A 57,671-nucleotide genomic window follows, 5' to 3' on the forward strand; every position below is an offset into this window, starting at 1 on the left:
CGGCCACACCGCCGCGCGGTTCATCGCCGATCCGTTCGGGTCGGCATCCAGTGCGGGTGGGGCGAGGCTGTATCGCACCGGGGATCTGGGACGTCCACGGCGCGAACAGTCGACGCCGCCAGCCCCGGCGCCGCGGTTCGGCCGCCAACGCGGCGAAACCGCGCATGCGCACGGTACGGGAAACCTCGGCGGGTGGACTTGTCGTCGACGGGTTGGACGGGCCCAGCGAGAATCGCAGTGCGGCGCTGATCGGGCGCACCGATCGGCGTGGCAGACTGCTGTGGTCGCTGCCCAAGGGACACATCGAAGAGGGGGAGACGCCCGAGCAGACCGCGATCCGCGAGGTCGCCGAGGAGACCGGAATCAACGGAATCGTGGTCGCCGAACTCGGCAGCATCGATTACTGGTTCGTCACCGAGGGTCGCCGGGTACACAAGACCGTGCATCATTATCTGCTGCGCTCCATCGGTGGTGAACTCTCCGACGCCGATGTCGAGGTCACACAGGTCGCATGGGTTCCATTGAGCGAACTGGATTCTCGGCTGGCCTACGCCGATGAGCGGCGCCTCGCCGAAGTGGCGAACCGGATGATCGACCGGATGGAGACCGGCAAGCGATGACCCAGACTTTTCGGCATCGCGCAGCGATTCCGTTGGGGGTGGTGGCCGGGCGACGGGTGGGCCTGTTCCGGATCATCGTGGCGGTCCTGACCATTCTCGGCTCGGCGACGGCGCTACCGGTGCTGATCGCCCAGCACGCCACCGCTCAGCCGACGACGCCGAATAGTTCGTCGTCACCGAAATTCCTGAAGCTGACCCTGGATTCGGTGAATCCGTCCGCGGTGACCACGACCAGCGACCCCACCCTCACGGTCGCGGGCACCGTGACCAATATCGGCGATCGGGTGGTCGAGGACATCAGCGTCCGCATCCAACGCGCCGCCGCGGTCGCGACACCGAGCGCGCTGCGCTCGACACTGCGGCTCGACCAGGTCAACTACGACGTGACCGGCCCGTTCGAGGACATTGCCGAACGTTTGAGTCCCGGGCAGCGCAAACAGTTCACGATCAGCATCGCACTGCGCTCCGCCAGCTCCGCCGCCCTCGACATCACCAAGCCCGGCGTCTATCCGCTGCTGCTGAACGTCAACGGGGAACCGGCGTACGGCACACAGGCCCGCCTCGACGACGCCCGGTTCCTGCTCCCGGTACTCGGCGTCCCGCCAGCGGCCGACGCCTCCGCTGCCACGGCCCAGCCGGCGCCCGATGCGCCGGTCGCGACGACGCTGCTGTGGCCGCTTGCCGATCGTCCGCGACTGGTGGCGGGCGTCCCCGGCTCGGTCAATGGGAAGGCCGAGCTAACCGATGACGAATTGGCCGCATCCCTGGGCAAGGGCGGGCGCCTCGACCAGTTGCTCGGCGCATTGGAATCGGTACTCGGCACCAATCCGGCCACCCGCGATCGGACGCTGACCTCGGCGGTCTGCGTCGCGGTCGATCCCGATCTGCTGATCACCGCACAGGCCATGACCAAGGGCTATCGCGTGCTGGCCAGCCCGTCCGATCCGGACGGCGCGACCAGGGCGGGCTCCGGTGCCGATCAGGCCCAGACCTGGCTGGACCGGCTGCGCGCTGTTGCGGCCTCGGTCTGCACGGTCGCACTGCCGTTCGCGCAGGTCGATGTGACGGCACTGGCCGCGGTCAACGATCCCGACCTGTCCGCCCGCGCGCTGGACGCACCCGCCGATATCGTCGACTCGATCCTGGCCACCAAATCGGTGCGCGGGGTGAGCGTGCCCGATTCCGGCTCGATCGATGGCAGCGCGGGAATGTTGTTGCGCAGCCACGGTTTCGGAACCGCGGTACTGGCCGACACCGCCGCCGTCCCGCTCGGCACGGCCGGTACCACCGCGGCGTCGCAACAGCCGGCGACCACCGGACGTATCAACGGCAATCAGAGCACCGCCAACCAGACCTACACCACAAGTCCGGCGCTGCCGGAGACGAACACGCCCGATGTGGTGCGCCTCGCCGAAATCGCCCCGGTGCCGGTCCCGCCGAACGGTACGGCGGAGGCGCCACCGGAGCCGCAGCCGAGCGCGACGCCCAGCACATCCGCTACCGGCACATCCGCGCCCAGCGCAACCACTTCGAGCACGCCGCCCGCCGGTGCCGCGGCCCTTCCGGCGACCCCGCCCGCCGATCCGGCCTTGCACGCGGCGACCTTCGACATCTGGTCCGCGACCGCCCTCGCCGCGGTCGGCTCCAACCCGCCGACACCGTCGTTCACCCCGTCCCGGGTGCGCTATGACGTCACCAACGACTCTCGGATGGCCCGGCTGCAGGACGCATTGGGCGCCATCACCTGGACCGCGCTGAACCCGGAGCCGAACCGCCCGCGTTCGCTATTGCTGGTGCCACCGCAGCAGTGGGGCGCGAACCGGGAAGAGGCCACTGCCATCCTCAAACAGGTCGAGCTGCTGCTGCGCAACAATCTCGCCACCCCGCGCACGCTCGCCGAGTTGGTCGCCGAGCCGCCCGACGCGCAGCCGCACGAACCCGACTATCTGCCGCAGGCCGCCCACGACGCCGTCCCGGATCGCTTGGTACCCGCGGTCCGCGACCAGGGTCGCCGGATCACCGAACTCATGCGCGCACTCGTCGAGGTGCCCGAGAACGAGCCGACGCCGCGCCAATTCCTGACCCCGCTGCGCGACGACCTACTGCGCGTACTGACGCTCTCGGACCGCCGCACCGGCGATTCGGCGCAGCCGGACACCTATGCCCAGCGCCGCCTCGACCAGACGACGCGCACGATGGACCGGCTCTATGGTTCGGTCACGGTGTTGCCGCCCGGCGGGGTGTACACGCTGGCCTCCGAACAGAGCCCATTGCTATTGGTCGCGCGCAACGAGCTGCCGGTTGCGATTCGGATCAGGTTCCGGATCGAGGCGCCGACGGAGACGAAGATCACCGATCCCGGCGAGGAAACACTGCCGCCCACCGGGAGCCGGTCGTTCCAGATTCCGACCGAGGTCAGCGATAGCCGTAACCTGGTCATTCCGATCTCCCTTACCACGCCCGACGGTGTCGCACTCGGCAATCCCACCTCGGTCTCGGTGCGTTCGAACGCCTACGGTCAGACCTTGGCGATAATTACGGCGTGTGCCGGAATACTGCTGTTCCTGTTGGCCGGGCGCCGGTTGTGGCGCCGGTTCCGCGGACAGCCGGATCCGGCCGACGAAGGATTCGATCCCGGCACCCGGCGCCGGGTGAACAGGTATCGGCGAGCGCGCCAGCGCGTACTACGGCAGCAGGAGCAGCAGGAGGCGAGATGAGGACGACGACACCTCGCTTGTGCTCGGCTGTCGTCGCTGAGTCCGTTCGACCGACCCGCAATCAGTCGGCCGCCCCTGATCGGTACCGACCCCGCACCTGTCATGGCATCGTGGAGGACAATCGCGTAACACCCTGGACGCCATCGGCCAGGTGGTGGGGGGACAGCATGGCGCAGGAGGCACGATGAGCGACGATGATCTATCCGCTCATCGGCAACGACCTGTTGATCGGCCCGACGGACCCCAGGCCCGCCGGGCGCCCGCGGCACCCTGGGAGCGGCGCCTGGCGCAGTCACCGGAAGAACCGGAGGACGCGGATATGACTCCCGATGACCACTACGGCGATGCACCGCGCGTCCCCCAGGTGAGCCGCCCCGGCCAACCGCCGCGTCCGGTGCCACCGGCCCGCCCGGGACCGCGCGTCGTCCAGCCGCCCACCGGACCGATGGCGCCGCCGTCGGGCGCACTGCCCCGCCAACCCGCGCCGCCGCCCACCGGACCGATGGCGCCGCCGTCGGGCGCACTGCCCCGCCAACCGGCGCCGCCGCAGCGGCCGCGGCCCCAGCAGCACCCGGACGCCCAGCAATATCCCGACCCCCGGCCACATCCGGGCCAGCAATCGCATCCGGGCCAGCGCCAATACCCGGCCGGACCACCACCCGGCCCGGCTCGGCCGCGCCCGATGCCGCCCGGCCAGCCGGTCCCCGGACCGCAGGGGCAGCCGCCGCGGGTGCCACCCCAGCGTTTCGCGCCGCCGCCGAACTATCAGGCGCCGCGGCCGAGCTATCAGACACCGCCGCCGCAGCCCGCAGTGACGCGGCAGCCACCGATCGAACGACCGCATGTCGATCGGCAGCCACCGGTGGAACAACAGCGCCCGCCCCGGGAGCCGGGCAGCCGCCCGCGCACCCAGGAATGGCCCGCCGAACCCGCCGCGCAGCAGGTCGCCACCGAAACCAAGCAGAGCGCTAGTTCGCGACTGCTGCGCGACTCCGGTTCGATCGCGATCGCGACCCTGATCAGCCGGGTCACCGGATTCGGCAAACAGCTGCTGCTGCTGACCGCGCTCGGCCCGGCCATCGCCAGTGCCTACACCTCGGCCAACCTGATCCCGAATATGATCACCGAGCTCGTGCTCGGTGCGGTGCTCACCGCGATGGTGGTGCCGACGCTGGTACGCGCCGAACAAGAGGACGACGATGGCGGCGCCGCCTTCGTCCGCAGGCTGGTGACCGCCGCCTTCGCGGTACTCGCCGCCGCCACGCTGTTCGCCGCCGCGGCAACGCCGGTGCTGGCGACCCGGGTATTCGTCTCTTCCGATGGCAAGGTCAATACCGAGCTGACGACGGCGCTGACCTATCTGCTGGTACCCGCCATCCTCTTCTATGGCATGTCGGCGCTGTTCACGGCGATCCTGAATACCCGGCAGAACTTCAAACCGGGCGCCTGGGCACCCGTGCTCAATAACGTCGTCGTGCTGGTCGTACTGGCCCTCTACGCCCTGACACCGGGTGAGATCACCCTGGATCCGGTCCGGATGAGTGATCCGAAACTGCTGGTCCTCGGTGGCGGCATCACCCTCGGCGTCGCCACCCAGGCGCTGAGCCTGCTGCCCGCGATCCGGCGCAACAATATCGATCTGCGCCCGCTGTGGGGCATCGACGCGCGACTCAGGCAGTTCGGCAAGATGGGCTCGGCCATCATCGTGTACGTGGTGATCAGCCAGGTGGGTCTGATCGTCTCGAACCACATCGCCTCGGCGGCCGATGCGGCCGGACCGGCGATCTATACCAACGCCTGGGCGCTGCTCCAATTGCCGTACGGCGTACTCGGTGTCACGCTGCTGACCGCGATCATGCCGCGGCTGAGCCGCAATGCGGCCGCCGACGACACCCCGGCCGTGGTGGACGATCTGTCCGTCGCGACCCGGTTGACGATGATCGCCCTGGTTCCGGTGGTCACCTTCCTGACACTCGCCGGACCACAGGTCGGCGAGGCGCTGTTCGGCTACGCCCGCTTCTCCGGTGACGCCGAACGTCTCGGTGAGGCGGTGAGCTGGTCGGCCTTCGCGCTCATTCCGTACTCGCTGGTGCTGATCCACCTGCGCGTCTTCTACGCCAGGGAGCAGGCCTGGACCCCGACCTGGATCATCCTCGGCATCACCACGATCAAGATCCTGTTCTCGGTGCTGGCACCGTTCCTCGCGAGCAGCAGCGACCAGGTCGTGATCATCCTCGGTGTCGCGACCGGTCTCGGCTTCCTGGCCGGTGCCATCATCGGCGGCTATCTGCTGCACCAGAGTCTCGGCGATCTGCGCATGGTCAATGTCGGACGCACGGTGACCCGCGTCCTGCTCGCCTCGGTCGCGGGCGGCGCGGTCATGCTCATCGTGGACAAGGTGCTCGGGCTGGACCGGCTCTCCGGCGGACCGGGTTCGCTGATCCGGGTGACGATATCGGCGATCGTCATGTTCGCGGTCGCGTTCGGGCTGATGCGACTCGCTGGTATTCCAGAGATCGTCGCGATCACCGTGGCCATCTCGCGGCGCCTCGGGTTCACCCCACCCGCACCGGATCTCGACCTCGAGGGTCCGGTCGAGGACGAATACGCGACGCAGGTGTTCCGGCGGCCTGAGCCGTATGTGACATACCCGGGCTTCGACCCGTACATGGATGCCCAGACCATGGTGCTGCCCGTGATCAGAGCTCACACCGTTGACAGCACCGGTATGGGTGAGTTCCCGTACCCTGTTCGGCAGAGAAGCACAAGTGACGAGTTCGCCGGAACTTCGACATCTCAGGGCGAAGGAGGAACGAGGGTGAGCGACGACGCGGCGCTGGGCGGCGTCCCAGCCGCCGAATCCGCTGCGACCAAGGCAGGCGGGCTCTCCACAGATGTTCCGTCCACCGGGGAGGCCTCCGATCCCGAATACGCGAACCAGGCGGCCGAGGGTCCGCTGGGGCACGATTCGGGGTCCGGATCCGGTGAGCAACCGCGGGAGGCGCCGCAGCGCGATCCGATGTACGACACCGGAATGATCCCGATCCCGCCGCAGCTGCCGCCGATGGGCGGCGATCCGGCCGGTCGACGTACACCGCGCGGCCCCAAGCTGATTCCGGGCGCATCGGTCGCGGGCGGCCGCTACCGGCTGCTGGCCAGTCACGGCGGTTCTCGTGGGCTCAAATTCTGGCAGGCGCTCGATATCAAGCTCGACCGCGAGGTCGCGCTCACCTTCGTCGACGCCGATCAGAAGGCCACCGACAACTCCGGCCACGACGGTCCGCAGGCCATCCTGTCGCGCACGCTGCGCCTGGGCCGGATCAACTCGCCGGGTCTGGCCCGCGTACTGGATGTGGTGCGCGGCAGCTCCGGCGGCATCGTGGTGGCCGAGTGGACGCCGGGCCGGTCACTGCGCGAAATGGCAGAGACGGTGCCGTCGCCGATCGGTGCCGCCAGAGCCATCCGGGCACTGGCCTCGGCCGCCGAGCTGGCGCACCGCGGCGGTGGTTCGCTGTCCATCGACCATCCGGATCGGGTCCGGATCAGCGCGACCGGTGATGCGGTGCTCGCATTCCCCGGCACCCTGTCCGATTCCGACGCGCAGTCCGATGTGCGCGGCCTCGGCGCCATGCTCTACGCGCTGATGACCGCGCGCTGGCCGATCCGCGCTGGCGGTATGACCGGTACCGCCGCGACGGTCGGCGGCTTGCGGCTGGCCGATTTCGGCTCGGACGGAACTCCCGTCGAGCCGCGGCAGATCAGACCCGAGGTGCCGTTCGAGATTTCGGCGGTCGCGGTGCGCTCGCTGGAATCGAATAAGGGTGTGCGCACCGCGGCGACCGTGCAGCACGTGCTCGAACAGGCGTCGGTGGTCGATCAGAAGACCGACTTCATCCCGGTGCTGCGTCTCGGTCAGCGTCCGCAGAGCGGCGTCGAGGAATCGCTCGCCGATCCGGAATTGCTTGCGGCGGAACGGGAACGCTCGCAGCGGATGATGTGGATCATGGTCGGGCTCGGCATCCTGGCCGCGCTGGTCGTCGGCATCATCATCTGGTGGATGGTGAGTGTCTTTGCACCGGGTGCCTCGGACGCGCCGCTGAACGAGCAGCGCAATATCGGTCTCACCACGAACAGCTCACCCGGACCCGCACCGACGACCGGCGGCACCGCGGGTACGCCCACGGGCGGGGTGCCGGTTCCGGTGACCGGTGTGACGGTCTTCTCCCCGGAGGGCACGCCGGACAATGTCGGCGGTACGGGGGCGGTGCTCGATCACGATTCGGGCACCGTCTGGCGCACCGATCAGTACTTCCAGCAGTTCCCGGCGCTCAAGAAGGGCGTCGGGCTGCTGGCCACACTGCCGAGTCCGGCCAAGCTGACCAATGTCTCGATCGATTCGCCGAGTGTGGGCACCTCGGTCGAGATCCGCACCTCGCCGACGGCATCGCCGACCCTGGACCAGACCCAGTTGATCGGCTCGGCACGACTAGAGAACGGCATCACCGAGATCCCGGTCCACGCCGATCAGGCGGCGCGCTACGTGCTCGTGTGGATCACCGGACTTGGCAACTCCGGTGGCCAGTTCCAGACCTCGATCGCCGAAATCCGCTTCGACGCCGCAGCTTGACCGCTCTCCGCATATTCAGACTGGACAGTAAGATCCGCTAGACCCGCGTTCAGGTCCTCCGTCGAGTGCCGTTGTGCTTTGGGCGTACCCGACGAGTTACCTACGTTCTCGCGAAACCAGTTGTCGCGCTCCCGCATTCGCCCGCCGGTGTCGATCCCCCGGGCATATCGCACCGACTCGGCGTGCACCCCCCAACCCGACTGCTCTGGTTGCTGCCATTTCGTTACTGAGGATATGATCATCCCGCGCTCTCAGCAGGGGAGCTTCCCGGGTTCTGGTTGTTCGATCCTGGATGCTGCGAAATCTCGATGATGGTCGATCGCGTCCGTCGTCGCAGCGAGAGCTGTCCAAGGGGTTGGTTTTGCCGTCCGAACTGAACGACGATTCCCACGGGGGGAAGGCGCGGCCTGTGGTGTTTCGTGAACGTTCGTTCGTCCCGGAAGAGCTCACCGACGCCGAACTGCTGCAAGCCCATGTGCGTGGCCAGCGGCATGCCTTCGCCGAACTCCTGCGCCGCCATAACGACCACCTCTGGCAGACCGCGCTGCGCACCTCCTACACACGCGAGGACGCCGCCGATTCGCTGCAGGACGCCCTGCTGTCCGCGCACCGCACCGCCGCCTCCTTTCGCGCCGAGGCCGAGGTGCGCAGTTGGCTGCACGCCATCGTGGTGAACGCCTGCCTGGACCGGATCCGGCGCAATAAGATCCGCCGAGCGGTATCGCTGTCGGCGGAGACCATGCCGGAACCGAAGGACACCAGGGACGATATCGCCGAGCTGGAGATGTCGCTGGTCATCGACCGCGCCCTGTTCACGCTGCCCGAGGATCAGCGAGCCGCGCTCGTCGCGGTCGAACTGGAGGGGCGTAGTGTCGCCGAGACGGCGACGCTGCTGGGGGTCCCCGAGGGCACGATCAAGAGCCGATGCGCGCGCGGTCGGCAGCGGCTGCAAGAACGCTTGGAATTTCTGCGTGATCCGGGGAACCGGAAGTAGCTGAGCTGCGTCATTAATAGTGACGGACAACCAGACGATGTACATGCTGTGCCCGCGCTGTGCGGGCTCCCACAATATCGACTCGAGGACCATGGAGGTGCGATGGCGACGCGATCCGTTCCGCAGCCTCCGTTCTCGCCGGAACTGCTCGCCGACCTACACGCCGACAATGTCGCGCCGGAACTCAGCGAACAGCTCTGGGCCGCGGTCCGCAGCGATCCGGAGGCCTTGCGCTTCCTGAGTTCGCTCGACGACGTCAGCGCCGAATTGCGCACCCTCGGCCGCGATGAGCGCATCGTCCACCCGATGCCCGCCGATATCGCGGCCCGGCTGGAAGAGTTCGTCGACGGCCTCGACCCGGCCGAGGAGCCCACCGAGCGGGTCGCGACCATCCACCAACTGCCCGCGGCCGCCACATGGCCCGAAACGTTAGCCACCGGGTGGCCCGAATCCTCCGACAACGCAACGGTTTCCGAGGCACCCCCGACCTTCGACTCACCCACGGAAACCTCCACCGCACCGATCCCGCTCGCGGACCGTCGCCCGCGCCGACTCCGCTGGCTCGCCGCCGCGGCCGTCATCGCGGCCGCGACCTGCGCCGCCGTGGTGGTGGCGACCATGCGCGGACCCGAGGTCACCCCCACCGCACAGCCGACCACCGGCAATGTCGAACTCGGTGACCAATTCGACGCCACCGTCGCGCTCAGCGCACTCGGCCGCAACGATGTCACCGGCGCGCTCGGCACCCCGGCGGCGCTGAATCGCTGCGTACACGCCAATGGTCTCGACCGCACCGTACTCGGCTCGACCAATACCACCTTCCAGGGCAAGGACGCCGTCCTGATCCTGCTGACCGGCCCACGCCCACACAAGATCACCGCACTGGTCGTCGGAATCGGTTGCGGCACCGATGATCCCCAGCAGTTGGCACGCACCGATATCGGTTAGCGAGTGGGCTTCGCTGCCTCCCCGAACCTTCGGCGGCATGGTGAATGCCACGACAATTGCGTTGTCGACCGGCGGTCGAAGGATGGGTTCAGCGCTGGACGTGCCCCGGGAGTTCCCATGTACATCCAAAACCAGTCGTCACGTGTCATAGCCCACTGTCCGGCCGCCGGAAGCGGGCGCAACCGCGGGAACAACACCGTTTACCCTGTTGTTGACCGACACGTCTAATGCAGTCTCCCTCGGAAGGGTCACATGAGCACCGCAGTTCGCGACTTGATCATTGTCGGCTCCGGACCCGCCGGTTACACGGCCGCCGTCTACGCCGCCCGTGCCGAACTCCAGCCCCTGCTTTTCGAGGGCACCCAGTTCGGCGGCGCGCTGATGACAACCACCGAGGTCGAGAACTTCCCCGGCTTCCGCGAGGGCATCATGGGCCCGGACCTGATGGAGGAGATGCGCGAGCAGGCCAAGCGGTTCGGCGCCGATATCCGCACCGAGGATGTGGACGCCATCGACCTGAGCGGCCCGATCAAGACGGTCACCGTCGGCGATGAGACCTACCAGGCCTACGCCGTGATCCTCGCCATGGGCTCGGCCGCCCGCTACCTGAACGTCCCCGGTGAGCAGAAGCTGCTCGGCCGCGGCGTCAGCGCCTGTGCCACCTGTGACGGCTTCTTCTTCAAGGGCCAGGACATCGTGGTGGTCGGCGGCGGCGACTCCGCGATGGAGGAGGCGACCTTCCTCACCAAGTTCGCCAGCAGTGTGACCATCGTGCACCGCCGGGAGGAATTCCGTGCCTCGCGCATCATGCTGGAGCGCGCCAAGGCCAACGAGAAGATCAAGTTCGTACTCAATGCCGAGGTTGCCGAGGTGAACGGCGATTCCAGCGTGACGAGCCTGACACTGCGCGACACGCGCACCGGCGAAACCTCCGAACTCGCCGCGACCGGCCTGTTCGTGGCCATCGGTCACGACCCACGCAGCGAGCTGGTAGAGGGCCAGGTGGAGCTGGACGACGAGGGCTACGTGCAGGTGGAGCACCCGTCGACGGCCACGAAGGTGCCCGGCGTCTTCGCCGCGGGCGATCTGGTCGACCACACCTACCGCCAGGCCATCACCGCCGCGGGCACCGGCTGCCGCGCCGCGATCGACGCCGAGCGCTGGCTGGCCGAACAGGGTGATATCACCGCGAACACCCTGGATCACGCCGGCAACCCAGTTGCCCTGCCCGCCAACTGATCTCATCACTTCTGCACTACAAGGAGATATCCATGTCCGAGAACACGGTCACCGTGACCGACGCGTCCTTCGCCGATGACGTGCTGCTCAGCGAGAAGCCTGTCCTCGTCGACTTCTGGGCGGACTGGTGCGGTCCGTGCAAGATGGTCGCCCCGGTACTGGAGGAGATCGCGGGCGCGCACGCGGACAAGCTCACCGTGGCCAAGCTGGACGTGGACGCCAATCCGGATACCGCCCGCGATTACAAGATCCTTTCGCTGCCCACTATGATGCTGTTTTCCGGTGGTAAGCCGGTCAAGCAAATCGTCGGAGCAAAGGGCAAAGCCGCCCTTTTGCGTGAACTCGACGGCATTATCTGACGTTTCATAACCCGCGGCATGAGCGACGGGCCCGGAGGCGGTAGCCTGCGTAACCACGAAGGGCCCCCGCGATTGCCGCAGATTGAACACGGACACGTCCAAACAACGCCGTCATTCAACGACGCGCCGTAGGATGCCTGGACGCCGGGAATTGCTGAATTCCGGTCCGGGTCTGAGACAATCGACCGACCTCCGGTCGTGCGAAGGTGTGTAGCCATCGCATGAGTGGGTACCCGGGTTGACGGAAGGAAAGGGCTCTCACGCATGCACCGACTTCGTCACGGCGATACCGGTCCAGCCGTCGCCGAGGTTCGGAGCACCCTGGCAAGTCTCGGGTTCCTGCATACGCACTCCGCCGCAACCGTTCACACTGATGCGCGAGAGTACTGGAAGGACATCGACGCCTCGTTCGATCGCCAGCTCGACTCGGCGGTTCGCGCCTTCCAACAGCACCGCGGACTGTTGGTCGACGGCGTCGTCGGACCGGCCACGTACCGGGCGCTCAAGGAAGCCTCCTACCGACTGGGTGCCCGCACGCTGATCTACCAGCTCTCCGCGCCGCTCTACGGCGACGATGTGGCAACCCTGCAGCGCAGGCTGCAGGACCTCGGCTTCTATGTGCACCGGGTCGACGGCTACTTCGGTCCGCACACCCATGACGCCCTCACCGCATTCCAGCGGGAGATCGGCCTGGCCGCGGACGGTATCTGCGGCCCGGACACGCTACGTTCGCTCGAACTGCTCGGCGCACGCGTCACCGGCGGCAATCCGCACCGGATCGCCGAGGAGGAGGTTGTGCACCGGGCCGGTCCGCAGCTGACCGGTAAGCGGATCGTCATCGATCCCGGTCTGGGCGGCCCGGATAAGGGTTTCGCGGTGCCGACCGAATACGGCGACGTCTACGAGTCGGAGATCCTCTGGGATCTGGCCAGTAGGCTGGAGGGCCGGATGGCCGCCACCGGCATGGAAACCTTCCTGTCGCGGCCGTGGGGCGCCAATCCGACCGACGCCGAGCGCGCCGACACCTCCAATGCCTTCGACGCCGATCTGATGATCTCGCTGCGCTGCGCGACCAATCCGAGCCAGTCCGCCAATGGTGTCGCGAGCTTCCACTTCGGTAACTCGCACGGCTCGGTGTCGATGATCGGCCAGGTGCTCGCCGGATTCATCCAGCGTGAGGTCGTCGCGCGAACCTCATTGCAGGACTGCCGAACTCACTCACGCACCTGGGATCTGCTGCGGCTGACCAAGATGCCGACCGTACAGGTCGATATCGGTTATCTGACAAATGAATACGACGCTTCGGTGCTAACCAATCCCCGAATGCGCGATGTGATCGCCGAAGCCATCCTCATCTCGGTGAAGCGGCTCTATCTGCTCGGGCAGGACGATCAGCCAACGGGCACATACACCTTCGCCGAACTACTGGCCGAGGAGCTCGCCGCGGCCGACCGCATGTAGTGAATTAGATTCTGATCCAATCCATTACGGTCTACTGATCAATAGCTCACATACGAGTGCGCCCCTGCCGACAATCCGTCAGCAGGGGCGCACTGTTGTATCCGGGAAGCCTCAGGTCGCTCCGACGCGGAAAGGAACCGTCAGCGAGGCGGCCGCGAGCAGCTGGTCCAGCGCCCGCTCCACATCTTCCTTCCAGCCGTGATCGGAGTTGAGCTCCAAGCGCAGTCGCGGGAAGCGATGGTGCGGCGCCACCACTTCGAAGCCGACGTCCTCCAGGAAGTCGGCCTCGATCATGCAGGTCTCCGGCGAACATTCGGTCGCCGAACTGGCCGAGGCCGCATCCCGGACCGGGGAACCGATCCGTTCCATCAATCGCATCGACCCGAGCGAACGATCCGACATCGCCGTCGTCGGTGGATCCTTGCGAATCCCGAAGGCCTCCAGCGCACGCACACCACGGCGCACCAGATCGGCCACCACGGCCGTTATGAGCCGATTGGCTATGTCGGCATCCTGGTAGGGGAATTCGGCCCGCAGCGTGGTCAGCAGGACCGCGTCCGGGCTTACCGGGGAGGTGGGGAAGAGGGCGGCGCGCGGTACGGCGCTCGGTGGCGAATACAGCGCACACCCCGCGACATTGCCGTCGATGTTCGCGACCTGACCGCACGAACCCCATTCCAGCATGACGGTGGAGAGCCAGGCCTCCTTCTCGAAGACCGGATCACTGAATTCACGGGACGTCGCCGCGAGGGCTGGATCAATCTCCCAGAACACGCAACGACGCGCATGCGCGGGCAGCTTGTCGAGTCCGCCGAGGGTTAGTGCTGTGACGCTGGTCGACACCGCTCTGCTCAGCCTCCAGCTGTCCGATTCATCCACACTCACGCTGTTTTCACTCGCCAGCAAGAATAAGCGATCAATGCGAACCCGCCTCACTCCACGTCGCTGTGCTATTGGTAAGGAGCCTGTCCGGAGGCTGTTTTCCTGCGCCGTCACAGTGACGTTTCGACGTCGATCTCGTGCCTACCGGAAACATAGGGCTATTTTTGCCACTTCTGTCACGTGCCGAGCTACGGCTGCTGCATCATGCCGACGATGCGCTCGAGGTCTTCGACCGAACCGAATTCGACGACGATCTTGCCCTTCCGCTTGCCGAGGCTCACGGTGACGCGAGTGTCGAACGACTCCGACAACCGCTCGGCCACATCCTGCAGCCCCGGCATATGAATCGGCTTACGCCGGGCCGCCGGGGGAGCGGCCTTATCCGGATCCCGGTTCGCCAGGGTGACGGCTTCCTCGGTGGCCCGGACCGATAATCCCTCGGCGACGATGCGGGCGGCGAGCACCTCTTGGGCGTCGGCGCCTGCCTCGAGGCCGAGCAGTGCGCGGGCGTGTCCGGCGGAGAGAACACCGGCCGCCACCCGGCGCTGCACCGGGATCGGCAGTTTCAACAGACGAATCATATTCGTCACGACCGGTCGAGATCGACCGATTCGCGTGGCCAATTCCTCATGGGTGACATCGAATTCCTCGAGCAGCTGCTGATAGGCGGCCGCCTCTTCGAGTGGATTCAGTTGCACCCGATGGATGTTCTCCAGGAGGGCATCACGCAGCATCGCATCGTCGGCGGTCTCGCGGACAATGGCCGGAATGGCCGCGAGCCCGACCTCCTGGCAGGCGCGCCAACGCCGCTCGCCCATGACGATCTGATACTTGTCCACCCCCGGCTCCAGCCGACGCACCACGATGGGCTGCATCAGACCGAATTCCTTGATGGAGTGCACCAGTTCGGCGAGCGCCTCCTCCTCGAAGTGTTGGCGCGGCTGCTTCGGATTCGGTTCGATCTGCTCCGGTGGAATCTCACGATAGGTCGCGCCGCCATCCGACAGCTGCTCATCGCTGGGGTCGGGAACACGGTGCAGGAATGCCGATGCCGGTTGCGGCCCGATCGGATCCACTCCGATGACGACATTGGCCGCGGCACTGCCGAGCCCGGGTGTGGCACCGAGACCCGGTGTGGCCGCGGGCCCCGTCGGAATCAATGCGGCAAGCCCGCGGCCCAAGCCGCCCTTCTTCGCCTGAGTCATCGGTTACCGACCCTTTCGTTGTTCGCCACCACACTCGACCCGATCAATCATGTGATCCCGCTGGATCACTGCGCCCGCTCTGCCGCACCGGGCCGAACCACCGACCGCGCGGCCATCTCACGACCGGCGTCCAGATAGCTCATCGCGCCCCGGGAGCCTGGATCATAATCGAGCACCGTCATTCCGTAGCCCGGCGCCTCGGATACCTTCACACTGCGCGGGATCACCGACTTCAGCACCACATCACCGAAGTGCCCGCGCACCTCCTCCGCGACCTGATCGGCCAACTTGGTCCGGCCGTCGTACATCGTGAGAATCACTGTGGACACATGGAGTTCGGGATTCAGATGCGCCTGCACCAGACCGATATTGCGGAGCAACTGCCCGACACCCTCCAGCGCGTAGTACTCGCACTGGATCGGGATCAGCACCTCCTTCGCCGCCACCATCGCGTTGACGGTGAGCAGACCCAATGACGGCGGGCAGTCGATCATCACGTAGTCGATGTCGTACCCGGCAATATTGGCCTCCTGAATGGCGGCCTTGAGCCGCCCCTCCCTGGCCACCATGGATACCAATTCGATCTCCGCACCAGCCAAGTCGATGGTGGCCGGAATGCACAGCAGGCGCTCGCTGTGCGGACTCTGCTGGATGGCATCCCGCACCGACACCTCGCCGATGAGGAGTTCATAACTCGACGGAACGCCCGAGTGGTGCTCGATACCGAGCGCGGTGCTGGCATTGCCCTGGGGGTCCAGATCGATCACGAGAACCGTCATCCCGGTATGCGCCAGCGCGGCCGCAAGATTGACCGCTGTCGTCGTCTTACCGACGCCGCCCTTCTGGTTCGCGATGGTGATGATCCGTTGCTCGTGCGGTTTCGGCACTGTCACCTTTCCTGGATGCAGTATTTGGCTGGCACGTTGGGCTTCGGCTGCTATCGGGGTCTCGCTAGGGGAGATGTGCCCGAACGGTGTGCTTCCGAATGCCTCCGCATCGAAGGTGCTGGAGTCCAGCATCCCCGGCACGCGCGACGTAGTTTCCCGTGAAACATTCGCCGGACCGCTCGACATAGACAGCTCCTAACGCGAGAACCTCAGATCACGTGCACCCGACCGAATTTGGCGCCGTGTCATCAATAGCTGTGTCGGATCGAACATGATGCTCAATCGGGACCGCGGCGCCCGATCGACCGAGCGGAGCTCTCGCCGCTGTGACGCCCACATCCCTCCGTGGCACCAACGCTCACGCCCGACGCTCACTAGCTTGCCAGCACTGAGCGCGATTAGAAAGCTGAATCGCGGCATCACGCAAAGGACACGCAAATCTGTGTTGAATCTCGCTGTCGCACACAAGGTTGGCGCGCCCGAATCGTTGTTTCACATGAAACATGAAGTCCCGGATCGACGCCCGGATCCTGTTTCACATGAAACATGGGCATTTCTCCGCGCCGAGCCGGTCCACTCCCAAGCGTCGGAAGCGTCGGCGCGCACGGCGCTCTCACGCCCGATCAGGCTGGCGCAATCCGGGTCATCGATTTCCCCACACAATGGCACCAGGTTCGAAACGTCACGTGAAGCTTGGCGTTTGGCGTCATCTCGATCCGGACCACCCGGCCGCGTTGTTTCACATGAAACACTGCGGCCGACTCGAATCGGATGGCGCTACTTCGACTTCCGCGCCGACTTGCCCGCACGCCGCGAGGGACGCCCGCCCCGGGGCAGCCGCTCGGCGCTGATCACCAGAGTGGGAGTGGAGACGAGTCCGACTCCGCATTCGAGAACCTTCGCATTCCCCGCGCCCGCCTTCGCCAAGGCCTCCCCATCACGCTCGAGTTCCTCGGCCGCGCTGACTCCCTTCAGTGCGAGCATCCGTCCATGGTCGCGCAGGAGCGGCAGGGACCACAGTGCCAGCTTTGCCAGCGGGGCGACGGCACGGGAGGTCACCACATCCGCGCCGCCCGCTTCCTTCATCACGCCCGATTGTTCGGCCCGCCCGCGCACGACGGTGATATCGAGACCGGCCGATTCGATGAACTCACTCAGGAAGATGGTGCGGCGCAGCAGCGGCTCGACCAAGGTGATTCGAAGATCCGGACGAGCGATCGCCAAGGGGATACCGGGCAGCCCGGCACCGCTGCCGATATCCACCACCGTCGCGCCCTCGGCCATCAACTCACCAACCACCGCGCAGTTGAGGATGTGCCGATCCCAGAGCCGGGGCACCTCGCGCGGGCCGATGAGCCCGCGCTCAACTCCGGCCGAGGCGAGGGCAGCGCAGTACCGGCGCGCGAGATCCAGCCGGTCGCCGAATACCACCGCGGCCGCAGCCGGAGGCTCCAGTTCATCCGGCAACGCGGTGATTCCACCGAGATCTCGTTCCACGTGAAACATCCTTCCGAACTCGAGTCGTTCAGTGCGGCGGTGGGGCGGGGGAGGGGCGAGCATCCGAGACATGAAGAAGGCCTCTGGTCCGAAGACCAGAGGCCCTATCCAATCACAATGCGGGAGTCAGGAAGGCACCACGACAACGTGGCGGTTCGGCTCCACGCCTTCGCTCTCGCTGCTGACGCCATCGACCGCGGCGACGGCGTCGTGCACGATCTTGCGCTCGAAGGGAGTCATCGGCGCCAGCGGCTCCGGCTTACCCGATTCGAGGACCCGCTGCGCGGCGGCCGTGCCGAGCGCGCTCAGCTCCGAGCGACGCTTGGCCCGCCAGCCCGCCACATCCAGCATCAGCCGACTGCGCACCCCGGTGGCCTGCTGTACGGCCAGGCGAGTCAGCTCCTGCAGCGCGTCGAGCACTTCACCGTTGCGGCCGACCAGCTTCGACAGATCCCGGCCGCCATCGATGCTCACGATGGCGCGATCGCCCTCGACATCGAGATCGATATCGCCGTCGAAGTCGAGCACATCGAGCAACTGCTCGAGGTAGTCACCCGCGATCTCACCCTCTTCGATAAGAGCTTCCTCGGCATCGTTCGCGGCGTCGGCGGATTCGGTTCCTGCATCGGCATCGCGACCGGCCGCCTCGCTCACCATCGTCGTCGCCACAGTGGCGTCCCCTCCGTCGGTTTCAACAGTCATTTGATTTCCTTCATCTGCTCATCGCGCGCGACCGGCGACGGGCCGATCGGAGAACGCGAACAGGGTTGCTCAGAGATCCCGTGGACGCGCGATGTGTCAGCGTCGTCGCTTCTGGTTGGGTCGCCCACGGTTGCCCGGTCGCTTCTGACCGCTAGCGCGCCGCTGTCCCGCCTTGGTCGGGGACTTCGCGGTGCCGTTCGTCGACGGCGCCCCTTCGACCGCATCAACGGCCGCATCGGAACCGGCATCGACGGATGTCGCGTCGGACGGAGACTGCTTCTTCTTGACATTGACCGGCTTTGCACCCGGCTTCGGCGCATTCTGTGCGCGCTGCTCCAGCTTTTGCTGCTTCTTGACTTCCTCTTCCTTCGCCATGCGGCCGAAGACGAGGTGCTGCTGTCCGTAGGTCCAGATGTTGTTGGAGACCCAGTAGAGCAGGATGGCGATCGGCAGGAACGGACCACCAACGAGCACACCGAGCGGGAAGACCCACAGCGCGAGCTTGTTCATCATGGCCGACTGCGGGTTGGCCGCCGCCTCCGGGCTCTGCCGTGCGACCGAGGCGCGCGCATTGAAATGCGTCGCCAGACCGGCGATCACCATCAGCGGGATGGAGACCAGCGCGATGCTCAGCTTGGTCGGCACGCCGCCGTAATCGGCGAACGCCTGCAACTGGCTCGGCGGGCTGGTGATGTAGGCCGAAATCGGTGCGCCGAAGATGCGTGCGCTCAGGAACGACTGGACGTCGGCGGCGCTGAAGACGTAGTTCGGGGTATGCGCGTTGTCGTAGGCCGACATGCTGAGCTGGCCGATGCCGGTGCCGGTGCGGTTGAACGAGCGCAGCACATGGAACAGACCGAGGAAGACCGGCACCTGCGCCAGGATCGGCAGGCAGCCCATCAATGGGTTGAAGCCGTGGTCCTTCTGCAGCTTCTGCATCTCGGTCGCCATCTTCTGGCGATCGTTCTTGTACTTCTTCTGCAGCTCCTTGATCTGGGGCTGTAGCTCCTGCATCTGCTTGGTGGTGCGCACCTGCTTGACGAACGGTTTGTAGAGCACCAGGCGCAGCGTGAACACCAGGAACACCACGGCGAGTGCCCAGGTGAGTCCGTTGTCCGCGCCGAACGCGAACCCGAAGACCCGATGCCAGAACCAGAGGATCCAGGACACCGGGTAATAAATGAAGTCGAGCACGGCTCTATGCACTCCCGTCGTTCGTGTCGCCGATCACCGCGCGCGGTGATCCTTTACAAGCGTGTGGCGCCGACTCCGGGTCGGCGGCTGCCTCGTTCCGGCCGCGCTTCTTGCGCTCCGGAACGGGGTCCCACCCACCAGGGTGCCAGGGTGCACATTTCGCCAATCGCACGACCGTCAATCCGAGGCCAACGAACAGGCCGCGGGTGCGTAACGCGGTCACCGCGTATTCGCTACAAGTCGGGGTAAAACGGCACACCGGCAGGCGCATGGGGGAGACGTACGTTCGGTACAGCTCGATCAGGAAAATCACCGTGTTCGCGGGCAGCCGAGCAACGGTGGCGCGCGCACTCATCCCGCACCGGCCACGGTAGCCGATGGACGGGCGATATCGAGCTTGCGCAGCGCACCACGCAGCTGGCGGAGCAATTCCGCCGAATCCGCGGTCGCCGCACCGGGCAGGGCACGGATCACAATATCGGCATCGGCGGGCAGCTCGGCGACCACCTTGACGCACATATGACGCAGGCGGCGGGCGACGCGGTGTCGAATCACCGCGTTGCCCACCGCCTTGCTGACGATCAATCCGAACCGCGGACCGCCCACGCGGACCAACGATCCGGCCACTGCCGCATCGCTCTGTCGTGCACTCGCGCCCATGACTCCGTCATACCCGCGCACGAGCGCGTGTACGACCAGATCTCGCCTCCCGATTCGCTGGCCGCGGCGCACCGTCCGGGAGAAGTCGGCACGATGATGCAACCGATACGGCTCAGGCAACACCCGAGCGTCCGAGAGCGAAGATCAGGCAGTGAGGGACTTGCGGCCCTTGCTGCGACGCGCGGAAACGATGGCGCGACCGGCGCGGGTACGCATCCGGAGACGGAAGCCGTGGACACGCGCCCGACGACGGTTGTTCGGCTGGAACGTCCGCTTGCCCTTGGCCACGGTCAACACTCCTCGAGTAGGTGGGCACCGTTCGGCGCCCAAAGTTTGTTCGGTGATACGTCTGTGCGCGATGAATCGCGAGTTGGTCATCATCGATGCGCGTCGGTCCTGGCGCACGAGGTCGATACGACCTGACACGGTCAGCACAGGACCGCCACCGCACCAAGGGGTGACTGTACGAGGGTACTGATCGGCAAAGTACGGGTCAAACTCGGCCCATCGGTTCCACTGCCCGCTCGCGAGCGTGAGCTGGAGTCACGCATCCTGGGTATAACCGTGAGTTCGTCCACACCCCTAGCCGTCGGCCGCTCCGCCCACTAAGGTGCGTAGCCAGAAGATTGCTGAAGAATCGCAGGTCCAGGCCATATTACGGCGGAGCGAAACCTCGTTTCACATTTCCCCAGGGTTCTCCACATCTGTGGATAATTGTGTGGAAAGACCCCTGGAGTGGCATATTCGTAGGGCCGACGGTGCCACGCCGCCGCCTGGATGGGGGACCCGGGCAGCGTCCGAACCGGTTACGGACGTACGCGGAATCACAACATCGACCTATCCACGGTTGATACTCCGCATGCCCCGACCGTCTGCTCCTATCGCCTACTTCTCCGGGGAGGAAACTGCATGGACGACGAGCAGAACGTGTTGGCCACGGTGTGGCCAGAGGTGGTCGCCGAACTAACCACCGGCTCGCCCGATGGTGCCATCTCGCCGGTTTCGCGGGCGCAGCAGGCCTGGCTCAAACTCGTCAAGCCGCTGACCGTGGCGCAGGGCTTCGCCTTGCTCTCGGTGCCGTCCTCGCTGGCCCAGGAGGCGATCGAACGCGATCTGCGCGAACCCATTCTGCGCTCCCTCGGCCGTCGTCTCGGTCCCCAGGTCGAGGGCCTCGGGGTGCGGATCGCCGCACCGGCCACGCAGCCGACCGAACGCCCCGGCAATAATCCGCGCCACGCCAGAATGACGAGTCGGCCGGAGCGCGGCCGGGACAGCGGCCGCGGCCCGGCCGGATATCCCGCCCCGGACTATCCCGGACGCTCGGACTATTCGCCGCCGCGCTATGCACAGCCCAACGACTACCAGGCAGCGCCGGAGTACTCGGGCGGACCCGAATACTCGGCCGCGCCGGACTACGAGTCCGCATCCGAGTACGCGGGCCCGCCGGAGTATCTGCCGGTGCCCGGATACGAAACCGCCGGTTTCCCGACCGACGATTACTCGCCCCGCGGCGACTACCCGGGCCCGGTCAATGGCGAACGACAGGACGCGCCGCCCGTGCCCCGCCGGGAATCCGGACTGCCGCCCCGGCGTGATTCCGTCCCGCCCGGACAGGAATCACTGTTCAATCCGGAGCCGGCACCAGAGCCGGGACGTGGCCCGGGTCGTGCGCCGATGCGGGAAGCGGCTCCCGTGCGGGAAGCGCGGCCGAATGGCGATTCAGCGATCGCGGCCGCGCACGAATCGGTCCGCGAGCCGATCTCGGACAACTCCCACGATGATGAGCCGGTCGTCAACGTCCGCAACTCGTGGCCCACCTACTTCACCAAGTCACAGGAGAACCCGGCCCCGTCGAACTCCTCGGCGAGCCTGAACGCGAAGTACACCTTCGAGACGTTCGTCATCGGCGCGTCCAACCGCTTCGCGCACGCGGCGGCGGTGGCCATCGCAGAGGCGCCAGCGCGCGCCTACAATCCGCTGTTCGTCTGGGGCGCTTCAGGTTTGGGCAAGACCCATCTGCTGCACGCGGCGGGCCACTATGCCCAGCGGCTGTTCCCCGGTATGCGGGTGAAGTACGTCTCGACCGAAGAGTTCACCAACGACTTCATCAACAGCCTGCGCGACGACCGGAAGGTGGCGTTCAAGCGCCGCTATCGAGAAACCGACATCCTGCTGGTCGACGACATCCAGTTCATCGAGGGCAAGGAAGGCATCCAGGAGGAGTTCTTCCACACCTTCAACACCCTGCACAACGCGAATAAGCAGATCGTGGTGTCCTCGGACCGGCCGCCCAAGCAGCTGGCCACCCTGGAAGAGCGGCTGCGGACCCGGTTCGAATGGGGCCTGATCACCGATGTGCAGCCGCCGGAGCTGGAAACCCGCATCGCGATTCTGCGCAAGAAGGCGCGGATGGACCGGCTCGACGTACCGCACGACGTGCTGGAGCTGATCGCCAGCCGGGTCGAACGCAACATCCGCGAGTTGGAGGGTGCGCTGATCCGGGTGACGGCCTTTGCGTCGCTGAACGGTCAGCCACTGGATCTGCCGCTGGCCGAGGTCGTCCTGCGCGATCTCATGCCCGATACCGCGACGCTGGAGATCAATGCGGCGACGATCATGGCCGTCACCGCCGAATACTTCAACACCACCCTCGAGGAGCTGACCGGACCGGGTAAGGCCCGCCCGCTGGCCCAGGCCCGGCAGATCGCCATGTACCTGTGCCGTGAACTGACCGACCTATCGCTACCCAAGATCGGTCAGGCCTTCGGTCGCGACCACACCACGGTGATGTATGCGGAGAAGAAAGTTCGCAAGGAGATGACCGAACGGCGACGGGTCTACGACCAGGTGCAAGAACTAACAGCCCGGATTAAACAGCGTTCGCGCTGACCATCCCTCACACCCTGTGCACCGCCCCTGACCTGGGGCGGTGCTTTTTTATGCCCTGTGGACTCCTCGAGGAATTCTTGTGGAGTCCTCGAGGAAACTCCAAGTTGTGCACCGATCCGTCCACAGGCTCGCGGCACGGGTCCGGCGGCTCGGCTAACAGGGGTGGATTCAACAGATTCCACAGCCCGGGCCGCCCACAGCTCTTGACCAGCAACGGATTCGGTCACAGGGGTGTGGAATCCTCGAGGATTCCGTGTGGAGTCCTCGAGGATTCCTCGAGTTGTCCACGATTCGATGCACATCTGTGAACAACCACGGGTACGTAGTGGAACAACTCGAGGAGCACTCGAGGATGAACGGGGGACAACTGCCGAACCTCCACAGACCCCTCCCGTTCATCCTCGAGTCACCCTGCGTCCATCCCCACGGCACCACACCTCCGGACCTGCGGATTCGGCCGCAGTCCACAGATTCCACAGTGCCTACTACTACTTCAGTTCTTCTTCTTAGAAATCTCTCTTCAAAACAGGATGTGTGGAAAGTCGATCGATGCTCATCGGCATCCGAATCGGTCACCGCACCCGAAGCAAGGAAAGGGCGGGGACGACGTGTCCACCGGATCGCCCGTACTCCTTCTCCATGACTTCTCATCGATACGAGAGTCGGGATCGCTACGAACAGTGACCGGAGGGTCGGGCTAGGTTCATCTGGTTCGCGCGGGTACGGTTTGATGTCGGTCGCCTATGCCACACTTCTGGGTGGCCGCAACAGCACCCCTTTTTCGAGAATCAATGCTGAGAGCCGACAGGGATCACGGAACCGGGAGAGGACAGATCGGGCGATGGAGCTGGCGAGTATGAAGTTTCGGGTCGCCCGAGAGGATTTCGCCGAGTCCGTTGCATGGGTGGCACGCAGCCTCCCGTCGCGGCCTCCGGTTCCCGTGCTCGGCGGTGTACTACTCGTGGCGGGCGAGGACGGACTCACCGTCTCCGGCTTCGACTACGAGGTCTCCGCGCAGATGCGCGTCGCGGCCGAGGTCGCCGGTCCCGGTGAGGTGCTCGTCTCCGGCCGGCTGCTCGCCGATATCACCAAGGCGCTGTCCAATAAGCCCGTCGATGTGGCCATCGACGGCACCCGGGTGTTGATCACCTGTGGCAGCGCGAAATTCTCGCTGCCGACCATGCCGGTCGAGGACTATCCCCAGTTGCCCGAGGTACCCGAGCAGACCGGTGAGCTGAGCGTCGATGTCTTCGCCGAAGCGGTCGGTCAGGTCGCGGTCGCCGCCGGACGCGACGACACCCTGCCGATGCTCACCGGCATCCGGGTCGAGATCGAGGGTCCACAGGTCGTGCTCGCGGCCACCGACCGATTCCGGTTGGCGGTCCGGCACATCGAATGGCAGCCCACCCGCACCGATATCGAGACCTCGGTGCTGATTCCGGCCCGGACGCTGTCGGAGGCCGCGAAGACGCTCGGCCCGTCGGATGCTCCGGTGCAGCTGTCGCTCGGTACCGGCAGCGGTGCTGGCGCCGATGGTCTGCTCGGTATCGTGAACGCGGGCCGTCGTACCACCACCCGACTCCTCGATGCGGAATTCCCCAAGTTCCGCCAATTGCTCCCCAAGGAGCACACCTCGATCGCCACCCTGCAGGTCTCGACACTGACCGATGCCATCAAGCGGGTCGCCTTGGTCGCCGAGCGCGGCGCCCAGGTGCGCCTGGAGTTCACCGATGAGGGCCTGCTGCTCTCGGCGGGTGGTGACGATGCCGGACGCGCCGAGGAATGGCTCGAGGCCGAATTCCGCGGTGAGTCGCTAACCATCGCGTTCAACCCGGGCTACCTGATCGACGGGCTTTCCGCCCTGCACGCAGACCGGGTCACCTTCGGCTTCACCACACCGAGTCGTCCCGCGGTGTTGCTGCCCGCCAGCGACGAGGAGCCGAAGGTGACGGAGTCGGGCGCCTTCGCCGCACTGGAATGCGCCTACATCTACCTGTTGATGCCGGTCCGGCTGCCGGGCTGAGCATCGGCACCGATGCGATTTATCCACAGTTCGCCCACAGACGGTGGATGGACCACAAGATGTTGTGGTCTGCGGCCGATTCGTACCGGACGGCGGCGAAAAACGGCGATGACGACGGCCGGAGCGGAGTAGACAGGTGTTCATCCGGACGCTGTCACTGCGCGACTTCCGCTCCTGGGAGCATGCCGAACTCGAATTATCCCCAGGCCGAACGGTTTTTCTCGGCTCGAATGGCAACGGCAAGACGAACCTGCTCGAAGCGGTCGGCTACCTCGCCACCTTGGGCTCGCATCGGGTCGCCGCCGACGCACCGCTGATCCGCATCGGCGCGGATCGCGCCAGGATCGGTGCGACGGTTGTGAATGCGGGCCGCGAGCTGCGCGTCGATATCGAACTGAACCAGGGCGCCGCGAATCGCGCGCAGATCAACCGATCGCCGGTGCGCAGACCGCGGGAGATTCTCGGCATTCTGCAGACGGTGCTGTTCGCGCCGGAGGATCTCGCCTTGGTCAGGGGCGATCCGGGCGAACGTCGCCGCTTCCTCGACGAATTGTGCACAGCCCGGTTGCCGCGGTTGGCCGCGGTCCGATCCGACTACGACCGGGTGCTGCGACAGCGTTCGGCGCTATTGAAATCCGCTGGGCGACATGCCCGCTCGAAGGCGGAACTGAGCACCCTCGACGTATGGGACGGACATCTGGCGACCCATGCCGCCGTACTGCTTGCCCAACGGCTGAGGTTGGTGCACGACCTATATCCCTATCTCGCACAGGCATACTCATCGATCGCACCTGAATCCCGTCCGGCCGCAATCGGCTATCGCAGCGCGAGTCTGCCAGCGGAGTTCCTGGATCCGGCGCGCGCACCGCTGCCCGATGACACCGAGGCGCTGGAGGCGATCATGCTGCGCGAATTGGTGGCGGCGCGCCCGAAGGAGTTGGAGCGCGGTGTCTGCCTGGTCGGCCCGCACCGTGACGACCTGGATCTCATGCTCGGCACCGCACCCGCGAAAGGCTTTGCCAGTCACGGTGAATCGTGGTCGTTCGCGCTGGCTCTGCGGCTCGCGGCCTTCGAACTGCTGCGCGCTACCGGCGCCGAACCTGTGCTGCTGCTCGACGATGTCTTCGCCGAACTCGACCGCCGCCGACGCACGGCACTCGCGCAGGTCGCGGCGGGAGCCGAGCAGGTGCTGATCACCGCAGCGGTTCCCGAGGACGTACCAGCGGAATTGTCCGCGGTACCGCTGCGGGTGGAGACCAATGGCGGTGCGGACGGCCGGATCTCCCGAATCGCCGATGTCGAAACCCCCACCGCCTGATCCGTGCCGTCGATTCGTACCGACGCCAGGACTTCTGCCCGCGTGGTTCATCGGTAAGATCGCCCGCGAATGCGTTGCAAAGCCATAGCTACCAACGCACCAACTGATTTCGTAACTCGCCGGGGACGTCCAGAACCGTCGGTCCGGCGATCGAGGTTTGACGACCGGCAAAGGTTCGTGGAGGGAGAGGCGGACCCGTGAGCGATCAAGCAGCATCGAGCGCATCTCCATCGGATCCCGAACCAGAACTGCGCGGCATTGATCTGGCGCGCCGCGCGCTCGAGGAGGCTCGGGCCGCGGCCAAGGCGAGCGGTAAATCGGTGGGACAGGGCCGGGCCTCGCCGCGTCGGCTGCGTGCCGGTGCCCGGCGCCGCACCGGTTGGTCCGGTGCGCGGCCGGATGACCGTGACCCACAGCTGCTTTCGAGCCTGGCTGGCGCCATCGCGAAGAATCGGGGCTGGTCGGCCAAGGTCGCCGAGGGTATGGTCTTCGGCCGCTGGGCTGGTGTGGTGGGCGAGGATATCGCCTCGCATGCGACTCCGATGACGCTGAAGGACGGCGTACTGAGCATCGCTGCCGAGTCGACGGCGTGGGCCACCCAGCTGCGCATGCTGCAGGGGCAGCTCCTGGCGAAGATCAACGCGGCGGTCGGGCAGGGCGTGGTCACCTCGCTGAAGATCACCGGTCCGGCGGCTCCGAGCTGGCGCAAGGGTGAACGTCATATCAAGGGCCGCGGCCCTCGTGACACCTACGGATAGCATTGCACTGTCACAGTCCCCGGTCGTTCCACGTGAAACCCTGATAGTAGAACATGTGTTCGACTGTCGATCCGTGTGGAAACCGACGATCTGCCCACCGCGCGGGAAAGGGGTCGGGGAGGCGGAATGGCGGACGCAAAGCGGTTGAAGGCGGAACCGACCCGGCGCCGACCGATTTCTCGCATCCACGGAGCCGTTAGGGGTGTCGTAGGTGCACTGTGGCTTGGGTCTACCAGTAGGATGGTGGGGTAACTAGCGGCGAACCTTCGGCGCGTTCGGCGCAGCCCGCGCGTGGACCCGTATTTCACGACCAGAAATCTGAACCGGGGCCCCACGTGTGCTGTCCGATCGCTGCGCCAAAGGATCAGCAAGTAAGGAGAGCTACCGACCAGTGGCTGCCATGGACTCCAACGCAGACGGCTCGAACAAGCCCAAGTCAGGTAATTACGGTGCTGAATCCATCACCGTCCTCGAAGGTCTCGAAGCCGTTCGCAAGCGGCCCGGTATGTACATCGGCTCCACCGGTGAGCGCGGTCTGCATCACCTGATCTGGGAGGTCGTCGACAACTCGGTCGACGAGGCGATGGCCGGATACGCGACGCAGGTGGATGTGACCCTGCTGGCGGACGGTGGCGTCGAGGTGATCGACGACGGCCGCGGTATCCCGGTAGCCATGCACGCCCAGGGTGTGCCCACCATCGAGGTCGTCATGACCCAGCTGCACGCCGGCGGCAAGTTCGACTCCGATTCCTATGCGGTGTCGGGCGGTCTGCACGGTGTCGGCATCTCCGTGGTGAACGCGCTCTCCAGCCGCCTCGAGGCGGATGTGGACGTGGACGGGTACCACTGGACGCAGGAATACAAGGATTCCAAGCCCGGCAAGCTGATGCAGGGCGATCGGACCAAGCGCACCGGCACCACGATTCGCTTCTGGGCCGACCCGAACATCTTCGAGACCACCACCTACAACTTCGAGACGGTCGCGCGCCGCCTGCAGGAGATGGCGTTCCTGAACAAGGGCCTCACCATCACCCTGACCGACGAGCGGGTGGCCGAGAGCGACGTCATCGACGAGGTGGTGAGCGATACCGCCGAGGCGCCCAAGCATGCCGATCCGGATGCGCCCGCCGCGCCGGTCGAGCACAAGGTGAAGACGCGGACCTACCACTACCCGGGTGGTCTGGAAGATTTCGTCCGGCATATCAACCGGACCAAACAGGCCATCCACAACTCGGTCGTCGCCTTCACCGGTAAGGGCACCGGGCACGAACTCGAGGTCGCGATGCAGTGGAACTCCGGCTACTCGGAGTCCGTGCACACCTTCGCCAACACCATCAACACCCATGAGGGCGGCACCCACGAAGAGGGCTTCCGTGCGGCGCTCACCACGGTGGTCAACAAGTACGCCAAGGACAAGAAGCTGCTCAAGGAGAAGGACGGCAACCTCACCGGTGACGATATCCGCGAGGGTCTGGCCGCCATCGTGAGCGTGAAGGTTTCCGAACCGCAGTTCGAGGGCCAGACCAAGACCAAGCTCGGCAATACCGAGGTCAAGTCGTTCGTGCAGCGCACCTGCAACGAGCACCTCTCGCACTGGTTCGAGGCCAATCCGGCCGATGCGAAGACCATTGTGAACAAGGCGGTCTCCTCGGCACAGGCCCGCGTCGCGGCGCGTAAGGCGCGTGAGTTGGTGCGCCGCAAGAGCGCCACCGACCTCGGTGGCCTGCCCGGCAAGCTGGCCGACTGCCGGTCCAAGGATCCGAGCAAGTCCGAGATCTACATCGTCGAGGGCGACTCCGCCGGTGGCTCGGCCAAGTCCGGCCGCGATTCGATGTACCAGGCGATTCTGCCGCTGCGCGGCAAGATCATCAATGTCGAGAAGGCCCGTATCGACCGCGTCCTCAAGAACAACGAGGTCCAGTCGATCATCACCGCCTTCGGCACCGGCATCCACGACGAATTCGATATCGCCAAGCTGCGGTACCACAAGATCGTGCTGATGGCCGACGCCGACGTGGACGGCCAGCACATCTCGACCCTGCTGCTGACGCTGCTGTTCCGCTTCATGCGGCCGCTGGTCGAGCACGGGCACGTGTACCTCGCCCAGCCGCCGCTGTACAAGCTCAAGTGGCAGCGCTCCGATCCGGAGTTCGCCTACTCCGATCGCGAGCGCGACGGCCTGCTGGAGGCGGGTCTCGCCGCGGGCAAGAAGATCAACAAGGACGACGGTGTCCAGCGCTACAAGGGTCTCGGCGAGATGAATGCCAAGGAGCTCTGGGAGACCACCATGGATCCTTCGGTGCGGGTACTGCGTCAGGTCACCCTCGACGACGCCGCCGCGGCCGACGAGCTGTTCTCCATCCTGATGGGTGAGGACGTCGAGGCACGTCGCAGCTTCATCACCCGCAATGCCAAGGACGTTCGCTTCCTCGACGTGTAACCGGCGCGACGCGTAATTCCACGTCCGGTGCCAAGGAGACTTTTAGATGACTGAAACCACCCTGCCACCCAACGGCGGAGCGGGTGACCGGATCGAGCCGGTCGACATCCAGAACGAAATGCAGAGCAGCTACATCGATTACGCGATGAGCGTGATCGTCGGCCGCGCGCTGCCCGACGTCCGCGACGGCCTCAAGCCGGTGCATCGCCGGGTTCTCTACGCGATGTACGACAACGGCTACCGTCCCGACCGCGGCTATGTGAAGTCCGCCCGCCCGGTCGCCGAGACCATGGGTAACTACCACCCACACGGTGACGCCTCGATCTACGACACCCTGGTCCGCATGGCCCAGCCGTGGTCGCTGCGCTATCCGCTGGTCGACGGCCAGGGCAACTTCGGCTCCCGCGGCAACGACGGCGCGGCCGCGATGCGGTACACCGAATGCCGCCTGACTCCGCTGGCGATGGAGCTGCTGCGTGAAATCGACCACGAGACGGTCGATTTCACGCCGAACTACGACGGCCGCTCACAGGAGCCGACGGTTCTCCCCAGCCGTGTGCCCAGCCTGTTGATGAACGGCAGCAACGGCATCGCGGTCGGCATGGCGACCAATATCCCGCCGCACAACCTCAATGAGTTGGCCGAGGCGGTCTACTGGGCGCTGGAGAACTACGAGGCCGATGAGGAGGCGACTCTCGCCGCCTGTATGGAGCGGGTCAAGGGGCCGGACTTCCCGACCTACGGCCTCATCGTCGGTGGTCAGGGCATCCACGACGCCTACACCACCGGCCGTGGCTCGATCCGCATGCGCGGTGTCGTCGAGATCGAAGAGGACAACCGCGGTCGCACCACCATCGTCATTACCGAGCTGCCGTACCAGGTCAACACCGACAACTTCATCAACTCCATCGCGGAGCAGGTGAAGGACGGCAAGATCGCGGGCATCTCCGATATCCACGACGAGTCCTCCGACCGTGCCGGTATGCGGATCGTGGTCACCATCAAGCGTGATGCGGTGGCCAAGGTCGTGCTGAACAACCTCTACAAGCACACCCAGCTGCAGACCAGCTTCGGCGCCAACATGCTCTCGATCGTGGACGGCGTGCCGCGCACGCTGCGCCTGGATCAGATGATCCGGCTCTACGTCGAGCACCAGTTGGACGTCATCGTGCGGCGCACCCGCTACCTGCTGCGCAAGGCCGAGGAGCGGGCCCACATTCTGCGCGGCCTGGTCAAGGCACTCGACGCACTCGACGAGGTCATCGCGCTGATCCGGCGTTCGGCCAATACCGACACCGCGCGCACCGGCCTGATGCAGTTGCTGGATATCGACGAGATCCAGGCCACCGCCATCCTTGATATGCAGCTGCGCAGGCTGTCGGCCCTGGAACGGCAGAAGATCATCGACGATCTGGCCAAGATCGAGGCCGAGATCGCCGACCTCAAGGACATTCTCGAAAAGCCCGAGCGGCAGCGCGCGATCGTGCGCGATGAACTGGCCGAGATCGTCGACAAGTACGGCGACGAGCGGCGCACCAAGATCGTGGCCAACGACGGCGATATGGCCGATGAGGATCTCATCGCCCGCGAGGATGTGGTCGTCACCGTCACCGAGACCGGCTACGCCAAGCGCACCAAGACCGACCTGTACCGCAGCCAGAAGCGCGGCGGTAAGGGTGTGCAGGGTGCGGGCCTCAAGCAGGACGACATCGTCAAGCACTTCTTCGTCAGCTCCACCCATGACTGGCTGCTGTTCTTCACCAATAAGGGCCGGGTGTACCGCGCAAAGGCCTACGAACTGCCCGAGGCCAGCCGGACCGCGCGCGGTCAGCATGTGGCCAACCTGCTGGCGTTCCAGCCGGATGAGAAGATCGCCCAGATCATTCAGATCAAGGGTTACGAGGACGCCCCGTATCTGGTGCTCGCCACCAGGAACGGCCTCGTGAAGAAGTCGAAGCTCTCCGATTTCGACTCCAACCGCAGCGGCGGCATCGTCGCGGTGAACCTGCGCGACGAGGACGAACTGGTCGGCGCCGTGCTGTGCTCGGCCGACGACGATCTGCTGCTGGTGTCGGCGCAGGGGCAGTCGATCCGGTTCTCGGCCACCGACGAGGCGCTGCGTCCGATGGGCCGCGCCACCTCCGGTGTGCAGGGCATGCGGTTCAATGCCGACGATGAACTGTTGTCGCTCAATGTGGTTCGGGCCGATACCTACCTGCTGGTCGCGACCTCCGGCGGCTATGCCAAGCGGACCGCGATCGAGGAATACACCCCGCAGGGTCGGGGCGGTAAAGGCGTATTGACTATCCAATACGACACCAAGCGTGGCACCCTGGTCGGTGCGCTCATCGTCGACGACGAGGATGAGTTGTATGCGATCACGTCGGGCGGTGGCGTTATCCGGACGGCGGCGAAGCAGGTTCGTAAGGCTGGACGGCAGACCAAGGGCGTGCGATTGATGAACCTCGCCGATGGCGATACCTTGCTTGCAATCGCGCGCAATGCTGACGAACCCGATCCTGATGCGATCGTCGGCGGAGACGGCGACACCGGTTCCTCTGAGCAATAACCCCACAGCGGCGGCAACGAACGGATCTAAGGATTCCCATTGACCACTCCGAATCAGCCGAATGACGAGCGGCACCAGACGAACGGTGTAACCGAACGTATCGCACCGTCACCGATTCCGCCGCGGCCGATCCCACGGCCCGTCGCCTCGGCCGAGAACGGCCAGCCGGTCGGCGCGCCGGGAGGTGCCCAGCCGCATGAAAACCGCAACCCGCCAGGCGAAGTCGCGTTCAAGGCGCCGGAACCGGGCGCTGCCGACGGGGCCGGATCGAAAAAGGATGCCGGTGATTCCGCGGGCAACGGCCAGTCTCACTTCCAAGAGGGTTGGTCGCAGTTGCCGCAGCGGGAGCCGCAGTCGAACCTGTATCGGCCCGGGCAGTCGCCGGTGACCGGTCGTCCGAATTCCACCGGCGGTGGGCTCAGCAGCGGCGGCGGCCTCGCTGGTGGCGGCGGCGGCCTCGGTGGCGGCAATGCCCGCACCACCGCGGATCTGGCGGCCAAGGCCGCGCGCAAGGAAGCGGCGATGGTGAAGTCCGTCGGCATCGACGGACCGACCCGCAGCATCGCCCGCCCGGAACTGATCAAGGACATGCCGGACCTCTCGGAGATCCGGCATCCGCTGCCGGTCGAAACTCCGGGTCCGCAGGCCACCCCGGTCTCGCCCGCGGTTCCGGTCGCCGTCGCGGCGGCCGTCGCCACGGGTGAACCATTGCGGGCGACGGTGCAGATCCGCCGGATCGACCCGTGGTCGACCCTGAAGATCTCGCTGGTGATCAGCGTGGCCATGTTCTTCGTGTGGATGCTCGCGGTCGGTCTGCTCTACATCGTGCTCGAGGGCATGGGTGTCTGGGAGCGGCTCAACAGCACCTTCACCGATATGGTCTCCTCGGACAGCGGATCGGTCGGGTTGGTCGATGCCGGTTCCGTCTTCGGGTACGCGGGCGTCATCGGGCTGATCAATGTGGTGCTTTTCACAGCCTTGGCGACCGTCGGCGTCTTCATCTACAACCAGTGCTGCGACCTCGTCGGTGGCATTCAGGTGACCCTGGCCGACCCCGATTAGAACGGTTGCCGAACGGCCGGTCGCTGCCCTCGCGCAGGGCGGTGACCGGCCGTTTTGGTCATCGGCGGGCAGGTAAGGTAATCTCGTGCCTCGGTTCGGTTAGCAGCTTCGGCAGGTATCCGAACGAGATGAGGGCCTATAGCTCAGGCGGTTAGAGCGCTTCGCTGATAACGAAGAGGTCGGAGGTTCAAGTCCTCCTAGGCCCACTCCCGAACATCACAGTAGGGTGGGAATCATGAAAATTCTTCTCACGGTCGGTGTCGTAGTCGCGGTTCTCATCGGAATCACCAAGCTGCGCAAGCGCGACGATGCGGACCTGTGGCACGAAGTCACTACCCGCTGATTCTGTCCTCGGACAGTAGGGATTCGGGGCCTTAGCTCAATTGGCAGAGCACTGCCTTTGCAAGGCAGGGGTTAGGGGTTCGATTCCCCTAGGCTCCACTAGGAACCATGCAGGTCACGGCCTAGATTTATGATCTAGGCCAGGCCTGGGTCCACATATCGAATACGAGGGGATTCGGCGCCGAACGAAATGGCGCACGCATGTCGGTCAACAATCCTCTTACTGAGCTTGGGGACGTCGCCCCAAAAAAGCACGCGAAACGAGAACAAGGCTCACGCTGACTGTGAGCATGAGCCTTGGCAAGTGACCCTGGCGGGCCATCATGCGAACCGCATCGTCTGCCCGACGGCCCGGACATCACGATCCACGCCGTCACCACCCAGCCGCAGCAGGCGGGTTGGGCAGCTTAGCCCGGTCCCGCAGCGCAATGGCCAGTCATGATGGCGCACAAGATCTGCGCGGCCAAGGATGTGAGCGCATCGCCAGCCGAACCGGAGGCCGAACCACTATCAGCCACCTGGGACGCGGACGGCGTTTCAGCGGCGAGCGTTGGTCCTGTCTCGGCCTGCGCCGGGGCGAAGGGGATCAGTACGGCACTTGTCAGCAGTACACCGGCAACGGCGCTACGGATAACTCGATTCAACTCAAACCTGCTTAGCCTCAGAGGGTTTCGGTCTGCAAGCGCGGACCACTCGGGTTAGATCGACGGGTGCTTACCGTCCGTTACGGACTGTCCGCCGACTGGTCGATGCCACCTTCCGTACCCTCGACCGGAAGCAACAACGCTTCTGCGGTACCGGCCCCGTCGGGATGGGTACGCGTTGGTGGACCCTGAAGTGTGAACCACCCGGAGGGGCTTCGCCCCCCGGACCTGCTTGTTCGTGGTTGCGTTGGGCTGTTGGCTCGGCACTTTGGGCTTGCCCAGCGGGGTTGGCCCTGAGGATGGGGCGCGACCGCAGGGGCAGGCCGTACGAAGGACTGCTTCGCCACCTCGTGATCGACGATCATCCAGCCCATTACTCCGTCTAAACCATTGGCGTTCCAGCCCAGTTCACAGGGCGACCGAGGCGTGCTTCAACTGGGCGAGCATTGTTTCGTCGGGCCAGAACCGGGCTTCGAAGCGGATGGGGGACATGCCCGGAACTGGTGTGAGGCCGGTTATTTCGAGGGCTGCGGTGAATGGGACGGTGCAGACGGGGACGGCATTGTTGTCGGGGTCGGTGCTGGCGAACATGATGTAGTCGGCGGCGGGGAGCAGGTAGTCGACGCCTTTGCCCCATACGGTGTAGGTGTAGGGCCAGGTGTCGGTGCCCGCGATCTTGATATCGCCGACGATGGCCATTTTCAAGCCGTAGCAGCGGAATTCGAAATCGCGCTCCAATGCCTTGTTGAGCCAGTTGGCCTGGGCGGCGTATTCCCAGAGCGCCAAGCGGTATCCGGCGCGGACGGCGGTCTGGTGCTGCTCGTGCGGGCCCGCCCGGTCGAAGGGCACCACGGTGCCGTCTTCGTCGAGGGTGTAGCCCTGAGGCGAGAGGCAGTGGCGTGCGTTGACGTACTGTTCCTCGACTTGGCGATAGATGCGCGCGAGTAGGTGTGGGATGTCGGGGACCACGATGAGGTTGTTGATATCGGGTATGAAGGCTACCGGGCGGCGGCCGCTGTATCGCTGGCTGAAACTTGCCAGCCAGCCGGGTGCGAGCAGCCATGAGGTGATGTAGCCGCTGCCCTCGTCGTCGGTCAGGCTGAGGATCGCATTGCCGCGTGGATTATGGGGCTGTGCAATGGTTTCCAGGTTTTTGCGGGCCGTCGCGAAGACTTCGTCGGCCCCGACCGGCCAACTCGCCAGCAGCGAGTTGTTGACGATGGTTCGGGAGTTCGGCAGGTCGATCGCCACCAACTCGTCGACGAATGGGAAAGCCGGGCGGCTAACGAACCGCGCCTCATCGTAGGTGACCAGCCCGGGCCTGCGGTGCAGCAAATCGTCCCACCCCGCCTGTTTGTAGGTGGCAGAACGCAGAATCGGGCGCAGCAGCGGACGAGCTTCCTCCCACGTGTGCGTGTGTGCGTTTTCGTCGCCGCTGATCCAGGTCAGAAACCGCGCGATCCGTGCCGTGCGTCTCGGCCCGGACAAGCGAATAGCGTCGTGATACACATTGCCGAGTCCGATCTCGGATCCGTCGATCAGATCGATGCGGAAAGCCTCGGCGTCGTATTCGGCGACCTCTTTGCCGACATCGGCGAGATGCCGCAGCACAAGTGTCGCAAAGTGATCCGGTGTCAGGTCATCGAAACTCCCCACCGGACAACCGTATCCGTCGACTCGACGGCGCGCACGGGGTCAGCTGGTCGCTGGTGGGCCGTGGCGGTCCAGGTGCAGGTAGGTGTAGCAGGTGGTGAGCAGGCACACCACGGTGGCGGTGATGAGCATGGCCCAGCCCGCCACCAGCAGGCTCAGCAGACCGCCGAGCAGGGCACCGGAGCAGAAGGCGGCGTAGAGCAGGAAATAGCCGAGCCAGTCGGTGTAATCGCCGCCGCTGATATGGCGTTCGATGCCCTGGGCCAATTTGACGAGTGTTCCGGTGACGTAGCTGAGCGGCACCGAGACCTCGCCGTCCTTGACGAAGGAGGTGTTGAGGGCGCCGACGCCGAAGGCCACCAGCAGGATGGGAATGAGGTCGATATTGGTGGCGCTCGTCAGCCAGTAGATGATGCTGTCCAGTAGTGATGCCGCGGCCAGGCAGAGGGTGGTGAGCAGGGTCGGGCCGTGCGGATGTCCGGACCAGAAATGCCTGCGGCACAGCGAGGCGACCACCACCCCGGCCAGGAACGACAGCAGCAGCAGGGCCGCGGCGACGGCCAGGTCCGGTTCGTCGTGGAAGTAGCCGAGGATGGCGCGGTCGGTATTGCCGGTCATAAAGGTGACGAAGTAGCCAGCGGTATGCATGAAGGCCGCGGCTCCGATCAGACCGGCCAATGCCGCGAGCACCCAGGACAGCCGCGCGTTGGCGTCGAAGAGCTTCTTTCGGCGCTCTAGATCCGGTTTCGGCACTGGTCGGGCTCCTCTTGGCGGATTACGACTCAGTGATACCCGGTCCTTCTGAGAATCCGCTGACGCATCGCCGAGGTGTTCGATAAGGATTGCCGGATATTCGCGGAACGGACGCCGAGGTTCCGGCGCGATCGAATGGCCGATTCTCGGTTAGCGTGCACGAGTGGACTCTGTGTTCGACTATCTGCTGACCGAAGTGCTCGATCCGACACCGCTCGAGACAGTTGCCGATGCCTGGATCCGGCATCGGGTGGCCGCCGGGCGATTCGATACGACGGTGGATATCGCGATTGCCGGTGGATTCGGTGCGGACCGACTGGGTTTCGCATTCCTGTCCGGATATCAGGAGGCGCTGCGCGCCCTACTGCCCGATCTCGCGGCCGATGAACTGGTCGCGGTCTCCGCGACCGAGGCCGGCGGCGCGCATCCATCCGCGATCCAGACCGCGCTGACCGAAACCGACAGCGGCTGGCGGGTGAACGGGACGAAGACCTTTACGACATTGGGGATCCTGGCGCGGCGGCTCTTGGTGATCGCCAGCGCGGGCGTGGCGACGGATGGGCGCAATCGGCTGCGCGCCGTGCTCGTCGACGCCGGACAGCCGGGCGTGCACGTGACGAATCTGCCCGCGATACCGTTTGCACCCGAAATCCCGCACGCCACGGTGACATTCGCTGACGCCGTGGCCCAGGTGCTGCCCGGGGACGGGTACTCGGATTACCTCAAACCATTCCGCACCATCGAGGACGTGCACGTGCTCGCGGCAACGCTCGGCTGGCTGGTGCGGGTCGGGCGCGAGTCCGGCTGGCCGCGGGCGGTGCTGCAGCGGTTGCTCGCGGCGGTGGCCTTCGTGCGGGGCCTGGATATGGCTCGTCCTACCGCGCCCGGCGGACATATCGCCATAGGCGGGGCGTATGAATTCTTCGAGTCGGTGCTGACGGAGCTGGAGCCGCTCTGGGCCCGCGCCGATCCGGTCACCCGCGAGCGGTGGGATCGCGACCGTCGGCTACTGGCGACGGCGGGAAAGGTACGGGCGCAACGGTTGACGGCGGCCTGGCAATCGGTGGGCATCGACGATTTCCCAGCGGTGCCGACGGATAGCTGAGCCGGATTTCGACCTGCCCCAGAAATGGGGAGCGGGCCTCGGCGAAGGGGGGGAGTTAGCCGAGGCCCGCGTAAGGTCGGCCCGGGGGGGAGGGGCCGACGTGAATGATCCTACGCGATGATCCAGGATTGTGTGTGCGTGGGGATCGCCACTTTCCAAGATTTTTTGGGTCGGCTTACCTGCTAGGTGCGTTGCTGTCGCCCAGGTAGCCGGACCGGTCGATAGCCGGTTCGCTCGGCAAATCCGTGACTGTTGTCAAAAATGTTGTCGCGCATGGTTTTACGGAGCGATCGTGATCCAGCTACCTGCCGGACGAAATGTGAAAACCATGCCGACCGATTGCTGTCGGTCCGGAATCGCGCCGCGGTTTCGTATCCCCGGCTGCGGATTTGGCCGGATTTGCCGCGTGTCGTTCGGGAGCGGGCATGTCGTGTACGCGGACTCCGAGTACACGCCGGGCCCGAATCGGGTAGTGCGCTACGCGCGCTGGTCGATTACCAGGGCGCGATGATCGAAACCGGTCGCATCCCGATCCGGCACCCCCGAGCACCGCCCGGAACGGGATGCGACCGTTCTATGTCCGGCACTGCCGCTGTCGGCGGGTGATATGCCCAGGTGGGCGAATAATCACGGGAAATTGTCGGTGCCCAGGGCAATACTGGCTCGAGTAACGACCTCGAACCCCAGGAGAGTCATGCCCGACGCAATAGTCGCCGAGGGTCTGGTCAAACGATACGGCCAGTTGGTCGCCCTCGATGGACTCGACCTATCGGTGCCGGAGGGTACCGTCACCGCATTGCTCGGACCCAACGGTGCGGGCAAAACCACTACCGTCCGGGTGCTCACCACCCTGCTGATTCCGGACGCGGGCCACGCGACGGTCGCGGGTATCGATGTGCTCCGCAATCCACAGGCACTGCGCTCGCGCATCGGCGCGTCGGGACAGTACGCCGCCGTCGACGAATATCTCACCGGATTCGAAAACCTGGAAATGGTGGGGCGGCTCTATCACATGGGTGTGCAGCGAAGTAAGGAGCGCGCCAGGGAATTGCTGGAGCGATTCCGGCTCAGCGACGCCGCCGACCGGCCGGTCAAGGGCTATTCCGGAGGTATGCGCCGCCGCCTCGACCTGGCCGGTGCGCTGGTGGCGAATCCGCCGGTGCTCTTCCTCGACGAGCCGACCACCGGACTCGATCCGCGTGCGCGGCTCGACCTCTGGGATGTCATCGAGGAACTCGTTGCGGGCGGCACCACCCTGCTGCTCACCACGCAGTACATGGAGGAGGCCGACCGACTGGCCGATTCCATCGCGGTGATCGACCACGGCAGGGTGATCGCCCGGGGCACCGCGGACGAGCTCAAGACCCTGGTCGGCGGCGACCGCATCGAACTCACCGTCGACCACGCCGACAATCTCGCGACCGCCCAGGAGGCGCTGCAGGGCCTGGCGGACGGGGAGATCCATCTGGAGCCGGGGCTGCGCCGGATCACCGTTCCGGTCAGCGACGGCTCGCAGGCGCTCGTCGACGCCATCGGCAGGCTGAGCATGCACAACGTACAGATCCACGATGTCGGCCTGCGTCGTCCGTCGCTCGACGACGTCTTCCTCAGCCTCACCGGACACGAGGCCGAGGAACTGATCAACGGTGACGGACGACGCGATGGCGGCGTGGCCGCGGATCGGCTCGAAGCAACGGAAGGACGCAACCGATGACCGCGGCCACCCCGGACACCAGAACCACCATGTCACTCGGTGAACGCCTGTCCATCGTCGCCAGCGACAGCGTGACGATCGCGAAGCGGAATGTCATCAAGATCAGGCGCGTGCCCGATGTGCTGATCTTCTCGACACTGTCGCCGATCATGTTCGTGCTGCTGTTCGCCTATATCTTCGGCTCGGCGATCGAGGTGCCGGGCATGTCGGGCGGCTACCGGGAGTTCCTGATCGCGGGCATCTTCGCGCAGTCGGTGGTGTTCGGCGCGACGTTCACCGGATTGGGCCTGGCCGAGGATATGCAGAAGGGCATTATCGACCGGTTCCGCTCGCTGCCGATGGCGCCATCGGCGGTACTGGTCGGGCGCACCATCAGCGATGTGGTGATCAACGTGGTCAGCCTCGTGGTGATGTCACTGACCGGATATGTCGTCGGCTGGCGGATTCGCGGATCGTTGCTCGACGCCGTGCTCGCGTTTGTGCTGTTGCTGCTGTTCGCCTACGCGATCTCGTGGATCATGGCCGTCGTCGGGCTGCTGGTCCGCGCGCCCGAGGTGTTCAACAATGCCAGCTTCATGGTGATCTTCCCGCTGACCTTTCTGGCGAATACCTTCGTTCCGCTGGAGAATCTGCCGGCGGCGCTGCGGATATTCGCCGAATGGAATCCGGTGTCCGCGGTCACTCAGGCCACCCGCGACCTGTTCGGCAATACCAGCCCGCTGGCGCCCAAATCGGATGCCTGGTCCATGCAGCATCCGGTGGTGACCACGCTGGCGTGGGTGGTGATCATCCTGCTGGTGTTCATCCCGCTTGCGCTGCGGCAATACCAGCGCACCGTCAGCCGGTGACCGGGTCGGTGCCCGGTCACCGTCCGTCAGCGACCGTTGTCTGCGCCGGCGCCCGCTACGGGCGTCGGCGCGGAACCATTGCGGGAGTATCCGATTCGCGGTGGCGCCGGTGCGGGCTCCGGCGGCTGCGGGCGCTTGCTGCGTACCAGCCAGGCCACGCCACCGGCCAGCGCGACAACGACCGCGGCGATCAGTCGGTTACGAGAACGTGCGGATACAAACAGTCGCCCCAAGGTCATTCGACAACTGTTGCATATGCCCGCGCGTCGCGCAGTAGTACCAGTTCACGGCCGCATCCGGCGCTCATCCGCCTGCCCGAATATTTAGGCCGTACAAGTCCGCAGCCTCGAGGTCCCCGTCGAGGGCCGGCGGTCGAGTGCCTCCCTGGTTTGGGCGTGCCCGACGGGTTACCCAGTACAAGGGAGATCAGTTGACCGGTTATGCACAGTCTCCGGGGCGCTGTCGACTCGTGACGCGCCAAGCCACCGGCGCGGCAAGACCGTGTCGGACGATGGCTAGCATGACGGGGTGACCTCACCGAATCAGACCGCCGTGGCGACGGTGCACACCAACTACGGCGATATCAAGATCTCGCTCTTCGGTAACCACGCCCCGAAGACGGTGCGGAACTTCGTCGGCCTGGCCGATGGCTCGGCGCCGTACACCACCGAGAACGCGAGTGGAGGTAACTCCGGGCCGTTCTACGACGGCGGGGTCTTCCATCGGGTGATGGACGGGTTCATGATTCAAGGCGGTGACCCGACCGGCACTGGACGTGGCGGACCGGGTTACGAATTCGGCGACGAATTCCATCCAGAGCTGCGCTTCGACCGCGGCTACCTGCTGGCGATGGCGAATGCGGGACCGGGAACCAATGGTTCGCAGTTCTTCATCACCGTCGGCCCGCAGCCACACCTGAACCGCAAGCACACCATCTTCGGGGAGGTCGTCGACCCCGATTCGCGCAAGGTCGTCGATGCCATCGCGACCACGCCCACCGATCGCAACGACCGTCCCAAAGAAGCTGTCACCATCTCCGCAATCACTACCGAATGATCCGATGAACGCTCAGCCGCCCGCACCGACGTGCGTCCGCCACCCCAATCGCCCGACGGGCCTGGCCTGCACGCGTTGCGGGCGGCCCGCTTGTCCGGACTGCCTGCGACCCGCCGCGGTGGGTCAGCACTGTGTCGACTGCATCCGTCAAGGTCAGCGTGCGGACCGCCCGGTCCGCACCGTGGCCGGTGCGCAGACCGCACGGACCCCAATTCCGTATGTCACCTATGCGCTGATCGCGCTGAACACCATTGTCTTCGCGATCACCGCTGGCCAATCGCGCAGCCTGGTCGAGAACACCGCCCATTCCGCGCTGTACGTCGACTGGGTGCTGTACCCGCCCGCGGTGGCGCACGGCCAATATGCGCGGCTGATCGGGTCTGGGTTCCTGCACTACGGTCCGATCCACCTACTGCTCAATATGTTCGCGCTGTATGTGGTCGGCCGGAGTATCGAGCCGGTACTCGGCCGGGCGCGGTATCTGGTGGTCTATCTGGTGTCACTGCTCGGCGGTTCGGCCGCTGTCATGATTTTCGCCAGGGACAGTCTCACCGCAGGTGCGTCATGCGCGGTGTACGGCCTGTTCGGCGCGATCACGGTGATTCTGATCCGGGTGCGGCAGAATCCGAATCAGATGTTGATCCTCATCGGCATCAATGTCTTCATCAGTTTCTCGCTACCCGGTATCTCCCTGGCCGGACACCTCGGTGGATTGGCTGCCGGTACGCTCGCCGCGCTCGGCATTCTGTTCCTGCCCGAGTGGTTTCGCGCGAAATCCCAAGAGAACGCACGAATGATCGGCTGGGCGGCGGTTGCCGCGGTCGCGGTCGCGGCGCTTGCCGTCATCGTTGCCGCAGCGATGTCACTGCGGTAAATGCTTCACGTGAAACGTTGTCCCCGCACGGATGCAGCGTCGGCTACTGCGCCAGGCCATGCGCGACAAGGGTTTCGAAGACTTCGTCGGGACTGGTGCCGAGATCCCAGCGGCCGAAGATGAGCAGGCGTTCGTCGCCGTGGTGCTCGACATCGATTTCGAGCATGGGATTCTTGCGGCCCAGGCGGCGGTAGCCGACGACCCGCGCGCGCAGAATCTGATCGCGCCGGTATTCGGTCGGTCCGGTGAGGGTGCGAACCACCAGACGTGGCTCGGGGCCGGAGGCGATGCTCAGTCGAGGTCGCTGCCGGAATCCGAGTCCGGCCAATGCCAACAGGCCGACCGCGGCCAACCCGATGAGCAGACGGCTCGGTCCATCCTTGGCGAGGATGGCGGCACCGGCCAGCACCACGCCGCCGATGGTCACCGCGATGAGTGCGGCCATCGGCGTAGTCCAGGTGGTGCGTGGTTCGGGCGGCAGCGGATCAGGAGAATCGGATTCGGGATCCACGCGTCACTTTCCCCAATCGTTCCTCGAGTTGTCCACACGGTTATCCACAGGTGTGTATGAATGACACGTCTGTAATCCCAGCCGGTGGGACGGTTTGCCGGTCGCTCGAACAGCCGACTATGGGCCGGTCAGCGCCACCGCATCGTCATGATCAGGCCGATGACCATCAACCCGAAGCCGATCAGGAAGTTCCACGCGCCCAGATCCGCCATCCAGGTGATGCGGTCATTGGCCAGGTAGTAGACGAGCAGCCAGACCAGCCCGGCCAGCATGAAGCCGAGCATGATCACGACGTACCAGACCGGGGACGGTCCTACCTTCACCTTCACCGGCGTGCGGCTGGCGGGATTGATCGTGTAGTCGGTCTTCTTACGGACCTTCGACTTGGGCATGTCGTCCTCATGTTCGGCGTTCAGGTCGGGTACCGGCGGGCAGGATTCGGTTGAATTATGGCGCCCCGGCTCGCTCGCTGCAGTCCCCGATCCGGCGAGCGCCGAAGGGGCCGGGCGAGGGCTCAGGTTCCCTCCGGTCTGCCTCTAGGCTATCCCAACTGGTAATGGATGCGACGGCCCGCCGGGTCGCCACGTAATCTCGACAGCATGCGTGTTCTGGTCGTCGACAACTACGACAGTTTCGTGTTCAACCTGGTGCAGTACCTCGGCCAGTTGGGTGTCGAGGCCGTGGTCTGGCGCAACGACGACCCGAAGCTGGCCGACCTCGATGCCGTCGTCACCGAATACGACGGCATCCTGATCAGCCCCGGTCCCGGCACCCCGGATCGGGCTGGCGCGAGCATCGACCTCGTACACGCCTGCGCCCGGCACAGCATTCCGCTGCTGGGGGTGTGCCTCGGTCATCAGGCTATCGGCGAGGCGTTCGGCGGTACGGTCACCCGCGCGCCGGAACTGCTGCACGGCAAGACCAGTTCGGTGTTCCACCTGGGCGTTGGCGTGCTCTCCGGGCTGTCGGATCCGTTCACCGCGACCCGATACCACTCGCTCACCGTCCTCGAGGACACATTGCCCGCAGATATCGAGGTGATCGGCCGCACCGAGTCCGGAATCGTCATGGCCATGCGGCACCGCACACTGCCGATCCACGGTGTGCAATTCCATCCCGAATCGGTACTGACCCAGGGCGGGCACCGGATGCTGGCGAACTGGCTCGAGGTATGCGGCGAGCGGCCGTCGGAGGGGTTGGTGGAGCTGCTGGAGGCGGAGGTTGCGGCACTGGTGACCCAGTGACGCAAGGAATCCGGCCCTACGTCCTGCTGTCGGTTGCGGTCAGCGTCGACGGATATATCGACGACGCGACCCCGGAGCGGCTGAAGCTGTCGAATGCGGCGGATTTCGATCGGGTGGATCAGGTGCGCGCGGATTCCGACGCGATCTTGATCGGTGCCGAGACGCTCCGTCGCGACAACCCCCGACTGCTGGTCAACAGCGCGCAGCGGCGGGCGGCGCGCATTGCGGCGGGTAAGCCGGAATACCCGCTGAAGATCGCCGTCAGCGCGCGCGGTGATCTGGATCCGGAACTGCGGTTCTGGCACCACGGCGGCGGCAAGCTCGTCTACACCACCGCGGCCGGTGCGGCGAAGCTCGGCGCTCGGCTGGCCGGTCTCGCCGAGGTGGTCTCCCTTGGCGCCGAAATCCAGCTCGGTGCATTGCTCGACGATCTCGGTCGGCGCGGCATCGCCCGGCTGATGGTCGAAGGTGGCACGCGCGTCCACACGGAATTTCTCTCGCGGGACCTGGCCGACGAGTTGCAGATGGCGATCGCGCCGATCGTCATCGGACATGCCGCAGCGCCCCGCTTCCTCGGTCCGGCCGCCTACCCGGCTCGCAGAATGCATTTGGCCGATGTCACGCAGATCGGTGATATCGCGCTGCTGCGCTATCTGCCGCGACAGTCCGGCAGTGCCGCGCATGACCGCTGAGTGTCCCCGACCGCGGAGGTCTTCCGATGTCTGCTGATATCCAATTCATGCGCCGGGCAATCGAACTGGCGCGGCTGTGCCCGACCAGTCCGACCGCGTTCTCGGTCGGTGCGCTCATCGTGGCCAATGGCGTCGAAATCTCGACGGGCTACTCGCGGGAGACCGATGCGAAGGTCCATGCCGAGGAGTCCGCGCTGAACAAACTCGACGCGAACGATCCTCGGCTGGCCGAAGCGACGCTCTACTCCACCCTGGAACCGTGTTCACAGCGCGCCACCGCGACGCGGTTGCCGTGTACCGACCGGATCCTGCGGGCCGGTATTCCGCGAGTGGTCATCGCCTGGCGCGAACCGGCCACCTTCGTGACCAATTGCGTCGGCGTGGAGAAGCTGCGCCAGCACGGCGTCGAGGTGGTCGAACTGGCGGAGCTGGCCGAGGAGGCGATGTCGATGAATCGCCACCTGGATCTTTCGTGACGGGTGCCGAACCCGTCGGGGCGCGAGCTACGGCCTGCCGTAGATCGCGGTGACGAACTCGCTGAGCTGGTTGTCGTCGAGGTGCCGTGCGAGGTCGGCCTCGCTGATCATCCCGACCAGCCGCTTGGCTTCGATCACCGGCATTCGCTTGATCCGATGACTTTCCATCTGATCGAGCACCTCGTTGACATCCGCATCGGCGTCGACCCACCGCGGGGTCGCCGCACAGAGTTCTTCGGCGCGGGTGGTCGACGGCGCCCGGCCCTGGGCGACGCATTTGACCACGATGTCGCGGTCGGTGATGATCCCGCACATCCGTTCGTTCTCATCGGCGATGACCAGTGCGCCGACGCCGCGTTCGGCCATTACCCGCGCGGCCTTGCCGACACTCTCGTCCTTGGAAATCCACTCGGCCCCTGGCTTCATGATGTCCCTGGCAGTGGTCATGGGGCTGCCTCCTGTTCCACAGTGGGTTGGGGATGGGCAGCCCCATTCTCGCTCCGATCAGACCGTGCGGTCCGCCTCTCCGCGTATTCAGGTGCTTGACCTGGGTGCCGCTATGGCGGACCGAGGACGTAGATGGTGACCGATATCGGTCCGGTCTTCGCGATCGACGAACCCGCGGCGGGCTGCTGGCTGACCACCCGCCCGACGCTATTGGTATCGAAGGTGCCCTGGGCCGACTGGTTGATCTGTGCCGCCGAGCCGGTCCACCCGGCCTGACGCAGTTTGTCCACGGCCTGTGCCGAGGTCAGCCCGATCAGCGACGGCATGGTGACCTGGTCACCACTGGAGACCTGCACGGTCACCGGCGACCCCTTGTCGGCGGTGGTGCCGCCAGCCGGATTCGTTGCGATCACCTCGCCCTTGGGCTTCGAGGAGGGCACCTCCTGGACGGTGATCTTGAATCCGGCGCTGTCCACCAGATTCGGCTGCGCGACGCCGATGTCCTGTCCGACCACGTTCGGCACCCGGATCTGTTCCGGTCCGGAGCCGAGGATCACTACCACGGCCCGGTCGACATCGACCCGGTTGCCCGCCGACGGCTCGGTGCCGATCACCTTGTCGGTTTCCTGCGCACTCGACGGTTTGCGCTGCACGGTCGGATCCATCCGCAGGCCGTTGGCATTGAGCTGCTGCTCGGCCTGTTGCTGGGTCATGCCGTCCAGTCGAGGCACCGGGACCTGAGCCGGTCCGGTGGAGACCTGCACGGTGATGGTGCTGCCCTTGTCGACCCGGGAACCGCCGAGCGGCTGGGTCGAGATGACATTGCCGGTGGCCACCTTGCCATTCGGGTTCTGCTGGATGGCCACGGTGAAGCCGCGCTTCTGCAGCGATTCTTGAGCCTGCTGCGCCGTCATGTTCGAAAGGTCGGGCACGTCAACCTGATCCGGGCGCGCACCTGGCCCGATCAATACCCAGAACAGGGCGAATGCCACGATGACCGCGGCCGCGGCGCCGAGTGCGATGTAGAGATTGCGGCGCGGATTCGCCGGTTCGGCGCGTTCCTGCTCGGCGGTGTCGTCATTGCGTTCGACGGTCCGGAAGTTGCGCGGCGGCGGTTCGTTCGAGCCGAGGATGGTGGTGCGGTCCTCGTCGGTCATCACCATCGGCGCGCTCGGCTTCTGCCCGCCGAGCACCCGGATCAGGTCGGCGCGCATCTCGGCCGCGGACTGGTACCGATTGGCCGGATTCTTGCTCATCGCCTTGAGCACGACGGAGTCCAGCTCGCGCGGCACCCCGTTATGGACATGTGAGGGCAGCCGCGGGTCCTCCCGGACGTGCTGGTAGGCAACGGCGATCGGGGAGTCACCGGTGAAAGGCGGCTCGCCGGTGAGGATTTCGAACAGCACACAGCCGACGGAATAGACATCCGAGCGGGCGTCGACGGTCTCACCGCGCGCCTGTTCGGGCGAAAGATATTGCGCGGTTCCGATCACGGCCGCGGTCTGGGTCATCGGATTGGAGCTGTCGGCGATCGCCCGCGCGATGCCGAAGTCCATCACCTTCACCGCGCCGGCCCGGTTGATCATGATGTTGGCCGGTTTCATATCGCGGTGCACGATCCCGGCCTTATGGCTGAAATCCAGTGCGGCGCAGACGTCGGCGACGACCTCCATGGCCCGGCGCGGCGGTATCGGCCCCTTACCGCGCACGATGTCGCGCAGCGTGTCACCGTCGACGTACTCCATCACGATGTACGGCAGCGGGCCGCCGTCCACCTCCGCCTCACCAGTGTCGTAGACCGCGACGATGGCCGGGTGGTTCAGTGCGGCGGCGTTCTGCGCCTCGCGCTTGAAGCGCAGATAGAACGTTGGGTCGCGGGCGAGGTCGGCGCGCAGCACCTTGATCGCCACATCCCGACTGAGCCGTAGATCCCGCGCCTTGTGGACTTCGGACATGCCGCCGAACCCGATGATCTCACCCAGCTCGTAGCGGGAGGAGAGATTCTTCGGGGTCGTCATGGTTGTCCTTGCGGAGTAGCAGCGCCGGGGGTGGCCGAGGGTCCTCGGGCACCGGGACTATCCGGAAATGGTAAGTCGAGCGTAGGGAACCACGAGCCTCTGGTGGTGGTGGACGGAGTCGTTGTTTTCGAGGTCTTCGTCGTAGTCGGCGCCGTGGTGCTCGGAGTCGTCGTCGGCGGCTGCGTTGTTGTCGTCGGCGCTTCCGTTGTTGTCGGCGGTGGCGGTGCCGGTCTTGTCGTGGGAACGATGGTCGTCGGCGGCTCGGTTGTTGTCGTTATCGTCGTCGGCGCGATCACCGGCGGCGGCACGACCTTCGTGGTGGTGGTGGGGCGCACGGTATCCGGATTGGTATCGCCACCGAAGAGCAACCAGAGCACGAGACCGACGAGCAGTACCGCGCCGACGGCGACGGCCGCACCGACCTTCTGGCCGCTGGTGAACTTCGAAGTCTCTGGACCGGGCCCCGAGTTGGCGCGGGTGGCACCGGAACTCATCACGGTCCTCGGCGCGCCGGCGGGCGTTTGTCTGCTCGAACCGGCGCCCGCCCCACCCATCGGGGTGTTGTACCGGACCGTCGGGCCCTCATGGTCCTGCGACGGCAGAATCACCGTCGGGCCGGGCGGCAGCACCCGGGTCGCACCGGTCGCCATCGGTGTGCCGGTGGCGACCGGCGGTGGTGGGCGACGGCCGGCACGCACGGCGGCGACCGCGTCGGCGAATTCGCCGCCGCTGGCATAGCGCAGCGTCGGATCCTTGCCCATGGTGATCTCGATGAGCTCACGCACATTGGGCGGCAGATCGGACGGCATCGGCGGCGGGGCCTCGCGCACATGTTTCATCGCGACGGTGATCGCGCCGTCACCGGTGAACGGCCGTTGTCCGGCCAGCGCCTCGTACCCAACAACACCCAGTGCGTAAACATCACTGGCTGCCGTCGCATCCTCGCCGACCGCCTGCTCCGGTGCGATGTACTGGGCGGTGCCCATCACCATGCCGGTCTTGGTCACCGGGGAGGCGTCGACCGCCTTGGCGATGCCGAAGTCGGTGATCTTCACCTGACCGTGCGGGGTGACCAGGATATTGCCCGGCTTCACGTCACGGTGTACGACACCGGCGGCATGTGCGACCTCGAGTGCGCGGCCGGTCTGCTCCAGCATGTCCAGCCCCTGGGCCACCGAGAGTCGGCCGAGCCGGTTCAGCACCGTATTGAGCGGCTCGCCCTGCACCAGTTCCATGACCAGGTAGGCGGTTTCGCCACCGCTCGGATCGAGGGTCTCACCGTAGTCGTAGATACCGGCGATGCCGGGGTGATTCAGCTGGGCCGTGGTCTTGGCCTCGCTACGGAACCGGTGCCGGAAGGTGGGGTCGGCCGAGAACTCCGACTTGAGCACCTTCACCGCGACCCGGCGGTCCAGCCGGGTGTCGAGCGCCTCCCAGACCTGGCCCATACCGCCCGTGGCGATCAGGCGTTGCAGGCGATATCGGTCGGCGATCATCGCGCCGTTATTCAGCATCCCGGCCCCCGTACATCCACTCGCACGTTCATATCTCTCAGCGCCCTCGCAAACCGGCGTCAAGCACCGCGCGGGCGATCGGCGCGGCCACCGAGCCACCGGTAGCGGCCAGCGCCCGATCGCCACCGTTCTCCACGATCACCGCGATGGCGATCTTGGGGTTCTGTGCGGGGGCGAAGGCGATGTACCAGGCGTGTGGTGGCGTATTGCGCGGATTGCTGCCGTGCTCGGCGGTTCCGGTCTTAGAGGCAATTTGGTACCGGGTTTGGCCGTGTCCGACGGTGTTGTCCTCCGACGCGATCATCAGGTTGGTCAGCGTCGACGCTACCTGGGCGCTGACGGCTTGTCCGACTGAGACGGGTTTATTTTTCGAGAGCTCGCTCAGATCGGGTCCCTGCAGCTGGTCGACCAGGTACGGCTCCATGCGGACGCCGCCGTTCGCGATGGTCGCGGCAATGACCGCATTGTCCAGTGGGGTAAGTGCGACGTCGCGCTGGCCGATGCTGCTCTGGGCCAGTGCGGCGTTGTCCGGAATGGTGCCGACGGTGCTCTCGGCCACCGGAATCGGGATGCCGCGATGCGCGCCGATGCCGAATGCGGCCGCCTCATCCTTCAGATTCGAGGCGCCGACCTTGAGGCCGAGTTCGACGAAGGCGGTATTGCAGGATCTGCGGAAGGCCTCGGTGAGCGTCGCGGTCGGGCCGTTGCCGCAGGTGGAGCCGTTGTAATTCTCCAACGTCGTGGTGGTGCCGGGCAGGGTGATGTTGGGTGCGGCGGTGAATTGGTCATCCGGGGTGGCGGTACCGTTGGCCAACGCGGCGGCGGTGACGACCACCTTGAAGGTGGAACCCGGCGGATAGGTCTGCGACACAGCACGATTCAACATGGGTTGGCGCTGGTCCGCACTCAGCTCTTCCCAAGACTTGGTGCCCTGGGCGCCATCGTGGCCGGACAGCGGGTTGGGATCGTAGCTGGGGGTGGAGACCATGGTGAGAATCTTGCCGGTACTCGGCTCGATCGCCACCACGGAGCCGGTGAAGCCCTTGGCGGTCAACTGCTCGTAGGCGACCTGCTGCATCATCGGATCCAGCGTGGTGAGCACATTGCCGCCGCGTGGATCACGACCGGAGATCATGTCGATCAGACGGCGCCCGAACAGCGAGTTGTCCGAGCCGTTGAGCACCGTATCCTCGGCGCGCTCCAAACCCGTGCTGCCGTACTGCATCGAGTAGAAACCGGTGACCGGGGCGTACGCCTCCGGATCCGTCGGATAGGTGCGCAGGTACTTGTAGCGGTCCTCGGTCGCGACCGAACTGGCCAATACGGTGCCGCCCGCGGAGATCTGCCCGCGCTGGCGCGCGTACTCGTCGAGCAGTACGCGGGAGTTGCGTGGATCGGTGCGGTAGTCGTCGGCCTTGATCACCTGCACGTAGGTGGCGTTGATCAGCAGCGCGACGATCATGAGCATCACCGCGACCGCGACCCGTCGTAGCGGTGTGTTCATTCCTGCGGCCTCGCTTCCGGTTTGCGCAGGAGTTCGGTCGACGCCTCTGCGATCGGGGCCACCGCATCCTTCTTGCGCACCGGCGCCGGGGCACGAGCCGCGTCGGACACCTTGATCAACAGGGCGAGCAGTGCGTAGTTGGCCAGCAGCGACGAACCACCGTAGGACATGAACGGGGTGGTGAGGCCGGTCAGCGGAATCAGTTTGGTGACACCGCCGACCACCACGAACAGCTGGATCGCAATGGTGAAGGCCAGTCCTGCCGCCAGCAGCTTGCCGAAACTGTCACGCACGGCCAGCGCGGTCCGCAGGCCGCGCACCACGAACACCAGGAACAACAGCAGCACCGCGGCGAGTCCGAACAGGCCGAGTTCCTCGCCGATGGTGGTGATGATGAAGTCGGTCTTGGCGAAGGGCACCTGAGAGGGCCGCCCGCTGCCCAGGCCGGTGCCCGCAAGTCCGCCGGTGGCCAATCCGAACAGCGACTGTGAGATCTGGTAGCCGGTGTTGTTGTAATCGGCGAACGGGTGCAGCCAGGTCTGCGTGCGCACCCGCACATGGCTGAAGGCCTGGTAGGCGAAGAAGAATCCGATGGTCAGCAGCGCGCCGCCGATAACGAGCCAGCCCACCCGTTCGGTCGCGATGTAGAGCATCACCAGCACGGTGCTGAAGATCAACAGCGAAGTGCCGAGGTCCTTTTCGAAGACCAGCACCCCGATGCAGACGATCCAGACCACCAGGATCGGCCCGAGGTCGCGGGCGCGCGGGAACTCCATGCCGAGGAAATGCCGCCCGGCCGCGGTGAACAGATCGCGCTTGGCGACCAGCACCGAGGCGAAGAAGATGATCAGCAGGATCTTGGCGAATTCACCCGGCTGCACACTCAATCCGGGCAGCCGGATCCAGATCTTGGAGCCATTGGTCTCCGAATACGCGCCCGGCAGCAATGCCGGAATCGCCAGCGCGACAAGGCCGATGAGGCCTAGGGTGTAGCTGTAGCGCGCCAGCGTACGGTAATCGCGCAGCACGACCAGGATCGTGATGAAGATGATCATCCCCAGGCCGGTCCACAGGATCTGTTGATTGGCATCGGGGGAGGGAATCGGCCAGGAGTTGTACACGGCCGTTTGCGCATCGGCGAGATCGAGCCGATGGATCAGTACCAGGCCGAGTCCGTTGAGCAGCGCCGCAATCGGAAGCAGGAGTGGATCGGCGAATGGAGCGAAGCGCCGCACTGCCAGATGTGCCACGGCGAACAGGGCGAGATAGGCGAGACCGTACTTGGCGATGTCCAAGGTGACCGATTGTTCCTGGCTCGCCTCCACCAGGAACAGTGAGATGGTGACGATCCCTGTCGCGCCGGCGAGCAATAAGAGTTCGGCGTTGCGTCTGGTCGACGGCGGCGGCGCGGGCGCGAATCCGCCAGGGGGACTGGGAAAGGCCCCAGCGGACGGCGGTGCCGGAGCGGACATCAGTCCGTCACCCGGCAAGGCTCCCCCGCCGTCTGGGGGTTCGACGACGCGGTCGTCGTCGGGGTCTTGCCGTCGGGGATCTTGGTCTCGCTCGGCTGCTGCGGTGCGGGCGGCTGATGGTTCTCGCCGGTCGGAGCGACAGGCGTGGGCGCGGGCGCACCGGGCGCTGCGGGCGGTTCGGCGGGCGGAACGACGCCGGGCTGGGGCACCGCCTCCTTGGGCGGGCAGACGGGCAGCAGTTCCTTCTGCGCCAGGGTCTGCATCTGCTTGCGGGCATCGTCCAGCGAACCCGGCGGCAGACCCTTGTCCACCTGATCGCGCCCGGTCTGCTTGAGATCGGACACCTCGAGCGCCTTGCACTTCGCCGGCAGACCCTCATTTGGCTGCTTCAGCGTGAGGGCGCCACCGGCGTCGACGCAGCCGACCGATTCGACCTCATGGATCGAATATCCGAGCACCGAACCCGGGAGTCCGCGCAGGATGACGACCTGGCCGCTATCCGCACCGACGTAGTAGTTGCTGCGAATCATCTTGTAGCCGACCAGCAATCCGACAGCCGCGGCCGCCACCAGGGCGACCGCCAGCAGGATCCAGCGCAGCCGGTGGGATTTACTCGGCGGCGGCGTCTCGGGCGTGGCGGCGGCGCGGCGCGGCTCCGTCCGCGGTGGACGCATCGCCGCGGCGCGACCGGCGGCAGTATTCGGCGGCGGGGTGTCCTCGTCCTGACCGGAGGCCGCACCCGCGACGATCGGGTGGCTCTGCCCGTAGTCCAGATCGATGACATCGGCGACGACCACGGTGACGTTGTCCGGGCCGCCGCTGCGCAGCGCGAGTTCGATGAGCCGGTCGGCGCATTCGTCGGTGCCGCCCTCGCGCATGGTGTTGGCGATGGTCTCATCGCTGACCACATCGGAGAGCCCGTCGGAGCACAGCAGATAGCGATCGCCCGCACGGGCCTCGCGCATGATCAGCGTCGGCTCGATCTCGTTACCGGTGAGTGCGCGCATGATCAGCGAACGCTGCGGATGGGTATGCGCCTGCTCAGGGGTGATCCGGCCCTCGTCGACCAGCGACTGGACGAAGGTGTCGTCGCGGGTGATCTGGGCCAGCTCGCCGCCGCGCAGCAGATAGGCGCGGGAGTCACCGATGTGGACCAGGCCGAGTTTCTTGCCCGCGAACAGGATTGCGGTGAGCGTGGTGCCCATGCCGTCGAGTTCGGGCTCTTCCTCGACGTGATCGGCAATGGCGGCATTGCCCGCGTGGGTGGCGGTATTGAGCTTGCCGAGCAGATCGTCACCGGGCTCATCGTCATCGAGATGGGCCAGGGCGGCGATCATCAGCTGCGATGCCACCTCGCCGGCGGCGTGGCCGCCCATACCGTCGGCTAGTGCGAGCAGCCGTGCGCCCGCATAGACGGAGTCCTCGTTGTTGCCTCGGACAAGACCGCGGTCGCTACGCGCTGCGTAGCGGAGAACAAGTGTCACGATCGCAGCTCGATCACTGTTTTGCCGACACGGACTGGGGTACCGAGTGGAACTCGGACTGCGGTGGTGACTTTCGCACGGTCGAGGTAGGTGCCGTTCGTCGAGCCGAGGTCTTCGACGTACCAGTCGTCACCGCGTGGTGAGAGCCGCGCATGTCTGGTAGATGCGTAATCATCGGTGAGTACCAGCGTTGAGTCGTCCGCACGTCCGATCAGCACCGGTTGGGTGCCGAGCGATATGCGAGTGCCGGCGAGTGAACCTTGAGTCACCACAAGAAATTTGGCGCCCTTCTGGCCTCGGCTGAAAGACGGCAGCACCGTGGAACCGCGAGCGGCCCTGGGCTGGATCCGGATGCCGGATGCCGCGTAGATGTCGCTGCGCAGGGTGCGCAACACCGCCCACACGAATAACCACAACAGCAGCAGGAACCCCGCACGGGTCAGTTGCAGGATCAGTCCCTGCACGGCGCTCCACCTCCTGTTCGACCGTGTACGTCGGTGCCCGTAGGTGCGAGTTCGCCCCCACCGGCTTGCTGGTTTCGCGAGCCCCGGTCCTGGCGACGCGCGTGTGTTGGCAGCATCATAGGGCCGTGGGTCGAGTTCGATCACGATACGGCCGCAGAATCCCTGTACGCCATGTCGTGACCTGCATCGCGAGCTTACGGGATCAGACGATACGGATCAGGATCTCGGAATGCCCGGCGCGGATAACGTCACCATCGGCAAGCTGCCAATCCTGGACGGGTGAGCCGTTGACGAGGGTGCCGTTGGTCGAACCGAGGTCCGAGAGCATTGCGGTCTGCCCGTCCCAGCGAACCTCGATGTGACGGCGCGAAACTCCGGTATCCGGCAGCCGGAAGTGCGCGTCCTGACCGCGGCCGATGATGTTGCTGCCCTCGCGGAGCTGGTAGGTGCGGCCGCTGCCGTCGTCGAGCTGTAGCGTCGCGGAGTAGCCCGAACCGGCCTGTGCGCCACCGCCATACGCGGGGGCCGCGTAGCCGCCGCCCTGCGCGCCGTAGCCGGGCTGTTGCGAGTAGGCCTGGCCGTAGCCGCCCTGCTCGTCCGGCGCGCCGTAGCCCGGCTCGCTGTAACCCGGTTCCGCGTAGCCCTGCTCGCCGTAGCCGGACTGCGCGTAGCCCTGCTGGCCGTAGCCCGGCTGCTGACCGTAGCCGCCCTGCTCGGCGTAGCCCTGCTCGCCGTAGCCGGACTGTCCGTAGCCCTGCTGTCCGTAGCCTTGTTCGCCGTAGCCCTGCTGGCCGTAGCCCGGCTCCTGATAGCCCTGCTGGCCGTAGTCCTGATCGGCGTAGCCACCCTGCTGCTGGCCGTAGCCGCCGCGCTCGCCATAGCCCTGCTGGCCGCCGCCGTAGCCCGGCTCCTGATAGGCCTGCTGACCGTAGCCCTGGCCGCCCTGCTGGTAGTCGTAGCCGTTCTGGTAGTCGCCGTAACCCTGCTGCGAGTCCGGCGCCTGGTAGTCGGAGCCACCGCCATAGGGCGCGCCGCCCCGGCCGTAGTCATCGCGGTACGCACCGTTCGGCGGTCCGGGCCGCCCCGTGGGCGGCGGTGCGTACCCGCGGTTGCGTGGATCGGACTCCGCGTGCTCACGGCTTGGGTCGTAGCCTGAGTTCTGCGTCATGGGGCCAGCTCCTGGTTGCGGGTTTGCAGGTTGTTGTGGCGGGGGTTCGGGGCTGCGAGCCGGGGTGGCTCTGCGGCCGACGTCGGGATCGACCCGACCGCTCGCCCTGAACTGTCCGGTGTGCAGCGTAGGTGATGCCTCGAATGCCACGTGTACTTCGCCGTAGGTCTGCCAGCCTTGTTCGCGGATGTAGTCCTGTAGGTGTTTGGCGAATGCGCGGGTAGTGAGGTCGTGGTCGGCGTCGAGTTGTTGGTGATCAGAGGTGTTGATGGTGATCACATAGCTGTTGGGCGCCAACAGATGTCCGCCGCCCAGATCCTGGATGTTGTCGGTGGCTTCCTGCTTGAGCGCCGCCTCCACCTCCTGGGGGACGACACTGCCGCCGAAAGCTCTGGCGAACACGTCACCGACGGCGCCTTGAAGGCGACGCTCGAATCGAGAAACGATGCCCATCTCGGCCTCCCTTCGGTGAGCGTCTCTACTGATTCATAACAACGACACGCGTATATGGCGTGTCGCGTATCGACCACGTTCATTGCATGATATCCACGATCGTCCACACCTGTAACTCCTGGAAAGCCTGGCGGGTTCCCGCCACCGCCCAGTCGGCGCCGCAGGGCCGCCAGCAGGCGATTTCATGTCTCGCCGACCCCCGTGATACTGTCTCCCAGTCGCTCGGGCGAGTGGCGGAATGGCAGACGCGCTGGCTTCAGGTGCCAGTGTCCTTCGGGACGTGGGGGTTCAAGTCCCCCTTCGCCCACAGAGATGGTAGGGGCCGCAGGTCAGAGGGTTTTTCCTCTGGCCTGCGGCTTTTTTCGTCGACAAGATTTGCTGAGGTCTGTGGGCGTGCGTAGGTGTTGATCGCGTGTCCCCCAAGGATCGCTTTCCTGTCGCCTTGCACAAGTGGTTTCCCTTCTGTGTCAGTGGTTTTGAATCTATGTCGACGAGCTGACTCAGCTCCGCTGACCTACAGCCGCTTCCCCGTCTACAGCTGCGGCCGTTCGGTCCCGATCACCACCCTTTACCAGCCGCCCGATAAATACGGCGCGGACCACGGGCGGCAGATTCGCTGCCCCGTGCTACGCCCGGCGGGCTGAAGTCGATAACCGTCTAGGGGAACGACGACGATCGGACTCGAGAACATGACGGATGTTGGAACCACCACCCCTATGACGTGTCATGCGACGCGGGGTGCGCTCATTGCCGGGGTGGTCGGGATGGCGCTCGTGTTGGCGGCTGTGGTGTGGGGTGTGTCGAGTGGGCGAGCACTCGAGGGCACCGCGCGTACCGATGGAACCGTGCTGCTCGCGAGTTCGGGCGATGGCCGGGGGGTCGAGTTTGTCGTCGACGGCACGCGGTACACGACCAGAACCTCGGCATACAGCGTGTTGCACAGCTACTCGACCGGTGAGCGGGTGCCCGTCGCCTATAACCCGAAGGATCCCGCCGAGGCGGAGGTGGCGGATCTGCACTCGACCTACGGCGGGCCGCTGTTCGCGGGCGGATTCGGCATACTGGTCGCCGCCGCTTGCGCCGTCGGGTACGTCAATGGGCGACGAAAGGCGAAACTGCGGGAATGGCTCGATCAGCTGAGCCCGGACAAAGAACCGGTGTGACATGCGCGGGCCCGGCCCGGATCGAAGGATCCTGGCCGGGCCGGGATTTGCCCGACGATCAGTTCGCGCTGTTGGCGAACATGCCGGGCTGGTAGGAGCCGCCCTGCTGGCGCACGATTACGCCGAGCCGGTTGGCCGCATTGATCTGGGCGACCAGCGCGACCATCGCGGCGATCTGATCGTCGTCGTAGTGCTTGCGCACTGCGGTCCAGGTCTCGTCGGACACACCGTGATGGGCGTCGGCGAGGCGGGTGCCCTCCTCGGCCAGCGCGAGCGCCGCGCGCTCGGCCTCGGTGAACACGGTGGACTCGCGCCAAGCCGCGACCAGGTTGATGCGCACCGGAGATTCCCCGGCGTGTGCGAGGTCCTTGCTGTGCACGTCGGTGCACCAACCGCAGCCATTGATCTGGCTGACGCGCAGCATCATCAGATCCTGGGTGACCTTGGGCAGCGTCGACTCGAGGATTGCCAGGCTGGCGTTTCCGAACCGCTTTAAGAACTTGGCGCCGATCTCGTTTGCGGACAGATTGATACGGGGTTCCACGATGGTGGCCTCCTGCTTCGGGATGACTGAACGCACACAAGATGCCGACGACCCGATCCCTGTGACGCGGCGGAAATGTGACGTGCGGCACAACTTCTCGGTGTCACAGAACGACGGTGCCCGGTGTCTGGTGGGGACACAGCCGAGAGTGAAGAGGACCCCATGGCCGATGCGTCGCAGACCGCGTCCGAGTATCGCGGCGAGAGCCGCGACGACCGCCCGGACCCCGCCACGGCGGCCTTCCTCAGGCACCGCAACCTGCTCTTCACCGTCGCCTACGAGCTACTCGGCTCCGCGGCCGACGCCGAGGACGTCCTCCAGGAGACCTGGCTGCGCTGGGCGAACGTCGACCTCACCACGGTGCAAGCCCAACGCGCCTACCTGGTCCGGATCACCACCCGCCAAGCACTCGTCCGGCTGCGCGCACTCGGCCGCCGCAGAGAGTCCTACATCGGCCCGTGGTTGCCCGAACCGCTG

49 protein-coding genes and 3 tRNA genes (1 of these 52 running past the window's edge) are annotated in these 57,671 nt (G+C 65.7%); 29 read left to right on the forward strand and 23 right to left on the reverse strand.

What is annotated here, in order from left to right; all coding sequences use genetic code 11:
• The first annotated feature begins 164 nt into the window (after window positions 1–164).
• The 8 genes from ACWEO2_RS35325 (at window position 165) to ACWEO2_RS35360 (ending at window position 12,965) form a co-directional block, all read left to right on the forward strand.
• Window positions 165–620 (forward strand): NUDIX hydrolase, encoded by a 456-nt coding sequence (locus ACWEO2_RS35325; protein WP_452409390.1) that lies wholly within the window; start codon window positions 165–167, stop codon window positions 618–620.
• The gene (locus ACWEO2_RS35330) at window positions 617–3,337 is read left to right on the forward strand and encodes a DUF6049 family protein (protein ID WP_452409335.1); all 2,721 of its coding nucleotides are present in this window, start codon (window positions 617–619) and stop codon (window positions 3,335–3,337) included. Before ACWEO2_RS35325 ends, ACWEO2_RS35330 begins: the two co-directional genes overlap by 4 nt.
• Before the next feature lie 184 nt (window positions 3,338–3,521).
• A complete protein-coding gene (locus ACWEO2_RS35335; protein WP_452409336.1) occupies window positions 3,522–7,964 on the forward strand; it encodes a lipid II flippase MurJ in 4,443 nt (1,480 codons plus the stop codon).
• A 409-nt stretch (window positions 7,965–8,373) separates the two neighbouring features.
• On the forward strand, window positions 8,374–8,958 hold the full coding sequence (gene sigM / locus ACWEO2_RS35340) for an RNA polymerase sigma factor SigM (protein ID WP_452409337.1): 585 nt from the start codon (window positions 8,374–8,376) through the stop codon (window positions 8,956–8,958).
• 102 nt (window positions 8,959–9,060) lie between these two features.
• Window positions 9,061–9,906: a hypothetical protein gene (locus tag ACWEO2_RS35345; RefSeq protein WP_452409338.1), complete on the forward strand. Its 846-nt coding sequence runs from the start codon at window positions 9,061–9,063 to the stop codon at window positions 9,904–9,906.
• Window positions 9,907–10,158: 252 nt separating this feature from the next.
• A complete protein-coding gene (trxB, locus tag ACWEO2_RS35350; protein ID WP_452409339.1) occupies window positions 10,159–11,145 on the forward strand; it encodes a thioredoxin-disulfide reductase in 987 nt (328 codons plus the stop codon).
• 32 nt (window positions 11,146–11,177) lie between these two features.
• Window positions 11,178–11,504: a thioredoxin gene (gene trxA, locus ACWEO2_RS35355; protein WP_354960257.1), complete on the forward strand. Its 327-nt coding sequence runs from the start codon at window positions 11,178–11,180 to the stop codon at window positions 11,502–11,504.
• A gap of 264 nt (window positions 11,505–11,768) precedes the next feature.
• Complete coding sequence (locus ACWEO2_RS35360) at window positions 11,769–12,965, forward strand: N-acetylmuramoyl-L-alanine amidase (protein ID WP_354960258.1); 1,197 nt, start codon at window positions 11,769–11,771, stop codon at window positions 12,963–12,965.
• 111 nt (window positions 12,966–13,076) lie between these two features.
• Here ACWEO2_RS35360 and ACWEO2_RS35365 read toward each other — a convergent pair whose 3' ends face one another.
• The 9 genes from ACWEO2_RS35365 to rpmH form a co-directional block, all read right to left on the reverse strand.
• Window positions 13,077–13,808: a GNAT family N-acetyltransferase gene (locus tag ACWEO2_RS35365; protein WP_452409391.1), complete on the reverse strand. Its 732-nt coding sequence runs from the start codon at window positions 13,806–13,808 to the stop codon at window positions 13,077–13,079.
• A 227-nt stretch (window positions 13,809–14,035) separates the two neighbouring features.
• Window positions 14,036–15,052, reverse strand: a complete 1,017-nt coding sequence (locus ACWEO2_RS35370; RefSeq protein ID WP_452409340.1) for a ParB/RepB/Spo0J family partition protein — start codon at window positions 15,050–15,052, stop codon at window positions 14,036–14,038.
• Between the two features lie 65 nt (window positions 15,053–15,117).
• Entirely contained in the window at window positions 15,118–16,071 is a 954-nt protein-coding gene (locus tag ACWEO2_RS35375; protein ID WP_452409392.1) for a ParA family protein, read from the reverse strand.
• A 645-nt stretch (window positions 16,072–16,716) separates the two neighbouring features.
• Window positions 16,717–17,445, reverse strand: a complete 729-nt coding sequence (gene rsmG, locus ACWEO2_RS35380; RefSeq protein ID WP_452409341.1) for a 16S rRNA (guanine(527)-N(7))-methyltransferase RsmG — start codon at window positions 17,443–17,445, stop codon at window positions 16,717–16,719.
• Between the two features lie 117 nt (window positions 17,446–17,562).
• Window positions 17,563–18,093 carry a Jag family protein gene (locus ACWEO2_RS35385; RefSeq protein WP_452409393.1) on the reverse strand — a complete coding sequence of 177 codons (531 nt, stop codon included), beginning with the start codon at window positions 18,091–18,093 and terminating at the stop codon, window positions 17,563–17,565.
• 141 nt (window positions 18,094–18,234) lie between these two features.
• On the reverse strand, window positions 18,235–19,332 hold the full coding sequence (gene yidC, locus ACWEO2_RS35390) for a membrane protein insertase YidC (protein WP_354960263.1): 1,098 nt from the start codon (window positions 19,330–19,332) through the stop codon (window positions 18,235–18,237).
• Between the two features lie 4 nt (window positions 19,333–19,336).
• Window positions 19,337–19,687, reverse strand: a complete 351-nt coding sequence (yidD, locus tag ACWEO2_RS35395; RefSeq protein ID WP_354960264.1) for a membrane protein insertion efficiency factor YidD — start codon at window positions 19,685–19,687, stop codon at window positions 19,337–19,339.
• A complete protein-coding gene (gene rnpA, locus ACWEO2_RS35400; protein WP_452409342.1) occupies window positions 19,684–20,115 on the reverse strand; it encodes a ribonuclease P protein component in 432 nt (143 codons plus the stop codon). Before rnpA ends, yidD begins: the two co-directional genes overlap by 4 nt.
• A gap of 21 nt (window positions 20,116–20,136) precedes the next feature.
• Complete coding sequence (rpmH, locus tag ACWEO2_RS35405; RefSeq protein WP_084483849.1) at window positions 20,137–20,280, reverse strand: 50S ribosomal protein L34; 144 nt, start codon at window positions 20,278–20,280, stop codon at window positions 20,137–20,139.
• A gap of 621 nt (window positions 20,281–20,901) precedes the next feature.
• On the opposite strand from rpmH, the gene dnaA reads away from it, so the two are divergent.
• The 10 genes from dnaA to ACWEO2_RS35455 all read left to right on the forward strand — a co-directional run bounded on the left by dnaA (window position 20,902) and on the right by ACWEO2_RS35455 (window position 33,492).
• The gene (gene dnaA, locus ACWEO2_RS35410; RefSeq protein WP_452409343.1) at window positions 20,902–22,881 is read left to right on the forward strand and encodes a chromosomal replication initiator protein DnaA; all 1,980 of its coding nucleotides are present in this window, start codon (window positions 20,902–20,904) and stop codon (window positions 22,879–22,881) included.
• A gap of 841 nt (window positions 22,882–23,722) precedes the next feature.
• Window positions 23,723–24,904 carry a DNA polymerase III subunit beta gene (dnaN, locus tag ACWEO2_RS35415; protein WP_452409344.1) on the forward strand — a complete coding sequence of 394 codons (1,182 nt, stop codon included), beginning with the start codon at window positions 23,723–23,725 and terminating at the stop codon, window positions 24,902–24,904.
• A 136-nt stretch (window positions 24,905–25,040) separates the two neighbouring features.
• Entirely contained in the window at window positions 25,041–26,222 is a 1,182-nt protein-coding gene (recF, locus tag ACWEO2_RS35420) for a DNA replication/repair protein RecF (protein WP_452409345.1), read from the forward strand.
• 197 nt (window positions 26,223–26,419) lie between these two features.
• Window positions 26,420–26,980 carry a DUF721 family protein gene (locus ACWEO2_RS35425; RefSeq protein WP_452409346.1) on the forward strand — a complete coding sequence of 187 codons (561 nt, stop codon included), beginning with the start codon at window positions 26,420–26,422 and terminating at the stop codon, window positions 26,978–26,980.
• A 400-nt stretch (window positions 26,981–27,380) separates the two neighbouring features.
• Window positions 27,381–29,420, forward strand: coding sequence for a DNA topoisomerase (ATP-hydrolyzing) subunit B (gene gyrB, locus ACWEO2_RS35430; RefSeq protein WP_354956819.1), 2,040 nt, complete (start codon window positions 27,381–27,383; stop codon window positions 29,418–29,420).
• Between the two features lie 46 nt (window positions 29,421–29,466).
• A complete protein-coding gene (gene gyrA, locus ACWEO2_RS35435; protein WP_452409347.1) occupies window positions 29,467–31,989 on the forward strand; it encodes a DNA gyrase subunit A in 2,523 nt (840 codons plus the stop codon).
• A 39-nt stretch (window positions 31,990–32,028) separates the two neighbouring features.
• Window positions 32,029–33,051: a DUF3566 domain-containing protein gene (locus ACWEO2_RS35440; RefSeq protein WP_452409348.1), complete on the forward strand. Its 1,023-nt coding sequence runs from the start codon at window positions 32,029–32,031 to the stop codon at window positions 33,049–33,051.
• Window positions 33,052–33,183: 132 nt separating this feature from the next.
• Window positions 33,184–33,257: transfer RNA gene (locus ACWEO2_RS35445), tRNA-Ile, on the forward strand.
• 29 nt (window positions 33,258–33,286) lie between these two features.
• Entirely contained in the window at window positions 33,287–33,394 is a 108-nt protein-coding gene (locus ACWEO2_RS35450; protein WP_218007666.1) for a DLW-39 family protein, read from the forward strand.
• 25 nt (window positions 33,395–33,419) lie between these two features.
• Window positions 33,420–33,492, forward strand: a tRNA-Ala gene (locus ACWEO2_RS35455).
• A gap of 953 nt (window positions 33,493–34,445) precedes the next feature.
• Here ACWEO2_RS35455 and ACWEO2_RS35460 read toward each other — a convergent pair.
• Both ACWEO2_RS35460 and ACWEO2_RS35465 read right to left on the reverse strand, forming a co-directional pair.
• Entirely contained in the window at window positions 34,446–35,693 is a 1,248-nt protein-coding gene (locus tag ACWEO2_RS35460; RefSeq protein WP_452409349.1) for a hypothetical protein, read from the reverse strand.
• A gap of 39 nt (window positions 35,694–35,732) precedes the next feature.
• Window positions 35,733–36,443 (reverse strand): YoaK family protein, encoded by a 711-nt coding sequence (locus ACWEO2_RS35465; RefSeq protein WP_452409350.1) that lies wholly within the window; start codon window positions 36,441–36,443, stop codon window positions 35,733–35,735.
• A gap of 163 nt (window positions 36,444–36,606) precedes the next feature.
• Between ACWEO2_RS35465 and ACWEO2_RS35470 the strand changes: the two genes are divergently transcribed.
• The 3 genes from ACWEO2_RS35470 to ACWEO2_RS35480 all read left to right on the forward strand — a co-directional run bounded on the left by ACWEO2_RS35470 (window position 36,607) and on the right by ACWEO2_RS35480 (window position 40,110).
• Window positions 36,607–37,548 carry an acyl-CoA dehydrogenase family protein gene (locus tag ACWEO2_RS35470; RefSeq protein WP_452409351.1) on the forward strand — a complete coding sequence of 314 codons (942 nt, stop codon included), beginning with the start codon at window positions 36,607–36,609 and terminating at the stop codon, window positions 37,546–37,548.
• Between the two features lie 694 nt (window positions 37,549–38,242).
• Window positions 38,243–39,262 (forward strand): ATP-binding cassette domain-containing protein, encoded by a 1,020-nt coding sequence (locus ACWEO2_RS35475; RefSeq protein ID WP_452409352.1) that lies wholly within the window; start codon window positions 38,243–38,245, stop codon window positions 39,260–39,262.
• Window positions 39,263–39,291: 29 nt separating this feature from the next.
• A complete protein-coding gene (locus ACWEO2_RS35480) occupies window positions 39,292–40,110 on the forward strand; it encodes an ABC transporter permease (protein ID WP_354956827.1) in 819 nt (272 codons plus the stop codon).
• A gap of 26 nt (window positions 40,111–40,136) precedes the next feature.
• Here ACWEO2_RS35480 and ACWEO2_RS35485 read toward each other — a convergent pair whose 3' ends face one another.
• Window positions 40,137–40,349, reverse strand: coding sequence for a hypothetical protein (locus tag ACWEO2_RS35485; RefSeq protein ID WP_452409353.1), 213 nt, complete (start codon window positions 40,347–40,349; stop codon window positions 40,137–40,139).
• Window positions 40,350–40,638: 289 nt separating this feature from the next.
• Between ACWEO2_RS35485 and ACWEO2_RS35490 the strand changes: the two genes are divergently transcribed.
• Together ACWEO2_RS35490 and ACWEO2_RS35495 are read left to right on the forward strand one after the other, a co-directional pair.
• Complete coding sequence (locus ACWEO2_RS35490) at window positions 40,639–41,166, forward strand: peptidylprolyl isomerase (RefSeq protein ID WP_452409354.1); 528 nt, start codon at window positions 40,639–40,641, stop codon at window positions 41,164–41,166.
• A gap of 4 nt (window positions 41,167–41,170) precedes the next feature.
• Complete coding sequence (locus ACWEO2_RS35495; protein ID WP_452409355.1) at window positions 41,171–42,040, forward strand: rhomboid family intramembrane serine protease; 870 nt, start codon at window positions 41,171–41,173, stop codon at window positions 42,038–42,040.
• Between the two features lie 43 nt (window positions 42,041–42,083).
• Here the strand turns inward: ACWEO2_RS35495 and ACWEO2_RS35500 are convergent, their stop codons facing one another.
• The gene (locus ACWEO2_RS35500; protein ID WP_354956825.1) at window positions 42,084–42,485 is read right to left on the reverse strand and encodes a PH domain-containing protein; all 402 of its coding nucleotides are present in this window, start codon (window positions 42,483–42,485) and stop codon (window positions 42,084–42,086) included.
• A gap of 194 nt (window positions 42,486–42,679) precedes the next feature.
• On the reverse strand, window positions 42,680–42,943 hold the full coding sequence (crgA, locus tag ACWEO2_RS35505) for a cell division protein CrgA (protein WP_354956799.1): 264 nt from the start codon (window positions 42,941–42,943) through the stop codon (window positions 42,680–42,682).
• A 207-nt stretch (window positions 42,944–43,150) separates the two neighbouring features.
• Here crgA and ACWEO2_RS35510 point away from each other — a divergent pair, with 207 nt between their 5' ends.
• From ACWEO2_RS35510 to ACWEO2_RS35520, 3 genes are read left to right on the forward strand one after another with little or no spacing between them, the layout of a single operon-like run.
• Entirely contained in the window at window positions 43,151–43,795 is a 645-nt protein-coding gene (locus tag ACWEO2_RS35510) for an aminodeoxychorismate/anthranilate synthase component II (protein WP_452409356.1), read from the forward strand.
• On the forward strand, window positions 43,792–44,487 hold the full coding sequence (locus ACWEO2_RS35515; protein WP_452409357.1) for a RibD family protein: 696 nt from the start codon (window positions 43,792–43,794) through the stop codon (window positions 44,485–44,487). Before ACWEO2_RS35510 ends, ACWEO2_RS35515 begins: the two co-directional genes overlap by 4 nt.
• Window positions 44,488–44,513: 26 nt before the next feature.
• Window positions 44,514–44,963 carry a deaminase gene (locus tag ACWEO2_RS35520; RefSeq protein ID WP_452409358.1) on the forward strand — a complete coding sequence of 150 codons (450 nt, stop codon included), beginning with the start codon at window positions 44,514–44,516 and terminating at the stop codon, window positions 44,961–44,963.
• Window positions 44,964–44,990: 27 nt separating this feature from the next.
• On the opposite strand, the gene ACWEO2_RS35525 is transcribed toward ACWEO2_RS35520, so the two are convergent.
• The 8 genes from ACWEO2_RS35525 to ACWEO2_RS35560 form a co-directional block, all read right to left on the reverse strand.
• Window positions 44,991–45,410, reverse strand: a complete 420-nt coding sequence (locus ACWEO2_RS35525; protein ID WP_354956791.1) for a CBS domain-containing protein — start codon at window positions 45,408–45,410, stop codon at window positions 44,991–44,993.
• A gap of 110 nt (window positions 45,411–45,520) precedes the next feature.
• Window positions 45,521–47,428 carry a Stk1 family PASTA domain-containing Ser/Thr kinase gene (gene pknB, locus ACWEO2_RS35530; RefSeq protein ID WP_452409359.1) on the reverse strand — a complete coding sequence of 636 codons (1,908 nt, stop codon included), beginning with the start codon at window positions 47,426–47,428 and terminating at the stop codon, window positions 45,521–45,523.
• Window positions 47,425–48,942 carry a protein kinase domain-containing protein gene (locus ACWEO2_RS35535; protein ID WP_452409360.1) on the reverse strand — a complete coding sequence of 506 codons (1,518 nt, stop codon included), beginning with the start codon at window positions 48,940–48,942 and terminating at the stop codon, window positions 47,425–47,427. The genes pknB and ACWEO2_RS35535 overlap by 4 nt, the downstream gene beginning before the upstream one ends.
• Window positions 48,943–48,979: 37 nt before the next feature.
• A complete protein-coding gene (locus ACWEO2_RS35540) occupies window positions 48,980–50,446 on the reverse strand; it encodes a peptidoglycan D,D-transpeptidase FtsI family protein (RefSeq protein WP_452409361.1) in 1,467 nt (488 codons plus the stop codon).
• Complete coding sequence (locus tag ACWEO2_RS35545; protein ID WP_452409362.1) at window positions 50,443–51,918, reverse strand: FtsW/RodA/SpoVE family cell cycle protein; 1,476 nt, start codon at window positions 51,916–51,918, stop codon at window positions 50,443–50,445. Before ACWEO2_RS35545 ends, ACWEO2_RS35540 begins: the two co-directional genes overlap by 4 nt.
• On the reverse strand, window positions 51,918–53,402 hold the full coding sequence (locus ACWEO2_RS35550) for a PP2C family protein-serine/threonine phosphatase (protein WP_452409363.1): 1,485 nt from the start codon (window positions 53,400–53,402) through the stop codon (window positions 51,918–51,920). The genes ACWEO2_RS35545 and ACWEO2_RS35550 overlap by 1 nt, the downstream gene beginning before the upstream one ends.
• Window positions 53,399–53,866 (reverse strand): FHA domain-containing protein FhaB/FipA, encoded by a 468-nt coding sequence (locus tag ACWEO2_RS35555; protein WP_040685661.1) that lies wholly within the window; start codon window positions 53,864–53,866, stop codon window positions 53,399–53,401. Before ACWEO2_RS35555 ends, ACWEO2_RS35550 begins: the two co-directional genes overlap by 4 nt.
• Before the next feature lie 202 nt (window positions 53,867–54,068).
• On the reverse strand, window positions 54,069–55,487 hold the full coding sequence (locus ACWEO2_RS35560; protein WP_452409364.1) for a DUF3662 and FHA domain-containing protein: 1,419 nt from the start codon (window positions 55,485–55,487) through the stop codon (window positions 54,069–54,071).
• A gap of 224 nt (window positions 55,488–55,711) precedes the next feature.
• On the opposite strand from ACWEO2_RS35560, the gene ACWEO2_RS35565 reads away from it, so the two are divergent.
• Both ACWEO2_RS35565 and ACWEO2_RS35570 read left to right on the forward strand, forming a co-directional pair.
• A tRNA-Leu gene (locus tag ACWEO2_RS35565) sits at window positions 55,712–55,794 on the forward strand.
• Window positions 55,795–56,176: 382 nt separating this feature from the next.
• Window positions 56,177–56,650, forward strand: coding sequence for a DUF3592 domain-containing protein (locus ACWEO2_RS35570; RefSeq protein ID WP_452409365.1), 474 nt, complete (start codon window positions 56,177–56,179; stop codon window positions 56,648–56,650).
• Between the two features lie 58 nt (window positions 56,651–56,708).
• Here ACWEO2_RS35570 and ACWEO2_RS35575 read toward each other — a convergent pair whose 3' ends face one another.
• Window positions 56,709–57,194, reverse strand: coding sequence for a carboxymuconolactone decarboxylase family protein (locus tag ACWEO2_RS35575; protein ID WP_452409366.1), 486 nt, complete (start codon window positions 57,192–57,194; stop codon window positions 56,709–56,711).
• A gap of 162 nt (window positions 57,195–57,356) precedes the next feature.
• Here ACWEO2_RS35575 and ACWEO2_RS35580 point away from each other — a divergent pair, with 162 nt between their 5' ends.
• A protein-coding gene (locus ACWEO2_RS35580) for an RNA polymerase sigma-70 factor (RefSeq protein WP_452409367.1) crosses the window boundary here: on the forward strand, window positions 57,357–57,671 show its 5' end (the start). Its footprint extends 609 nt past the window's final position; 315 of the gene's 924 nt are visible here — the first part of the coding sequence; it begins with the start codon at window positions 57,357–57,359; its stop codon lies off the right edge, out of view.

This window comes from Nocardia sp. NPDC004278, assembly GCF_053602975.1.

Coding starts and splice junctions, on each gene's coding strand:
- gyrB (WP_354956819.1), top strand. CDS start 27,381: ATGGACTCCAACGCAGACGGCTCGAACAAGCCCAAGTCAGGTAATTAC.
- ACWEO2_RS35325 (WP_452409390.1), top strand. CDS start 165: ATGCGCACGGTACGGGAAACCTCGGCGGGTGGACTTGTCGTCGACGGG.
- dnaN (WP_452409344.1), top strand. CDS start 23,723: ATGGAGCTGGCGAGTATGAAGTTTCGGGTCGCCCGAGAGGATTTCGCC.
- ACWEO2_RS35475 (WP_452409352.1), top strand. CDS start 38,243: ATGCCCGACGCAATAGTCGCCGAGGGTCTGGTCAAACGATACGGCCAG.
- ACWEO2_RS35330 (WP_452409335.1), top strand. CDS start 617: ATGACCCAGACTTTTCGGCATCGCGCAGCGATTCCGTTGGGGGTGGTG.
- ACWEO2_RS35500 (WP_354956825.1), bottom strand. CDS start 42,485: ATGGCCGCACTCATCGCGGTGACCATCGGCGGCGTGGTGCTGGCCGGT.
- gyrA (WP_452409347.1), top strand. CDS start 29,467: ATGACTGAAACCACCCTGCCACCCAACGGCGGAGCGGGTGACCGGATC.
- ACWEO2_RS35335 (WP_452409336.1), top strand. CDS start 3,522: ATGAGCGACGATGATCTATCCGCTCATCGGCAACGACCTGTTGATCGG.
- ACWEO2_RS35385 (WP_452409393.1), bottom strand. CDS start 18,093: ATGGTGAGCGAGGCGGCCGGTCGCGATGCCGATGCAGGAACCGAATCC.
- ACWEO2_RS35345 (WP_452409338.1), top strand. CDS start 9,061: ATGGCGACGCGATCCGTTCCGCAGCCTCCGTTCTCGCCGGAACTGCTC.
- ACWEO2_RS35545 (WP_452409362.1), bottom strand. CDS start 51,918: ATGTCCGCTCCGGCACCGCCGTCCGCTGGGGCCTTTCCCAGTCCCCCT.
- ACWEO2_RS35450 (WP_218007666.1), top strand. CDS start 33,287: ATGAAAATTCTTCTCACGGTCGGTGTCGTAGTCGCGGTTCTCATCGGA.
- trxA (WP_354960257.1), top strand. CDS start 11,178: ATGTCCGAGAACACGGTCACCGTGACCGACGCGTCCTTCGCCGATGAC.
- ACWEO2_RS35370 (WP_452409340.1), bottom strand. CDS start 15,052: ATGACTCAGGCGAAGAAGGGCGGCTTGGGCCGCGGGCTTGCCGCATTG.
- ACWEO2_RS35480 (WP_354956827.1), top strand. CDS start 39,292: ATGTCACTCGGTGAACGCCTGTCCATCGTCGCCAGCGACAGCGTGACG.
- ACWEO2_RS35525 (WP_354956791.1), bottom strand. CDS start 45,410: ATGACCACTGCCAGGGACATCATGAAGCCAGGGGCCGAGTGGATTTCC.
- trxB (WP_452409339.1), top strand. CDS start 10,159: ATGAGCACCGCAGTTCGCGACTTGATCATTGTCGGCTCCGGACCCGCC.
- ACWEO2_RS35375 (WP_452409392.1), bottom strand. CDS start 16,071: ATGCTGGACTCCAGCACCTTCGATGCGGAGGCATTCGGAAGCACACCG.
- ACWEO2_RS35520 (WP_452409358.1), top strand. CDS start 44,514: ATGTCTGCTGATATCCAATTCATGCGCCGGGCAATCGAACTGGCGCGG.
- ACWEO2_RS35495 (WP_452409355.1), top strand. CDS start 41,171: ATGAACGCTCAGCCGCCCGCACCGACGTGCGTCCGCCACCCCAATCGC.
- ACWEO2_RS35560 (WP_452409364.1), bottom strand. CDS start 55,487: ATGGGCATCGTTTCTCGATTCGAGCGTCGCCTTCAAGGCGCCGTCGGT.
- ACWEO2_RS35485 (WP_452409353.1), bottom strand. CDS start 40,349: ATGACCTTGGGGCGACTGTTTGTATCCGCACGTTCTCGTAACCGACTG.
- crgA (WP_354956799.1), bottom strand. CDS start 42,943: ATGCCCAAGTCGAAGGTCCGTAAGAAGACCGACTACACGATCAATCCC.
- dnaA (WP_452409343.1), top strand. CDS start 20,902: ATGGACGACGAGCAGAACGTGTTGGCCACGGTGTGGCCAGAGGTGGTC.
- pknB (WP_452409359.1), bottom strand. CDS start 47,428: ATGACGACCCCGAAGAATCTCTCCTCCCGCTACGAGCTGGGTGAGATC.
- rsmG (WP_452409341.1), bottom strand. CDS start 17,445: ATGTTTCACGTGGAACGAGATCTCGGTGGAATCACCGCGTTGCCGGAT.
- ACWEO2_RS35360 (WP_354960258.1), top strand. CDS start 11,769: ATGCACCGACTTCGTCACGGCGATACCGGTCCAGCCGTCGCCGAGGTT.
- yidD (WP_354960264.1), bottom strand. CDS start 19,687: ATGAGTGCGCGCGCCACCGTTGCTCGGCTGCCCGCGAACACGGTGATT.
- ACWEO2_RS35540 (WP_452409361.1), bottom strand. CDS start 50,446: ATGAACACACCGCTACGACGGGTCGCGGTCGCGGTGATGCTCATGATC.
- ACWEO2_RS35535 (WP_452409360.1), bottom strand. CDS start 48,942: ATGCTGAATAACGGCGCGATGATCGCCGACCGATATCGCCTGCAACGC.
- ACWEO2_RS35570 (WP_452409365.1), top strand. CDS start 56,177: ATGACGGATGTTGGAACCACCACCCCTATGACGTGTCATGCGACGCGG.
- ACWEO2_RS35510 (WP_452409356.1), top strand. CDS start 43,151: ATGCGTGTTCTGGTCGTCGACAACTACGACAGTTTCGTGTTCAACCTG.